This window comes from Pelomonas margarita (genome assembly GCF_043555875.1).
In the GTDB taxonomy this organism is placed as follows: Bacteria; Pseudomonadota; Gammaproteobacteria; order Burkholderiales; family Burkholderiaceae_C; genus Pelomonas; species Pelomonas margarita.
In genome coordinates this window covers 1-50,328 of sequence record NZ_JBIGHW010000019.1, presented here as the reverse complement: position 1 = coordinate 50,328, position 50,328 = coordinate 1, and the positions used below count along the sequence as shown (strand labels likewise).

Below are 50,328 nucleotides of genomic sequence, written 5' to 3'. Positions count from 1 at the left end.
CTTCAGCGCCTCGTTGTACGCCTTCCAGTTCGTCGTGCGGTACTTCGTCCGCTTCCTGTTCTTCGCTTCTGCCTCTGTCACGCCGTCAGTCTATGGCTGACGGCGGGGCGATTTGCGCAACAAAGCCGGGCCGTGGCCGCGTCCCGCTGGTGAACGGGTCAAGGGCGCGCAGCGGTGCAGCGGACCCTTGACGCGCTCCGATCTCAAGACGCTGGTCGGTGCGGTGCAAGGCGAGACCTCGGCTTGCACCGCATCGAGGCTGCGGGCGTTATTCAACGTGGCCGGGAGTTCTTCAGCGCACCGGCCGTGCCGGTGCGGGCCGCGTCAGCGGCCCGCACGGCTTGAGTTTGGCGGCCTGGCCGCGCGCCCAGCGATGAACGGTGGCGCGGCCTGGCGCCGGGTGGAGGGAGCCCCCTCGGGGGGCGGACGGGCCACCCAGGCGCGGGCCAGGGCGCGCCAGCGCCCGGCCCCAGCGGGTGGGCGGGGGCCAACCTCCAAGGACTGCGCGAAGCGCCTGGCTGAGCCCTTGCGGCCACCGGCCGCACTGGACCGTGAGTCCATGAAGAAGGCCGACGCCACCTCGCGGCAGCGCCGGCCCGATGTCGACCTCGCGCGCTTCAGCGCGGGTCGAACCCCTTGGCGCACAACCCCTCGCGCACCTGCTCGATGGCCTCCAGCATCAGCCGGCACTGCCCCTCGCTTTCGCTCATGGCGCGGCACTCGCTCCAGCCGATTCGCTTGAGCAACTGCGCCAACTCCCACGCCTGCTCGAACTCGATCTCGAAGCGGATGGTGAAGATCTCGAAGGGCTCCTTGCGCTCGTTCATGACTGACTCCTGATGGACTGCCCGGCGCTCACCGCGAGCCCCGCTGGCTGGCCCACGCAGCGCCGAGCCGCAGCCGGGTCAAGGCCGCGTGCTGCGCACGCGCCCGCAGGGCTTGGCCTTGACGCGGCGAGCACGGCGCTACGCTGGGCAGCCAGTGGGGGAGCTGGGGCGCCCCTCGGGGGCGGACGGGTGGCCGGGCGGGGCCGACTTCCATGACTGCGCCGCAACGCGGCGCCTGGCTGAACCCTTTGCGGCCCGCCGGCCGCAACTGACTTGAAGGCCAGCGCGAAGGGGCGAAGACATAACGCTGATTGCCGCCGCAGTGCCCAAGGAGCGAGCTTGCGAGCGAACGGGCGCTGTGGCGGCAGTCCGCGTTATGTTCGATGGCCGCCAGGCCATTGACCCCGCCGCGATGGCCCAGGTCGCGCCCGGCTCAATGCCGGGCGCGACCTGCCTCCAGCTCTGCGCGCAAGCGCCTGGCTTTGTGGGCCGTGGCGGACTGGTGCTGCGTCCGACGGCGCGGGCCTTGCCTTCGCAAGGGCCGTGACGCCAAGAGGTCGGGGCATGCCGGCTCACGCGGTGTCGTCGGCATCGGCCGCAATCGCGCTCAGGAGCGCCTCGCGCGCCTCGTCCAAGCTCGGCCCCTTGACCGGCTCTGCAGGATCGCCCCGGTGCCGCTGCAGCCGGCTCGGATGCGTCGCCCGGTGCACCGCAATCAGCTTGTCGATGCTGACGTGGGTGTAGATCTCGGTCGTCTCGATGTTGGCGTGGCCCAGCATCTCCTGGATGAAGCGGATGTCGGCGCCGCCCTCCAGCATGTGCGTGGCGCAGGCATGGCGCAGCAGGTGGGCGCTGCCGACCTTCTCCACGCCCGCGAAGGCCATGTAGCGCTTGACCTTGGCGCTGATGAAGTCGGCGTGCGCGGGCTCGCCGTAGTCGTTGAGGAACAGCGCCGTCGTGTCCCCGGCCAGCAGCTCGGGCCGCGCCTCGGTCAGGTACTTGTCCAGCCAGGCCATGGCGCGCTCGCCCAGCGGCACCACGCGCTGGCGGTTGCCCTTGCCGTGACGCACCCACAGCACGCCGCGCGTGAGGTCGACGTCGTAGACGGCCGCCCCGGCCAGCTCCATGCGGCGCAGGCCGGCGGCGTAGAGGGTCTCCAGCAGCGCGCGATCACGCAGGCCCTGCGCCGTGCCGGGGTCGGCCTCGGCCAGGATGGCCTCGACTTCCTGCACGCTGGGGACCGAGCGCGGCAGGCGCCTGGGTTGGCGCGGCAGGTCCAGGTCGGCCGCCGGGTTGGCCAGGATGTGGTGTTCGCGGCTCAGCCAGCGGAACCAGGTCTTCAGCGGCGCGAGGTACTGGTACTGCATGCTGATCGTCAGCGGCGCGCCGGCATCCTTGCGGCCCGCTGGCGTGTCGGGCTTGCGGTAGTAGAAGAGCCAGCGCTGGTAGCGCTCCAGCATGGGCTTGGTGATCTCGCGGGGGTCAGCCAGCCCGCGCTCGTCGGCCCAGCCGATGAACTTGCGGATGGCCTGGCGGCGCGCGCGCACGGTGTCGGCGCTGTAGCCGGTGACGAGCATCCACTCGAAGTGCTCTTCCATGTAGCGGGTCAGCCGGTTGTGGGCCAGGGCGTCCGTGGCCTTGGGCGCCGGGGCGCTGGGCTTGACCGCAGTGGGGCGGCGGGTCTTGATGCGTTGGCCGGCGCGGGGCATGTCAGGCCTCGACGGCAGCAGAGACCCCAGCAGCCACAGCAACTAAAGGAATGGCCTGCGTGTACGACGTGCGCGAGCGTGGCGGCACGGAGCAGTGCGTTTGAGACTCAATGTCGGCCTCTTCGGGCGCAACCCGCATGGATACTGGGCTCTCGGCCGATGCGCCGTCCCGACCGTCCACCGACCGGGGGCCGTCCACGCCCCGACCAGGGGCCGACTGAGGGTCGTTTTGCCCCGACCGCGTGGCGTCGTAGGCATGTCTCAATGCCTCGATGTCGGCCAGGCCAGGGAAGCGCAAGGCGCCAGCATCACCATCAGCGCCGGCCACCTCGTAGACCAGCTCGTACTCGAAGCCGCCGGTGCGGGTGCGGTGGGCCACCAGGTATTCGAGTTCGGCCAGCCGCGCCAGGTGGAGCTTGAGCTGGGTGTCGCCCCACGCAATGGCCTCGCGCAGTGCCCGCCGGCTGAAGCGCAGATCGGCGCGCTTGAGCTGCTGGCGGGCTACTTCAGCGTCGACGTAGCCGTCCACCAGGGTCAACAGCCTGCGCGTCTGCGGCGGCAGCTCGTCCAGGCTGCGGCCCAGCACGTCGTGGGCTATGGCGTTGGCCAGCGCGATGTCGGCCAGGCTGGCCTCGATGTACTCGATGCGTCGGCCGCCTTGCTCGGCGGTCTTCACCGGGCGCTGATGCTGGTGAACGAAGGCGATCACGTCGATCAGGGTGAGGTACTTCTCGTGGTCGCGGCGCAGCCGGGTGGTCTGGTCGGGGAAGCTCAGGAATTGCGCATAAGGGTTGAGCACGTCCAGCGGGCGCAGCAGGCGTTGGGCGTTCTGGTGCAGGGTGGTGAGGTCGGTCTTTTGGCGCTTGGCCAGCAGGCCGTCGAGCGTGCGCCGCGCGCGCTGGCGTTCGTGGATCGCGCGCGTCTGCTCGCGGCCTTCGTCGACGGCCAGCACGAGACACCGGTTCATCAGCTCTTCGTCCAGGTCGCGCGCCGTGGTCGTGAAGAGCAAGGCCACGGGACCTTCGACGCGGTATTGCTGGGTGATGAGGTTGCCGGACTGGGGGTCTTTTCCGGTGCTGGCGATGGTGAGTTCGCCCTCGCTCTGCAAGAGCTTCAAGGCGTAGCTGGCGCGGCTGGCGCCTTCCTCTTCAACGATGGCCAGCGCCTTGTGCTTGAGGTTGGTCTCGCCCATGTAGAACAGGCTTTGCCCGGTCATGGCGCTGTACTTGACCTTGTCTTCCTCGGGTACGAAGGCGAGCACCGCGTCCATCAGGCTGGACTTGCCCGCCGCACTGCTGCTCTGGATGACGACGCCCAGCGGTTTGTCGAGCTTGCGGCTGACGGCCGCCAGATAGCCCACGAGCTTGTTCGTCGCCTCGCCCACCAGGCCGCAGGCGGCGTAGTCAGCCCCGATGCGCTCGATGAGGTCGGGCGACTTGAGCAGCGCGAGTGCGGCCTGCTGGTCTGCCTCGTCCATCTGCGGCTGCGGCTCAGGCGCCAGGGCCTGGGCAATCGTCTCGTCCTGCAACTGCTCCATGGCCAGCAGCAGCCGGCCCAGGTCGGCCTTGAGGACGCGTTCGTCAATGCTGGTCTCGGCCGCCGCTGCGTTGACGTAGTGCCCGCGCGCCTTGGCGGCGTACAGGTCCAGCGTGTCGACGTGGAACGAGTCACCATGGCTGACCATCAGGTTCACCTTGAGCACGTCCACGCCCAGGTTCTTGGCCAGGCCGCGCACGCGGTAGCGGCGGGCTTCTTTGCCCTCGCCCAGGGTGAGCGTGACCTCGCGGCCGTGCTCGCCGTCCTTGACCTCGATGGGCAGCTCGCGCGCCGTCGTTGGCATCGGGCTGGCCGGCAGCGTTTCAGTCTCGGCGGCCGGCACCGCAGCGGCTAAGGAAGGAGCCGGCGTCAAGGTCTCGGCCGGTGCGGGGCTTGGCTCTTCAGCCGCTTGTGTGATCGGCTGTGCCGGTGCCGCGCCCTTGCCTAACCACACGGCCCTGCGGATCAGCAGGGCCAGCGACTTCGAGGCCGGCTGCACCTTCAGCGCGTACTCGTTGGCGTCCATGCCCTTGGGGAACTGCACGCGGAAGCATTCGATGCCCTCGGCCATCAGGGCTTCAGCAACCTTGGCCGCACCGCGCTCGCCGGCTTCGTCGCGGTCGTAGGCGATCAAGACGCGCTCGGTGCCATGGCGCTTGAAGGCGCCGACGTGCTCGGCCGTGAAGCCCTCGATGCCGTAAGCCGCCGTGACGTTGCGGTAGCCCGCGCACCAGAAGGTCAGCGCGTCGATCAAGGCCTCGCACAGGATGACTTCCTTGCTGGCCATGAGCGCCTGCACGTTGAACACGCCCCGGCCGCGCCCCTCGCGCGCCGGCAGGTACAGGTGTTTGGGCGTGCCCGCACGCAGGTTGTCCAAGAGCTTCCTGCCGTACACCTCGACGACGTTGCCGGCCTCGTCCAGCACCGGCACGATGAGCGAGCCCGTGAAGTGCTCGTGGCCGCTGTCGCGGTACAGCCCGATGCGCTGCAGCCGCGCGCGGATGTCGGCGCCAGCCTTGCGGGTCTTGTCGGGCAGGCGCAGGCCCAAGGACCGGTCGGCCAGGCCGAGCTGGAAGTGCGCGACCAGCTCGGGGTGGGTCAGGCCGCGCGATGCCAGGTAGGCCAGCGCCTCGGGATTGCCGAGCAAGCGCTCGTGGTAGTAGCCCACGGTCTGGTTCAGCAGCGCCTGGTCGTCGGCGTCGAACTGCACCGGCGCGGGCAAGGCTTTGATGGTGCCTTTGATGGGGGCTCGCATCGTGCCACCGTCATCGGCGGCTGAAGAAGAAGCCACCCCTTCGCGCAACTGCTCCACCGCGTGGCGGAAGGAGATGCCGCGCAGCTTCATGACCCAGTCAATGGGGCCGCCGCCCGCGCCGCAGCCGAAGCAATGCCACAGGTTCTTGGCCGGCGTCACCACCAGGCTGGCCGTCTCGTCCTCGTGCAAGGGGCATCGCCCCATCCAGTCCTTGCCGGCCTTCTTCAGTGCCACGCCCGAGGCCTCCACCAGGCGCTGGACCGACACCTCGGTTTTCAGCCGCTCAAGCTCGGTGTCGGGGATGCGGGGCATGGCGGGCGGTCTCCTATTTCCGAGTGCCGCACAGGGGCTTTGCGGCAGATCGGCGCTTCAATAAATAACTTGATTTCGTTGCACCACATATCGCTGTATGTTGAACAGCATTCCGCAACACCACTGGATATCGTCATGGCCTCCTTCTTGCTCGACTCCCCTTCAGCAGCCATGGCCATCAGCAGTGACGAGCGTCTGTTCTTTGTGGCGATGGGCGAGCGCATCGCCCAGATGCGCAAGGCGCGCGGCCTGACGCAGACCGACCTGGCCCAGGCGCTGGGCGTCACCCAGCAGACGGTGCAGGCCTACGAGGCCGGCAGTCGGCGTATTCCGGTGTCAGCGCTGCCCACCGTGGCGCGCACGCTGTCGGTGTCGCTGATGGAGCTTTTCGGCGAGGAACAGCAGGGCAAGGCGGCACGCGGCACCGCTGGCGGCAAGCGCGGCCCCATGCCGCAGTGGCAGCAGCACATCGAGGCCATCGCCAAGCTGCCGCGCAGCCGCCAGCAGTTCGTGGCCGAGATGCTCAAGAACGTGCTCGGCCAGGGCGCAGCCCAATGACGGCGCTGCAACCCCTCATCGGCAGCCGCATCCTCACGCTGCGCGAGCAGCGCGTGATGATCGATGCCGACCTGGCCGAGCTCTACGGCGTGGCCACCAAGGTGCTGGTGCAGGCGGTCAAGCGCAACCTCTCGCGCTTTCCCGACGACTTCATGTTCCAGCTCTCGGCCGAGGAGTTCGCGGCTTTGAGGTCACAGTCTGTGACCTCAAACGCCAGCGGCCAGGCGCCCGGCCGTGGCGGCCGGCGCACCGCGCCCTATGCCTTCACCGAGCAGGGCGTGGCGATGCTGTCCTCGGTGCTTGGCAGCCCACGCGCCATCGCGGTCAATATCGAGATCATGCGCACCTTCGTGCGGGTGCGCCAGCTCGCCGCGACGCATGGTGATCTGGCCCAGCGCCTGGCCGAACTCGAAGACAAGACCGAGGCGCTGGCGATGAACCACGACACTTTCAGCCGCAACACGCGCGCGCAGCTCAAGCAGGTTTTCGACGCGCTGCGCGAACTCATGACGCCGCCCGATCCACCCAAGCGGCCCATCGGCTTCGTCACGCCCGAGGACAAGGCCACCAAGCGCTGAAGCGGCCCCGCGCGCCCGCCAGCCTGAGCGTCCCCAACGCTCCAGCATCACCCCCAGCCTTCAGCGGCTGAAGTGGGGTGGCTGGGGTGTTTTTGTTGTTCTATAGATTTTCACGGCCACCGCCGCGATGGGGTGAACTGCAGCCGGACTGCCGGCGCAGCCTGGACCTGGCTGGCCGCCTATTCGGCCTCGCTCTCGGCCTTGCTGCGCGCGTGCATCGGCAGCTTTGGTCCGCCTTCCGGGCTCGCAAGGCGCACGAGCCGTCAAGCCGTTTTGGCGGCAACCATGTCCGGCAGTTCCCTGGCGGCCAAGAGGTCTTGACGCGTCGCGGCACGCTGGGCGCCAAGCCGGCCGGTTGGGGCTTCAAGCACGCCCCATGCGCGGTGCGGGGGCGGCCCCGAAGACGGTTTGCAAGGCGGTTCGAGCCGGCCGCTCCTGGGCTCGGGCTCTCCCCCGTGGTAGCGGACGCTAGCAGTGGCAAGTGGTTGATTTGCTTGACATTCGGCGCATCCAGACGACGAAGCAAGGGATTTGCACCTCGCCGTGCTACGGCATCAAGTCGTTGTCACATATGGGGTTTGGGAGAATCCCGCTAGCACGGAGGCCGTGCGTAGTGTGTGTGCGTTTTGAAGGGGGGAGCGGCGGTGTTCCGCCGCTGGTGGCCGGGGCGACGGCTGAAGGCATTGGCACGAACCGGGGGCGCGAGCGCTGCCGCTCGCGCAACGGCTTAAAGCCGCTGGGCCAGCAGCGCGCGCCCGGCGGTCAGGAAGTCGATTTGCGCGGCATCGCGAGGGGCGGGGCCGTGGCGCAAGGATCGCAGTTTGCGCGGCTCGACCTTGATCTCGGCCAGGCCGCCAGGACCAGGTTTGGAGGCACGGCCTGCCACCCTCGACAGGCTTGGCGTTGGGGTCAATGACCCCAACCTACCGGGCTACCGAGCGGTGGTCCGCAGACATTGCCTCACGGCTTGCCCGCACGCCTCAACGCGACTTCTTTCTTCACCTCTTGAGCTTGCCCCGGACTGGTCTTTTCAAGTTCAAGAACCAATTGATCAATTTCCTGGGCAATCTCGCCTTTGTCGCTCGGCCCCAGCAGCATGTAGACAAGCTCGGCCTTTGCGTCCGCGTTGGGGCAGCGAGCAGCTATCCGAAGCCAGTAGATGGCATCGTCGCGCTGATTCAGTGCGAAGCTGAAGTGATGAGCGAGCCGATAGGCGGCAGCGCAATCGCCTGTTTTTCCGACTTGCTTAAGCGCCTCCAATTCACCAGCAGGGATTTGGAATATGGTTGCCGAACTTTGGGCAGGATCAGTCACTCGCCCTCCAGAGAAGTGAAGATACACGGCACCAAGGCCCGCGAAAACTACAGCCGCTCCACCGGCACGATAGAGCAACTTCATGGCCCTGTCGGGAAGAATGATTTCCATGAACCCGGGTCACCTGCGGCCGGCGGTCCGGCCGAACTTGCTGAACCCATCAAGCCATTCGAGTTGTACCAAGCCAACCCCAGCGGCGCCGTAACCGGCGCACCCAGTGCGTCAGCTAGGGCTTGCGCAAAAGGTTTAGCCCCGTTGTCCCCATTCTTCCCTGTATTGCAGGAGCCAAGCATCACTGCCTGACCTTTGTAGTTTGGATCCGCGCGAATGCGACTTGCCAGTTGACTCGCCGACATAGCCGTATTGCCATTCATCACAAGATACGGATTGCCGTGTGCGGCCACCGTGTACACACCTTTAACCGACCAAGCATTTGCAAAACTTGAAATCCGCTCGCTGGGCGAAAAGAGGTTGAGATCTGCCAACCCCATCGGATCGATGCTGCTCAGCGGGTTGCCGCCCACATATGCGTAGGTGTTGATGCCGCCCTCAAGCCCGATGGGATCGGATTGGGTATACCTCCCCACACTCGCGTCATAAGTCCGATGCCAGTTCTGCCACAAGCCTGACTCGCTGTCGTAGTACTGCCCCGGGAAGCCCAGGTTAAACCCACCAATCGAATCACCAGGCTGCGCAACCCGATCAAACACCCGCAGCGTGGCCGACCATACCGTGGCGTTGCTGGCATTGATGATCTTGTACGGCCGTGCCAGATGGTCGGTCTTCACGAAGTAGGTGTTGGCATGGCTGGTGGCATTCGTGTTCAGCGCGATCAACCGGCCCTCGAACCAGATGTAGTGCCGCTGCTTGCCCGTCGTGTCGATCTCGTACAGCAGCTCGCCGCTCGGGGCATACACGAAGCGGGTGCCGGTGCCGCCCACCTGCTTGTAGCTGCGCTGGTTCAGCCCGTTGAAGACGTAGCTGGCTTGGGTGCCTGGGCTCATGCCCGGGCTCACGCAGCTGACATTGGCGCCATAGCGTTCGAACTGCGCCAGCCGCGCAAAGGCGTCGTAACGGTGGCAGTCGGTCACGCCGGCCCGCTGGTCCTGGGTGAGGTTGCCTGCGGCGTCATACGCGAACGTGCGCGTGCTTGATCCGGCAGTCACCGACAGCAGCCGGTTGTTGATGGAGCTGACGTTGTACGACGTACTGCCACCTGGGGCGTAGGCGGCGCCGGTCCGGTTGCCGTTGGCGTCGTTCAGCGAGAAGGCGCTGTTGCCTCCTGCGTCAGTGGCGCTGGTGAGCTGGCCGAGTTCGTCGTAAGCCAGTCCGCTGAAGCCCAGCCCGCCAATGCTCGTGATCAGGTTGCGCTTGTTGTAGGCGATGTCGACTTCGTGGATACGCCGCAGGCGGCCGTCGATGTCGTACTCCCGGGCCACCGGGCTACTCTCCGGGCCGAAGGGGAGGTAGGTGATGTAGTCCTTGAGGGTCTGCGTGGCGCCCGTCGAGGTCTGCGCCACGATCTTGCGAGGGCGCCCCTCCGCCCAGGTGTAGCTCAGGCTCAGGCCGCTCGGGTAGGTGAGCGAGGCGAGCTGGCCTGCGCCGTCGTAGGTCCAGGTGGTGGTGAAGCTCTGGCCCTGGACATTGGCAGTCTGCGTGGCCAGGGCGCCCCATGCGGTGTAGCCGTAGCTCAGGGTTTCGCCACTGGACTCGTTCACGCTGCACACGCGGCCCTTGCCGTAGGCGCAGTTGTCGTAGGCATACGTGCGCGTGACGGTCTGACCGCCACGGCTGGCCGACAGGTACTCCAGCCGACCGTCGGCGCGGTAGCTGCGTGCGATGGTCGTGCCGTCAGCGGCGGTGGAGCTTTGTAGCAGCCCATCAGAGCGGTAGCTGAAGCTGGTGACGCCGGTATCCGGGCTGGTGATGCTGCGTACGAAACCCAGGCCGTCCTTGTCGTAGACCGCGACGGTGCCCTTGGGGTCGGTGATGGAGACCACTTCGTCGGCCGCGTTGTAGCCATAGGTGGTGATGCCGCCCTTGGGATCGGTGACCGTGCTCAACCGGCGCAGGTCGTCGTAGCCGTAGCGGGTGATCAGTGGCGTGTCGGTGCCGTCGATGGTTTCTTCGATGCTTTCAACCTGCCCCTCGGCATCGCGCCGGATGATGGTTTGTTGGCCGTATGCGCCGCGCACGGCATGCATGCGGCCTTCGCTGTCGCGGTCGATGTTGGTTTCCGTGGCGACGGTGCGATCCACCGTGAATGGTGCGCCGTAGCAACTGGGCGGATAGCAGTTCGTGCGGCGGTAGCGGGTGTTCACGGTCTGCGATTTAGTGACAGCGCCCGAGGCATCCAGCGTGTTGAGTACGTAGCTTTCGGCAGGACGTGCATCGCCGTTGATCGAAGCCGTGTAACTGTCGAACATCATGACGCCTGTCGGACGGCGCGCTGCGTCGAAGTTGCGGTTGACTTCGACGCCCGCCGGACTGGCTGTCGCCATCAGCTGGCCGAGCACGTCGTAGGCAAAGCGGGACGTCAACCCTGCCGTGGTGCTCGAGTAGATGCGATCACGCCCGTCGTAGCTCAGTTGGGTGACGACGCCGTTGGGGTCGGTGATGTGCGTGGGCAGGCCGTTGGCCGTGAAGTCTCCAAACGTCGTCGTGCCAATCGAGTTGCTGACGCTGACGAGATCGCCGCTGGTGTTGTAGCTGTAGGTCACTGCGTCGCCTGTACCGGCGACCGGGCCGTCCACCACGACAGTGGCGGGCATGCCGTTGGGGTGATCGGTGTAGCTGGTCGTCGTCGTGAGCGGGCCGGTGGACGCTGCGCCATTGGCCGTGACAGTGCGGCTGGTTTCGCGGCCCTTGGGGTCGTTGTAGGCTATCATGGTGGTTGAGAGCGGCGCCGTGATCTGCAGCAGCCGCTTCGGCGATCCGCCCCAGGTGTAGGTGGTGGTCTGCGCAAGAGGCCTGCCTTTACCCCGCACTTCCTGCACCACGTAGCCCTCGGCGTCGAGGGTCGATTCCATCACCAAGCCACTTGGCAGCGTCGTGGTGACGACCTGGGGATTCGGTCGGTCGAACTGCGTTTGTGCAAAGGGGCAGGTGCTGGTGCCTGCGGCTTCGATGCGTGTGGGCTGCGAGTCCGTGTTGAACCAGTGGCGTGTCGTTCGCCCGGAAGGCCGTGTGACCGTGGTCGAACCGTCTGCGTTGTAAGAGAAGGTGTGGCGGTCTGCGCCGTTCGCATGCTCGGACAAGATGGCGCGGTTCTGGCCGTCATAGGCGAAGGAGGAATAGCGCACGCCGTTGAAGGACTTGCCCATGTACTGACTCGTGCCGTTGTCGCCCCAGTGGTAGGTGATGACATCGCTGACGGCATTTGCGTTGGGCGATGCCAGTCTGACGGTAGGTGGATAGGTGACTGTGGTCAAACGGCCTGCACTGTCGTAACCGTAGTTGATCGACCGGTTCGAAGGGTCAACCAGTTGGGTCAGAACTGCGGAACTTCCCGCCGCACCGATCGTAAAGGTCAGTGACCTGCCGTTGGTGTGGGTAACGCGACGCAGGGTGGGGTTGATGCCCTCGCCAACAACGTGGCCCGGGTTGTCATAAGTCAATGTCCAGCCGATGCCATTGGCATCTGTGGCGGAGAGCAGCGAGCCACCGGAGGCATAGATTTCTATATTGCCTCCGCTGTCTACGAAGCGGAAATTGGAGCCCGCGCGAGTGAGTCGGAGCTGCGCACGTGGCTCGGTTTCTGGTGCCAAGAGCCAGCTGTCGCTGCTGGACTGGTACGTAAGCCGAAACTCTGAGCCGTCTGAACGCAACATGCGGACAGAGTCAGTTCCGAAGATAATTTTGCGGTCATAGGCGGTGAACCATCTCTCACCAAAAAGGCCTCGATCACTGGAATTCCGGTTGTACGTGCGCTCCATGAGTAGCGGGTAATAGCCAGACAGAACCAGGTCAACTTCAAACTCGACCTTATTGCCGCTGGCAAGCATGACGGGGTTGCCGGCAGCTTTAAGGCACTTGGGATCTGCTGCTTTGTTACTTTGATTCTTGGTGTCAATGGACTTGCCGGCGGCGACTTCACCACTAGAAGCCCCCCCCGGACTTGGCTATCGGATGGTTTAATGTCGCCGCAAAGTCAGAATTGGCGACTGCGCGAGAATGGATTGCCTGGGCATCTCTGGGGTCTATTAAGCTCTTACCGTATACCTCTACCGTAGGGAACCTTGCCCGCTGCTCAGCAGCTTGCTGTTCCTGCCGCGCCAACTCTTGTGGGCTGGGCAGCAGTATTTTCTGCTGGGCCAGCGCTGAGTGGGAAAAAAGCCGATGAAAATATGCACAAGGGGTGAAAGGAGCTTGCTATTCATATGACGGCGCCAGCACATGATTTGAAGTCGACAAATGACTCTGGGCGTGGGATGTCGTATTTGCAGCCGGAAAGCGCCACCCCATCCCCCCGATCTCCGCTAAGCCGTGGTCAACCGCCGCCCCACTTCGCCAGACGTGCCCCCCGCGTCCTCGCGCGACATACCTAAAACGGCGCGCTGGCCGGTTGACCGTCAAGAGTCGTTGCGGCGACATTGGCCGGGCACAACGGCCACGAATCTACTGATAGCGTCACCATTGACCATACAAACCACATCGAAGCCGTAAACGACTTCGTGAATACCCTAGCTGCCAGCCTCTGACGCACGTCAGGAGTCGGTCAGAAGTAGCCGAGGTCCTTCTGCGTGTAGTTGCCGATCTGCGGCAACACCAGCGGCAGGTCGGTGGCGGACACGCCCATCCACGTTGCCAGCGTCGCGGCCAATTGGTCTACCGAGGTGGTGGGCAGCAGCCGGCCCTGGCCCACGTCATCGGGCCCGTTGACGCTGACCGACGGCAGCGCGCCGTAGTAGCGCCCGCCCTTGACGGCGCCGCCCATGACGAAGTGGTGGCTGCCCCAGCCGTGGTCGCTGCCGTCGCCGTTGCTGGTCAGCGTGCGACCGAAGTCGCTGGCGGTGAAGGTGGTGACCTGGTCAGCCACGCCCAGCTCCACCGTCGCGGCGTAGAAGCTGGCCATCGCGTCGTCGATTTGCTTGAGCAGCAGCGGCTGCTTGGACAGCAGCAGATCATGCAGGTCGAAGCCGCCCAGCGCGACGAAGAACACCTGGCGCTTGGCGCCCAGCGCCTGGCGGGCGGCAATCAGCCGCGCCACCATCAGCAGCTGGTTGGACAGGCTGGCCGTGGTGTCGAACACGGTGCCCAGCGCGGCCTGGTTGGCCAGCGCCGTGCCCAGCGTGGCCTGGGCGTCCACGGAGCGCTTGACGACGCGGTTGAGCTCGGCCTCCATCCAGTGCGTGCGGTCGGCGGTGATCAGCAAGCGCAGCGCCGTCGAACAGGCGGCCGAGCCGAACAGCGACCTGGTGACGCCGTTGATGGGCACCGCGCCGGCTGTGGACACCTGGTACTGCACGGCCTGCTTGCCAGAAAGGAAAACCGCGTTGCCGGCGACGTTCATGCAGGTGAAGGTGGACGGGTTGTTGCCGCCCAGGAACAGGTCGCCCACGCGGCCGCCCCATCCGCTGGTGGCACCCTCGGGCGTGCTGGCCTGCCACAGCGACTGCTGGTCGTTGTGCGAGAACAGCTTGGGCGGCAGCGGCACGCTCCTGGCCTTGTACTGGGCCAGCGTGGTGGGCTGCACCAGCGTGCCGACGTTGAGCTGAACGCCCAAGCGGCCGGCGTCCCACAGCGACTTGAGGCGCGGCATCTGCGGCGCCAGCGCCATCTGGCGCCCGCCGATGCTGCCGGCCAGCGCGGTGGCGGCCAATGCGTCGCGCGGCGTGGCCAGCGTCTGGCGGATGGCGGCGTACTCGGCGTGGCTGGCGGCGTCGAACGGGATCAGCGTGTTGCCATAGTCGTTGCCGCCGTTCAGGAACACGCACACCAGGGCCTTGTAGTCGCCAGTGGCGGCTTGCGCCGCCGCCTCGCCCATGACGGCCAGGTTCAGCGCCCAGGGGGCGGCCGCCCCGGCCACGCCCAGCGCGGACGCGCGGCGCAGGAACTCGCGGCGCTGCAATTCGGGGAGTTGGTTGAGCTTCATGGCCGCCTCACTTCTGGACCAGGTATTCGGGGCCGGCCATCAGCATCAGGATGGCGGCGTAGACGCGGTTGAGCTTGCCGGCGTCGGTGGTGGCGGTGATGGTGGCGACCGCCGTGGCGATGGTGGCCTGCGTCTCGGCCGAGATGCCGCCACCGCCCAGGCGCAGCGCCAGGTCGGCCACCAGCCCGGGCACGTCGGCCACAAGCGCCAGCTCGGCGGTATAACTGGCCTTGACCTCGCCGACGCCGCTGCCGATCGCCGTCTGCAGGAAGTTCAGGTAGCCCGCCACCGTGCTCTCGTTGCAGAGCTGGAATTCGGGCGCCGTGATGGCATTGCTGCCCAGCACGGAGTTGGGTGGCACATAGCCGGGGCGGAAGAAGTTGAACACCGACGGACTGCGCAGCGGGCTCTGGCCCAGCCGCGTGCCGGCGTTGCTGGTATCGCCAATGTTCCACACCCCGGTGGGCGACGTGGCGTTGAAGCTGCGCGCCCACTGCACCAGGCGCAGCACCGGCTCGCGCAGCTTGCCGCCCGATGCGGCCGTGGGCACCTTGCGGGCCTCGGGGTCCAGCAGAATGGCTTTGATGACGGCCTTGAGGTCGCCGCGCACACCGGCGCCGTTGTCGTTCCACACGGCGCTGACGCGGGCGATGTAGGCCGCGCTGGGATGCGAGGCCACCAGACGCTGGATGAGCTGGCGGCCGATGAAGGGCCCGACGTTGGGATGCGCGGCCAGCGTGTCCATGGCGGTCTTCATCGCGGCGGCGCCGTCGGCAGTGGCCGGGATGGCCACGCCCAGCACCTGCTTGGCGCCGGTCGCAAAGCGCGTGGCGATGTTGAGCATGGGCCGCCGCACATAGCTCGGGTCGGTGGTGCTTGCGCCGTCGTAGTCCCAGCCGGTGAACACGCGCGCCAGCTCGGTGATCTGCGCCTGCGTGTAGGTCTCCAGTGCCTTGCCGTCGCTGCCCAGCTTGGGGCTGCCGTCGGCGTTCAGCTGCACGAGACCGATGCTGAACAGCTGCATGCATTCGCGGGCGTAGTTCTCGTCAGGCACGCGGCCGGTGCGGGTGTCTTCCTTCTGGTTGCCGCGCATGTTGAGGTAGACGCCCATCGCGGGCGACAGCGTCACGGCCTCCAGCAGCGCGCGGTAGTTGCCGAAGGCGTGCTGCTCCAACAGGTCCAGGTAGGCCGCGCCCATGAAGCTGCGCCAGGACACCTCCAGACCGTTCATCGACACGACGAAGATCTCCGACAGCGCCAGCACCACGCGCTGGCGCAGCGTGTCGGGGGCGGACATCAGCTTGCGCCAGATGGTGTTGTCCAGCCCGGCCGTGCTGTTGCGGTTGGCCTCCACCGCATAACCACGCTCCAGCAGCCAGTCGAAATGGCCGGCATTGACAGGCCGCGCGAACTGCGCCTCCAGCCAGGCGGCATAACCGTTGGCCTTGACGGTGGCGATGTCAGCCGTGGACGCCGAGAAACCAGCCTGCGCCAGAAATCGCGCGGCCTCGGTGTCCGTGGGCGGCGGTGGCGGCGGCGCGGCGACGGACGCGCTGGTGCCGGGGCTGGCCGAATCGCCACCACCGCCGCCGCCGCCACAGGCGGTCAGCAGCGTCGCGGCGGCCAGCGCGGCAGGCACGGCGGCGGAGGCATGCAGCTCACCGGCCGCGGCCGGCCGCTGTGCCGGGGAGACGGCCAGCTCGTGGGCCAGATCGGGGGTGTGAAGGTCGGGCATGGCCATCTCGCGAGTTCGGCGCGCATCATGGCAGCGCCGACCGGCGCCCGCGCACCCGTCCGTTGTGCGTCGTGAACAACGCCCCGGCCCTTACGTAGAGAAACATCTGGCCGGCGAACTGAGCACCGCTCTGGTGCCCCGCCCAACGACAACGAGCCGGCGATGGCCGGCCCGTGCGGGGCCCCAGTGAAACCCGGGGCCGCGGTGCGAGGTCAGAGCAGCGGCATGCCGGTCTTGGCCTGCGCCTGCTCGCGCGTGACCCCGTCGGCCAGCTCCACGATGCGGATGCCGCCGGGCACGACGTCGAACACGCCGAGGTCCGTGATGATGCGATCCACCACGCCCACACCGGTCAACGGCAGCGTGCAGCTGGGCAGGATCTTGAAGTCCTCGCTGCCGTCCTTCTTCCGGGCGACATGCTCCATCAGCACGATGACGCGCTTGACGCCCGCCACCAGGTCCATGGCGCCGCCCATGCCCTTGACCATCTTGCCGGGGATCATCCAGTTGGCCAGGTCGCCGCTGGCGCTGACCTGCATGGCGCCCAGGATGCTGAGGTTGATCTTGCCGCCGCGGATCATCGCGAAGCTGTCGTGGCTGCCGAAGATGCTGCTGCCGGGCAGCGTCGTGACAGTCTGCTTGCCGGCATTGATGAGGTCAGCATCGACCTCGTCCTCGGTCGGGAACGGGCCGATGCCAAGCATGCCGTTCTCGCTCTGCAGCCAGACTTCCTTGTCAGCCGGCACATGGTTGGCCACCAGCGTCGGGATGCCGATGCCGAGGTTCACGTAGAAGCCGTCTTCCAGCTCCTGGGCCGCGCGCGCGGCCATCTGATCTTGTGTCCAGGCCATCTCAGCTCCTTGAAGTGAGGGAGACAGAGCTACTCGCTTCGCTCGATCGGTCTGTCCCCTTGTCTTTAGACGGGCTCAGCGTCATCTTCTCGATGCGCTTCTCGGGGTTGGCGTTCACGACGATGCGGTGCACGTAGATGCCCGGCAGGTGGACCGCGTCTGGGTCCAGCGCGCCGGTCTCGACGACCTCCTCCACCTCCACCACCGTCAGCTTGCCGGCCATCGCCGCCGCCGGATTGAAGTTGCGCGCCGTGCGGCGGAACACCAGGTTGCCGCTCTTGTCGGCCTTCCAGGCCTTGACCAGCGACACCTCGGGCACCAGCGCCCGCTCCATCACGTAAGTCTCGCCGTCGAACTCGCGCAGCTCCTTGCCTTCGGCCACGATGGTGCCCACGCCCGTCTTCGTGAAGAAGGCCGGGATGCCAGCGCCGCCGGCACGCAGCTTCTCGGCCAGCGTGCCCTGGGGCGTGAACTCCAGCTCCAGCTCGCCCGCCAGGTACTGGCGCTCGAACTCTTTGTTCTCGCCGACGTAGCTGGAGATCATCTTCTTGATCTGCCGCGTCTCCAGCAGTTGGCCCAGGCCGAAGCCATCGACGCCAGCGTTGTTGGAGATCACCGTCAGGCCCTTGACGCCGCTGTCGCGCAGCGCGGCGATCAAGGCCTCGGGGATGCCACACAGGCCGAAGCCGCCAACGGCCAGCAACTGCCCGTCCTTCACGACGCCGCGAAGCGCTTCGTCAGCGCTCGGGTACACCTTGTTCATGCCGCTGTCTCCATCGGGGGTCACAGAAGGCGCAGAGCGTAGCCGGGGGCGGCTACGTATGGCGTTACGTAGAATCGCCTAATCCCTCCGGACCACGCACGGGCCGCCCGGCCCCGCCCGCCGCGCCCTTGCCGACCGACCTGAACGCCGCCGCCCTGCCCGACTACCGCCTGGCTTTCGAGCTGGCTCCCATCGGGCTCATCCTGTCCGAGCAGCGCATCGTGCGCGACTGCAACCAGCACGTGCTGGCCATCTTCGGCGCCCGCCGCGAGCAGCTCGTGGGCCACAGCTTCGAACAGCTCTACCCCTCGCCCGACGAGTACCAGCGCACCGGCGAGCGCATCGTTGCCAGCCTCGATCAGCACGGCCGCTACGGCGACGACCGCGTCATGAAGCGCTTCGACGGCAGCCTGTTCTGGTGCCATGTGACCGGCCGTGCGCTGGACACGCGGGACCCGCACGCCCGCGGCATCTGGACCTTCGAGGACCTGTCCGCACGGCGCAGCCTCACGGCCGCGCTGACGCCCCGCGAGCGCGAGATTGCCGCGCTGCTCATCGACGGGCTGACCAGCAAGCTCATCGGCCGGCGCCTGGGCATCAGCCACCGCACGGTGGACGTGTACCGTGCGCGCCTGATGAAGAAATACCAGGCGGCCAGTACGCCCGACCTGATCCACAAACTGTTGTCCGCATGAGCCCACACGCCCACGCCCCCGAGCTGCCCTACTGCCGCAACTGCCACTTCACGCTAGCCGTGCCCCGACCGGTGTACTGCGGCCACTGCGGGCAGGAGACCGATCTGCATCCGCCGTCGGTGCGCGAGATGCTGACCGAGTACCTGGGGCATTACGTCGCGCTGGACGGGCCGCTGTGGCGCACGCTGTGGGCGCTGATCTGCCTGCCCGGCCTGCTGACGAATGCCTACTTCCACGGTGCCCGCCGCCGCTACGTACTGCCGCTGCGCGTCTACCTCAGCGCCAGCTTCGTTTTCTTCGTCGGCTGGGCGCTGCTGCCGCAAGGGCCTACGCAGTTCATCGAGGCCGACCCGGCCACGCAGGCGGAGACGGTCGCGGCTGCCCGGGGCGAGCCGCCTGCCAGCGCGGCCAGCGCCCCGCGCTTGAACAAGCAGATCGGCGACTGCGACATGACACGGCCACAGACCTGCAATGCGGTCGAGCGCTGGCTGGACGGCGTGATCGACAAGGCCGCCCAGATGACGTTCGAGCAATGGAAGGCGCGGGCCCGTGCGCTGGCGCCCTACGCGATGCTGGCCATGCAGCCGGTGTTCGCGGCGCTGCTGCTGACGTTTGCAGGCAGCGGCCGCCGCTACGCCGAGCATTTCGTGTTCTCGCTGCACACCCACAGCCTGTGGTTCCTGGCGCTGCTGCTGGCCGTCGGCGCCTCGCTGGAGGGCGGCCTGCTGATGGCCGTGTTCGCCCACGGGCTGGTGGCCCTGCGGCGGGTCTACGGCCTGGGCTGGTGGGGCGCGCTCTGGCGCGGGCTGGTGCTGAGCTGCCTGTACTTCATCCTGCTGTCCATCGTGGCAACGGTGTTCGCGCTGCTGATCGCCGCCACGGCCTGACGGCTCAGTTGAACACGCTCTGGCGCAGCCACTTGGTCGCCACCCACTTCTCGCCCTCCAGCACGGGGGAGCCACCGTGCAGGCTCTGCGTGGACGGGTGCGGCCGGTCATAGCTGAAGAACACCGCATGGCCCTTTACGGGCGCGACGTCCAGACCGATGTCCGGGAAGATGGTGGAGCCGCCGGCGGCGGGCGTGTTCAGGTAGATCACCAGCGTGCCCACGCGCTGACCGCCGCGCTTGAGGATGTTGGGCGTGCCGACGTGGCTGGGGTCGAAGTAGTCGTAGTGCGGCTGGTACTCGGCGCCGGGCCGGTAGCGCAGCACCTGCAGGCCCTCGCCATGGTCCAGCGGCCAGCGCAGCAGCGTCGCGATGCGCGACTCCACGCGGCGGATCAGCTCCGTCTCGCAGCGCTCGAAGAACATGCCGTCGCTGGTGCGCGCCGCGTTCACCTCGCTGCCGTCGTTGCCGGTGGCCACCGTCTCGGAGCGCGACAGCCGCTTGGACGCGAGCGCGACGATGCCGTCGCATTCCTCGTCGGACAGCAAGTCGGCAAACACCACCACGCGCGGCTGGCGCAGCGCCATGACGACCTTGACCTGCCGGTCCCCCGCCTCCAGCAGCGGCGTGAAGCGGCTCAGGTCGGGCTCGGGCAGGCCGGGCGTGCTGCCATCCGATGTGGTCAGCGTGGCGGACTGGCCCAGCGTGCGCGCCAGCGCCTGGCGGGCGATGGCCTCGTCCCAGCCGCTGCCCAGCATGGCCGCCAGGATGCTCTCGGACGCGTGGCCGACGCGGCTCTGCTCGGAAATCCACGCACACAGCTCAGGGGTGATGACTTGTTGGCTCATGACTTGCGGCGAAACACCAGGCGATCCGGGGAAGACACGTCAGGCGTGAAACGATATCCGTCCAAATTGAAGGCCTGAAGACCGTCCGGCGTCTCCAGGCGCTGCTGGATGGCGAAGCGCGCCATCAGGCCCCGGGCGCGCTTGGCGAAGAAGCTGATGATCTTGTAGTCGCCGTTCTTCCAGTCCTCGAACTGGCACTCCACGACGCGCGGTTTCAGCACCTTGCGGTCCGCCGCACGGAAGTACTCCTGCGACGCCAGGTTGACGATGACGGGCGCCTTTTCGCCCGCCGCCAGCTTGTTCAGGTGCAGCGCCAGGCGGTCACCCCACCAGTCGTACAGGCCGGCGCCGGCCGTCGTGGCCAGCCGCGTGCCCATCTCCAGCCGGTAGGGCTGCATGCGGTCCAGCGGGCGCAAGATGCCATACAGCCCCGACAGCATGCGCACATGCTGCTGCGCCCAGGCGATGTCGTCGGCGGACAGCGTCTTCGCGTCCAGCCCGTCGTAGACATCGCCGTTGAAGGCCAGCACGGCGGGCTTGCTGTTCTTGTCGGTGAAGCGCGGTCGCCAGGCGGCGTAGCGGTCCACGTTGAGCTGAGCGAGCGGCTCGGACAGATCCATCAGCGCGCGCACCTCGTCCACCGACTTGGTGCGCAGCACGTCGATGAGTGCGGCGGTGTCTTCCAGGAACTGCGGGCGGGTCAGCGCGTCAGCCAGTTCAGGGGGCGTCGGCGTGTCGTAATCAAGTGACTTGGCGGGCGAAAGCAGGAACAGCATGACGCGGATTTTGGCGCCTGTTCGGGGTGGCTCTCGCTCAGGCCGGCACGGCCTCACCGCCGAAACGGTCCAGCGCCACCAGCACGGCCACCACCACCAGCGCCGCCACCGGCCCCGAGGCCGGCACCAGCAACGCCGCCACCACCGGCACCACCAGCACCAGCTGGCGCAGCCCCACGCCGTACAGCAGGCCGGCGCGGCGCACATAGCGCACACCGACGTCCGCCCAGCCCGCACGCACCGGCGAGGCCGTGGGCATGCCGACGATGAAACCGGCATGGTTGTAGAAGCGCACCGCCATCAGGCTGGCCACCAGCGAGGCCGACAGCAGCGCCAGCAACACCAGTTCCATCAGCAGGCGTGGCCCGCCCTGCCCCAGCCCGCCGGTGCCGCCCAGGCCAGTGTGCAGGGAGGGCGCGGCCAGCGTGGCCGCACCCATCAGTGCCAGCGCGGCTGTAGAGGCCTGCAACGTGGCCGACATCAGTGAGTTGCGCAGCGTCTGCACCGCCAGCAGCTCAGAGCCCGGCTGGCCCGACACCGCACGCAGCCAGGCCTCGCGCAGCCCCGCATGCCGGGCCGGTGCCAGCTGGCGCGGCAACAGCAGCACGGCTTCGTACAGGCCCGTGATCGCCAGCGTCAGCGCGGCACTGGCCCATGCCCAGGCGGCATCCATGGCTCAGCCCTGGCGGCGCCGTTCGAGCAGCTCGAACACGCCCATGCCCGCCAGCATGGCGGCGACGAACACCAGCGCCTTCAGCTCCCCCATTCCAAGCGCCACCAGCGCCGGTCCCGGGCAGAAGCCGGCCAGCCCCCAACCGGCGCCGAACATCAGGCTGCCGACCAGCAGGCGGCGGTCGATGACGCTGGCCGTCGGCAGCCGCAGCGGCAGGCCCAGCAGCGTGGCCTCGCGCCGCCGCGCCACCGTGAAGGCCAGCAGGCCCACGGCGATGGCGCCCACCATGACCAGGGCGAGCGACGGGTCCCAGGCGCCGGCCAGGTCCAGAAAGCCCAGCACCTTGGCCGGGCTGGCCATGCCCGACAGGATCAGACCCAGGCCAAACACCAGACCGGCCAGCAATGACGTGAAGATGGACATAGCAGCTCCTCAGAAACCCACAACGTGACGCAGCACGAACACGGTGGCAAAACCTGCTCCCATGAAGGCCAGCGTGGCCGCCAACGAGCGCGGCGACAGCCGGGACAGGCCGCAGACCCCATGCCCGCTGGTGCAGCCCGCGCCGTAGCGCGTGCCCACGCCGACCAGCAGGCCGGCCAGCACCAGCGCGGGCCAGCCCGCGTCGATACGCGGCAGCGGCACGGCCGTGAACAGCACATAGGCCAGCGGCGCGCCCACCAGTCCCAGCACGAAGGCCACGCGCCAGGCGACGTCGCCACGGGCGGGCCGCAGCAGCCCGCCCAGCACGCCACTGATGCCGGCGATGCGACCGTTCAGCAGCACGAACAGCGCTGCCGCGAGGCCGATAAGCGCACCGCCGGCCAGCGAGGCCACGGGCGTGAAAGCGTTCCAGTCGATGTTCATGGCTTACTCCTTGGGGCAATAGAGGCTGTAGAGCACGGCGAGCACCTGCAGCAGCCGCTCATCGGCCACGCGGTAGAAGATGCGCTTGCCGTCGCGGCGCGTGTCAACCACGCCCTCGGCGCGCAACACGCCCAGCTGCTGCGACAGCGTCGGCTGGCGGATGCCCAGCGCCTCCTCCAGCTCTCCCACGGCCATCTCGCCCTGTGACAGCTGGCACAGCAGCAGCAGGCGATCCTCGTTGGCCAGCACCTTCAGGGCGGCAACCGCCTGGCCGGCGGCCTGGCGCAAAGTGGCGGTGTCGATGACGACGGGGTTGGGCATGTCAGGCTCCGTGGCGTTGACTTCATTATGCAAATAAATATAATGTCAGTCAACATAATGAACTAAACAGGAGCCCGCATGACCGCTCGCACCACTGTCCAGGCCTTCTTCGACGACAAGACCTGGACCGTCTCCTACGTCATCGTGGACACCGCCACGCGCAGCGCGGCCATCGTCGACCCGGTGCTGGACTTCGACTTCAAGTCGGGCCGCACCCACACACTGCAGGCCGACAAGCTCATCGCCCATGTGCGCGAGCACGGCCTGACGGTGCAGTGGATCCTGGAGACCCACGCCCACGCCGACCACCTCTCCAGCGCCCGCTACCTGCAGCAGCACCTGGGCGGGCGCATCGCCATCGGCGAGCGCATCACGCAGGTGCAGCAGACCTTCAAGAAGCTGTTCAACCTGGAGCGCGGCTTCCTGCCCGACGGCACGCAGTTCGACCACCTCTTCCAGGACGACGAGGTCTTCCACATCGGCGGCGTCGAGGCGCGCGCACTGCTGGTGCCGGGTCACACGCCGGCCGACATGGCCTACCTCGTCGACGGCGCGGTGTTCGTCGGCGACACGCTGTTCATGCCCGACGTGGGCTCAGCACGCGCCGACTTCCCCGGCGGTGACGCGCACGCGCTGTACGCGTCCATGCGGCGCATCCTGGCCCTGCCGCCCGAGACACGCATGTTCGTCTGCCACGATTACCCGCCCGCGGGCCGAGCCCCGGCCTGGGAGACCACGGTGGCCGCGCAGCGCGCCCACAACATCCATGCCCGCGACAACATCGGCGAGGCAGAGTTCGTGCAGATGCGTCAGGCGCGCGATGCGACGCTGGACGTGCCTACGCTGATCCTCCCGTCCATCCAGGTCAACATCCGCGCCGGGCAGCTGCCGCCCCCCGAGTACGACGGCGTCAGCTACTTGAAGATCCCGCTCAACGTCATCGGCCGTACCCAGGCATAAAAAAACCCCGCCGCGGCGGGGGTCGGTCGATTCAGCCGAGGCTTACTTGACCAGCAGCGAATTGACGGCGCTGAGGTCCTCGGCACGCAGCTGGCCCGAGGCCTGGCGCAGCTTCAGGCCGGTCACGACCACCTCGTAGCGCGCCTTGGCCAAGTCACGCTGCGTGGAGTAGAGCTGGGTCTGCGCGTTCAGCACGTCCAGATTCACGCGCACACCAACCTTGTAGCCCAGCTGCGTGGCTTCCAGCGCCAGCTTGGTGGACGACTCGGCGGCCTCGTAGGCGGCCACCTGGGCCTTCAGCGACTGCACGCCGAAGAAGGCGCGGCGTGTGGCCTCGGCCACGCTGCGGCGGGCGAAGTCCAGGTCGTTGCGGGCCCGGTCCTCCAGCACCAGGGTTTCCTTGATGCGGTTCTGCGTCGCGCCGCCGGTGTAGAGCGGGTAGGTCAGCGTCAGGCCCAGAGAGGCGTTCTTGCTGGTGCCCACGCCGGAGGACTGCGCCGCCAGGCCGCTCAGGCTGTTGTGCAGGTTCTGGGCACCCAGCGTGGCACTGGCGTCCAGCGTGGGGCGCTCGCCGGCGCGGGCGATCTGCGTGTCCAGCTGCGCCACCTCCAGGCCCAGGCGGGCCTTGCGCACCAGCGGGTGCTGGTCATCGGCCGTGGCCACCCAGGTCTCGACCTCGGTGCTAAGCAGCGCCGGCAGCGCAACCGGCTGGATCAGGCCCTTGGGCTCCACGCCCACGCGGCCGACGAACTGGTCCAGCGTCACGCGCTTGACGCGCAGGTCGTTGTCGGCGGCCAGCTCTTGCGCAACGGCCAGGTCGTACTTGGCCTGGGCTTCACGGGTGTCCGTGATGGTGGCCGTGCCCACCTCGAAGTTGCGCTTGGCCGACGCCAGCTGCTCGGCGATGGCCTTCTTGTTGGCCTGCGTGGTGGACAGCGCGTCCTTGGCCGCCAGCACATCGAAGTAGGCCGTGGCCAGGCGCACGATGAGGTCCTGCTCGGCCGACTCCAGATCAGCCTGGGCCACGGCCTGGCCACGGCGGGCCTTGTCGATGGTGGGCAGGCTGGCCGCGTTGTAGACCGAGTACTTGCCCTGCAGGCCGGCCGTCAGCGTGCGCGACGTGACGTTGCTGCCGGCCGGCGGCTCCGCGCGCGCCGCCGTGGCAGCAGCCGAAAGACCCAGCGTCGGGCGCGTCAGCGCCTCCGCCTGCGCGGCGCGGGCGCCGGCTGCATCGGCGTTGGCACGGCTGGCAAGGTAGGTCGCGTCATAGCCACGCGCGGCGTCGTACAGCTCCTGCAGGCTCTGGGCCTGGGCCGCACCAGCGAGCAGGAGGCCGGCGGCCACGGCCAGCGGTTGCAGGATCAGGCGTTGAGCGGTGACGAGAGGCATGAGGTTCCTTGGCTGGAGCGATGGATGAAGCAGCGGCCGGGGTTATAGAGCCAAACGCGCCCGGTGACTGAAGCCATGTGACGAGTTACGCCCCGAGGGCGGCAAACGGCGGTTGGCAGCGACGGGCGGCGCACCGGGCCGGCTTCAGAAGCTGAAGGCGGAGGCTTCGGCGAAGCCCGGCAGGCGGCCGGCCACGGTGTCGAACAGCTCGACCGTGCTGAACTCACCGGCATTGACGCGGGTGACGAGCACGGCGCGCATGACCGGCTCGCCGCCGACGATGGCCGCCAGGCGGCCGCCCACCTTGAGCTGGTTCAGCAATGCCTGCGGCACCGCCGCAACGGAGCCCGACAGCAGGATGGCGTCGAAGGGCTCCTCACCGGCCACGCCGGCAGCGCCGTCCTGGTTCAGCACGCTGGCGTTGGCCACACCGGCACGCTTGAGATTGGCGGTGGCCTGAGCGGCCAGGCCGGCATCAGCCTCCACGGCCACGACGCGCTGCGCCTTGCGGGCCAGCAGCGCGGCCAGATGGCCGGTGGCGGCGCCGATCTCCAGCACCTTCTCGTGGCGCTGCACCTTCAGCTCCTGCAGCAGGCGGGCTTCGACGCGCGGCGCCAGCATGCGGCGGGTGGCCGTCAGCGGCAGCTCGGTGTCAACGAAGGCCTGGTGACGGTGCGCCTCGGGCACGAAATCCTCCCGGTGCACGACCTGCAGCAGCTCCAGCACGCTGGGGTCGAGCACGTCCCAGGGGCGGATCTGCTGCTCGATCATGTTGAAGCGGGCTTGTTCGACGTTCATTGGGTTCTCCGAGGGCGCGGTACGGCGGGACAAAAGCAAAATTCTAGGTGCGCGGCGGCATGGCCAACAGACCGTGCAGCAGGACGGCCATCTGCGCGTCCAGCAAGGTCTCGGCACTGGTGCTGCCACAACAGCTGGCATGCTCGCCGAACGAGTGCTCATGCAGCATCAGGTGGAGCATGGGCGCGATCAGCAGGTGCACCGTCGCCTCCAGCGGCACGGCCCGAAACTCGCCGGCCTGGATGCCGCGCGTGACGAGCTCGCCGATGAAGGCCTGCGACGGCCGGATGACCTCGTCGACGTAGAAACGCGCCAGCTCCGGAAAGTTGCGTGCCTCCACCATCATGATCTTGCAGACCGTGCCCGCCCGGCCCACGCCGACCTTGGCCCACCAGGCCCGCATCATCTGCTGCAGCAGCGGCGCGATGGCGCCCTGGTGCTGCGCCGCCTGCGCGGCGGACTCGGCGATGTGCACGGACAGGTTCTCGCGCACCATGGCCTTGAACAGCTCGTCCTTGCTCGGGTAATAGCGGTACAGCGTGCCCTTGGCGACGCCGGCGCGCGCGGCGATCTCCTCGCTGCGCGTGGCCGCAAAGCCCTTCTCGACGAACAGCGCCAGCGCCGCGTCCAGCAGCTCCTGCGGGCGGGCATCCTTGCGGCGTTGGCGGGGGGTGACGGCGGTCAAGGGCGGTTGGTTAATGACCAGGCGGTCAGTAATGTAGCCGCGCCCACGGCGGCCCCGCAAGGCCGGTCAACGGGTGCTGGCTACACTGCGCCGCCTTTTGCAACCTCGCGCAATCTCACTCGCGTTTTCCCGGAGCTGTACGTGGACGTCATCCTGCTGATCAAAGCCGCCATCATGGGCATCGTGGAGGGGCTGACCGAGTTCCTGCCGATCTCGTCCACCGGCCACCTTATCCTCGCCGGCTCGCTGCTGAACTTCGTCGGTGAGAAGGCCAAGGTCTTCGAGATCGCCATCCAGACCGGCGCGATGTTCGCCGTGGTGTGGGAGTACCGCGAGCGCCTGGCCAACACGCTGCGCGGCATTGCCAGCGAGCGGCCGGCGCAGCGCTTCGCGATGAATGTGCTGGTCGCCTTCATCCCGGCTGCCGTGCTGGGCCTGACGTTTGGCAAGCTGGTCAAGGCGCATCTGTTCCACCCTGTGCCGGTGGCGCTGGCCTTCATCGTGGGCGGCTTCATCATCCTGTGGGTGGAGGCCCGCCACAAGCGCCTGTACGGTGACATGGACATGCAGGGCGCGCGCCGCGCCCGTATCGAGACCGTGGACGACATGGGCCCGCTGGACGCGCTGAAGGTGGGCCTGCTGCAGTGCCTGGCGCTGATCCCCGGCACCAGTCGCTCGGGCGCCACCATCATCGGCGGCGTCGTGCTGGGCATGTCGCGCAAGGCGGCGGCGGAGTTCAGCTTCTACCTCGGCATCCCGACCCTGATGGGCGCCGGCGCCTACTCGGTGCTGAAGCAACGCGATGCGCTGGCCTGGGGCGACCTGCCCATGTTCGCGGTGGGCCTGGTGACGGCCTTCATCAGCGCGCTGATATGCATCCGCTGGCTGATCCGCTACGTGTCCAGCCACGACTTCAAGGTCTTCGCCTGGTACCGCATCGCCTTCGGCCTGGTCGTTCTGGCCACCTGGCAGACGGGCACCATCGTCTGGGCCGATTGAGATAATCCCGCCATGGCCATCACGATCAAGACCGCTGCCGATGTCGAGGGCATGCGCATCGCCGGACGCCTGGCGTCCGAAGTCCTGGACATGCTCACCGCCCATGTGCTGCCGGGCGTCACGACCGAGGCGCTGGACAAGCTGGCCCACGACTACATCGTCAACGTGCAGCAGGCTATTCCCGCGCCGCTGAACTACTGCCCGCCGGGCTACACGCCCTACCCCAAGTCCATCTGCACATCGGTGAACCACCAGGTCTGCCACGGCATCCCCAACGACAAGCCGCTGAAGAACGGCGACATCGTCAACATCGACGTCACCGTCATCAAGGATGGCTGGCATGGCGATACCAGCCGCATGTTCGTCGTCGGCGACGGCTCCATCGCCGCCAAGCGCCTGTGCGCCTTCACCCATGAGGCCATGTGGAAGGGCATCGCCAAGGTCAGGCCCGGCGCGCGACTGGGCGACATCGGGCACGCCATCCAGACCTTCGCCGAGAACGCCGGCTTTTCCATCGTGCGCGAGTTCTGCGGCCACGGCATCGGTCAGGTCTTCCATGAGGAGCCGCAGGTGCTGCACTATGGCCGCCCCGGCACGCTGGACGAGCTGGTGCCCGGCATGGTCTTCACCATCGAGCCCATGATCAACGCCGGCCGCCGCGAGATCAAGGAAACCGGCGACGGCTGGACCATCGTCACCAAGGATCGCTCGCTGTCGGCGCAATGGGAGCACACCGTGCTCGTCACCGACACGGGCTACGAGGTCATGACACTGTCTGCCGGCAGCCCGCCGCCGCCGGCCTTCATCACGGCCTCGGCCATCGCCTGACGTGGCGACGCTCGCCGATCTCCGCCAGCAGTTCAAGGCGGGCAAGCAGGCACTGATCGACGGCTTCCTGGCCGAGCGCCCCACGCAGGCCGGCGCCGAGCGCCTGGTGCGCCGGCTGGCCCGCCATGTCGACGACACGCTGCGCGGCCTATGGGCCACGGCGGGCATGCCTGCCGGCGCCTGCCTGGTGGCCGTGGGCGGCTATGGCCGCGGCGAGTTGTTCCCGCACTCCGACGTGGACGTGCTGGTGCTGCTGCCCGACGGCACCGAGGCGTACCAGCCCGGGCCGGTCAAGCAGGCTATCGAGAGCTTCATCACCGCCTGCTGGGACGTCGGCCTGGAGATCGGCTCGTCGGTCCGCACGCTCGGCGAATGCCTGTCTGAATCCGCCGGTGATGTGACCATCCAGACCGCGCTGCTGGAAGCCCGCCCGCTGGCCGGCGAGGCCGGCCTGTTCAGGCAGATGCACAAGCGCTTCCTGCAGGCCATGGACCCCAAGGCTTTCTTCCGCGCCAAGACGCTGGAGGCCCTGCAGCGCCACACCAAGTTCGACGACACGCCCTACGCGCTGGAGCCCAACTGCAAGGAAAGCCCGGGTGGCCTGCGTGACCTGCAGATGCTGATGTGGGTGGCCCGCGCGGCGGGCCTGGGCAAGACCTGGAAGGAGCTCAGCGCCCGCGGCCTCATCACGCCGTTCGAGGGCCGCCAGCTACAGCGCAACGAGAACCAGCTGCGCCTGATCCGCGCGCGGTTGCATGCCGTGGCCGGCCGCCGCGAGGACCGCCTCGTCTTCGACCTGCAGACCGCTGTGGCGCAGAGCTTCGGCTTCGAGAGCACGGCCTCTCAGCGTGCCTCCGAGGTGCTGATGCGGCGCTACTACTGGGCGGCCAAGGCCGTCACGCAGCTGCACCAGATCCTGCTGCTGAACCTGGAGGAGCAGATCGGCGGCCTGCAGCAGGACCACCTGCGCCCGCTGGACGGCCACCCCGACTACATGGACCGCGGCCGCATGCTGGAGATCGTCAGCGACGACCTCTACCAGCGCGACCCTCACGCCATCCTGCGCACCTTCCTCGTCTACCAGCAGACGCCGGGCATCAAGGGCCTGTCGGCACGCACGCTGCGCGCGCTGTACAACGCACGCGGCCTGATGGACGCCGCCTGGCGCCGCGACCCGGTGAACCGCGCCACCTTCATGGCCATGCTGCGCGCGCCCGAGGGCCAGACGCACGCCTTCCGGCTCATGAACCAGACCTCGGTGCTGGGCCGCTACCTGTGGGTGTTCCGCGCCATCGTCGGGCAGATGCAGCACGACCTGTTCCACGTCTACACAGTGGACCAGCACATCCTCATGGTGCTGCGCAACGTGCGCCGCTTCCTCATCCCCGAGCACGCGCACGAGTACCCGTTCTGCTCACAGCTCGCCACGCAGTTCGACGCACCGGAGCTGCTCTACATCGCAGCCCTCTTCCACGACGTGGCAAAGGGCCGTGGCGGCGACCACTCCGAGCTGGGCGCCGTCGAGGTGCGCCGCTTCTGCCGCCAGCACGGGCTGAACGCCGACGACACGGCGCTGTGCGTGTTCCTCGTCGAGCACCACCTGACGATGTCGCGCGTGGCGCAGAAGGAAGACCTGTCCGACCCCGACGTCATCGCCGCCTTCGCCACCAAGGTGGGCGACACGCGGCGCCTCACCGCGCTCTACCTGCTGACCGTGGCTGACATCCGCGGCACCAGCCCCAAGGTCTGGAACGCGTGGAAGGGCAAGCTGCTGGAGGACCTGTTCCGCATCACGCTGCGCGCCCTGGGCGGCGCCAGGCTCAATCTCGACGCGGAGATCGAGGCCCGCAAGCAGGAAGCCCGGCAAGACCTGGCCCTGCACTCCCAGCTGCCCGGCACCGAGGAGCCGCTGTGGAAGACGCTGGCCCTGAGCTACTTCGCTCGCCATGACGGTGCCGAGCTGGCTTGGCATGCACGCTCGCTGTGGCGGCACGTCGAGACCACCGTGCCGGTCGTGCGCGCCCGCCCCTCGCCCATCGGCGAAGGCCTGCAGGTGCTGGTGTACGCGCCCGACCAGCCCGACCTGTTCGCCCGCATCTGCGGCTACTTCGACACCGCCGGCTTCAGCATCCTCGACGCCAAGGTACACACCACGCGCAAGGGCTACGCGCTGGACACCTTCCAGGCCATCCGCCCCGAGGCCGACGTGCACCACCGCGACCTCGTGCCCATGGTGGAGCAGAAGCTCGCCGCCGTGCTGCAGGCCGGCGGCCCGCTGCCCGAACCGCGGCGCGGCCGGCTGTCGCGCCGCGTGAAAAGCTTCCCCTACACGCCGCGCATCTCGCTGCGCCCCGACGAGCGCGCCACCGCCTGGCTGCTGACCATCTCCACCAGCGACCGCGCAGGCCTTCTCTACGCCATCGCCCGCGTGCTGGCCCGCCACGGTATCAACCTGCAGCTCGCCAAGATCTCCACGCTGGGCGAGCGCGTGGAAGACACCTTCTTGCTCGACGGCCCGGCGCTGCAGCAGACCAAGGCGCAGCTGCAGATCGAGAGCGAGCTGCTGGACGCGGTATCCCTGCCGGCCTGAATACGCTGCCGGCGCGTACCGCGTCGCGCCGGCTTGCGCCGCATCAACACGGCGCGAGTCCGGACGCGCCACACTTCACTCCGTCATGCCCAACCGCCACAGCGAACAGGCCCTGAGGGAATCCCGGGCCTTTGGTGTCCGCCACATCCCCCTGCTGCGCCCGCTCGGCTGGCTGGCGCGTGGCTGGCGTGATCTCTGCGCGGCGCCGCTGGCCTCCCTGGCGCACGGCCTGGCCATGGCCCTGTTCGGCGCGCTGCTGCTGGCAATCGCGCACGAGCGCTTCTGGCTGCTGGCTGGCGCCTTCACCGGTTTCCTGATCGTGTCGCCCATCCTGGCCACCGGCCTGTACGCCATCAGCCGCGAGCTGGAGCTCGGTGGCCGCCCCGGCTGGCGCACCGTGCGCGAAGCCTGGCGGCCGCGTGACGGACGCCTCGTCGTCTTCGGCGTGCTACTGGCCTTTGCCGGCACGGGCTGGGTGCTGTGCTCGGCCGCGCTCGTGACCGGTTTTGCCGCCGACCCCATCCACCACCCACGGGACTTTCTCATCAAGGTCGTGCTGAACGACGACAGCCACCTCTTCTCGACATGGCTGGCGCTGGGCGCCCTGCTGGCCGCGCCCATGTTTGCGTCCACCGTCATCGCCATCCCCGCCCTCATCGACCAGCCGCCCGGCAAGCTGGGCGTACTGGGCGCCGTTTTCACGAGCTGGAAGGTGGTGCTGGAGCACCCGGCACCGCTGGCGCTCTGGGCGGCGTTGATCCTCGCGCTCACGCTGGCCGGCATGGCGACCCTGTTGCTTGGCCTCGTCATCGTCGCCCCGTGGCTGGGCCATGCCAGCTGGCACGCCTACCGCGACCTCGTCAGCCGGCGCCCGGACTGACCAACGACACCATGTGGGGCTACACCGAAGCAGAAATCGCGCAGTTCGGCCTGACCTTCGGGGTCACCGCCTTCATGCTGTACATGGTGTTCATCATCCTGCAGCTGGCGCGCGAGTCCAAGGCAGGCCGCTTCGGCACCTTCGTGCTGCTGCTGGGCCTGGGCTTCGGCCTCGTCGGCTTCGCCGCCAAGGGCGTCATCAAGTACTTCCTGTCAGGCACCATCGGCTAGCCGCCACAACGCTCCGCCCGCTCACAGCAGGCCGCTGTACCAGCGCAGACCCAGCAACTGGCGCAGCAGGTGGTGCGCGCGGCCCTGAGGGTCGGCCAGGTCGTACAACACACTGAAGTGGTCGTGGCCGGGCAGGCTCTCGCACACCGGCACCGCGCGGGCGCCCCAGGCCTGGCGCAGCAGCTGGGCCTGCCGCTGCATCTCCTCGCTCTCCAGCCCGCCCACCAGCGAGAACAGCGTCTGCGGCGAGGCCGGCGCCGGGAAGTGCACCGGGCTGAGCCGGCGCACCGCTGCGGCGTCCAGCCGCAACTCGGCCTGCAGCGACGGCACGCGGCGCAGCGGTGCCAGGTCATGCAGGCCCGACACGGACATCGCCCCCTGCACCAGCCGGCGTGGCAAGTCCCGGCCCACGCGCTTCCAGTCGCAGCAGCTCAGCATCGCCGCGAGGTGGCCACCACCACCATGACCGGCCAGCACGATGCGGCTGGGGTCGCCGCCATGGTCGGCCGCATGCCGCCAGACCCAGGCCACGGCCTCGGTCAACTGCATCGCGATGTGCTCCAGACGCGTGTCGGTGCAGGGATCGTGGTCGGGCACGATCACCAGCGCACCCTCGTCCGTGAAGCTGGCCGCCAAGAAAGCTGGGTCTGCCCCGCGCAGGCCGTGCCAGCCGCCGCCGGGCAGCAATACCAGCACCGGCGCGAAACCACCGGCGAATGCCGGGTCGGGTACGAAGACGTCAAGCGTCTGGCGGGCGTCCGCCCCGTAACGCAGCCCCATGTGCCCGCGCCCCTGCTGCCGCACCAGCGCCGCCGCCTCGTCCCAGCGGGCGAGCACGTCTGCACTGCCCGGCACACGCGAGCGGTGGTCGTACTGCGCCTCGAACCAGGCGGCGGGCTTGCGCGGCATCATGGCCGCGCACGATAGCAGCCACGCGCGGGGCTATACTGCGACGCTTGCGTGGGGGGGTAGCTCAGCTGGGAGAGCGCCGCGTTCGCAATGCGGAGGTCGGGAGTTCGATCCTCCTCCTCTCCACCAAACGTGTCCTAAGGCCTTGATCTTGTGTGCGACTGGCGGTGATGGCGCGCATGGCCGGAGGGGTGGCATTGTTCGATTGAGGCAAGCCGTGGTGAATGAGCTTTCCTGCGGCCACGAAAGGTGACGCCGGAGCCTCTTCAAGTTCAAGGCACACAGGTGGGGGCTTCAGCACCTCCAGGAAGATGAACTTGTCGCAGGCCGCGATGAAGGGCTCGGGCGTATTGCGCTCGCCGAAGCCATAGACCACTTTGCCCGCCTCGCGCATGCGTGTTGCCAGACGGATGAAGTCGCTGCCGCTGGAGACCAAGCAGAAGCCGTCCAGGCGGTCGGCGCACAGCGGGTCCATCGCATCGATGATGAACGCCGAGTCGGTGGAGTTCCTGCCCTTGGTGTACGCGAACTGCTGCCTGGGCTGGATGGCGTGGCGGTACAGATGCGCTTTCCAGCCCGCGAGGTTCGTCGTGGTCCAGTCGCCGTACGCGCGCTTCCCGGTGGCTGTGCCGTACTTGGCCACCTCCTCCAGAAGCTCTTTCACCACGCTGGCCGATGCGTTATCAGCATCGATCAGCACGGCGAGCCGGGCGGTGTCGTTGTTGGCCATTCGTTTTCTCCCTTCTGAACTGTTGCCCTCGGGGTACGGCCGGCCACCTCAGCGGGTGACGGTCCTGCGGAGCTCGGACCGGGCGCCGTAGTTGTCTGCAGACAGCATCGCCGATGTGCGGCTCGCGATCTCGGCCCCGGACAAGCCAGCGTCAGCGGCTGCGTTCAGCCACAGCTGGCACGCCAGATCGAAGGCTCCGCCGACGTATCCCCCGTCGTCATCGACCCGCTCGAACACCACGCGGTCCAGCTCCAGGAACGCCGCAAGCAGCGCCATGGCCTCGCCCGGGAAGCACGGCAGCACTTCGCGCTGCACCTGCGTCACCCACACAACGAGGTCCTTGCCAAACGCAGCGGCGCCCTCGTACCGGACAAACCGGTCGTCGGTCCTCCAGCTCTCCAGCCGAAGGCTGAACTGCGCGCTCAGCTCAGCCGGGTCGTCGCGCACCTTCAATCGCTCCAGGCGGGCGCAGACGGCCGGGAAGTCCTCGGCCAACTCCAACAGCACCTGCGCCAGCGTCGGTGCATCCTGGCTCACCAGGATGCCGGCAAGCCTTTCCTTGTCTCCAACGAGCTCCATGGGCACATTCTGCGGTCACCGTGTTCGCAGGCCGCCCGCCGCGCCAGCACAATCCCCAGCGAAGCAGGAGGCTCTCCATGCCCAGGTCCCCCCTCACGCGACTCCGCACGCCCATGGACGACGTGCCGATAAACACTTTTCGGGAGCTCGCCGAGTTCGTGCGCCGCGTGGCACCTCGGTGGCTGGATGGCAGCCGCAGCCTGAATCGGCCGACGATGCCCCGTGCCCAGCTGCGCGCGATGGCACGTGGTCGCCGTCGCGACTACTGCGTCGTCAGCGCTGCGCCCTCGCATGTCGGTTCAAACCGGGCCATCACTCGGCGCAAGCGCTGAAGCGTCGCGTTCACCCGAGTCTTCTCTGATCACCGCACCCAGGCGCGCCACCAGCTCCTGCGGCTTCGGCCGGTACAGCTCGCCATCGCCGCAGCCCAGATCCACCCAGTCCAGGGCCATAGCGGTGTAGACCAGTGTCCACGCATCTCCAGCGCGAAGCTGCAGAGCCGGGTTGGGCAGGTAGTGTCCGTTGCTGGCCCGCACCCACAGCTTGCGGGCGGGCACGTAGGTGCTGCTCGCCTCGGCGCGGGCCAGCACCTGGTTGACGTAACTTCGCTTGCGGCGCTTGTCGCTCCACAACCAGGCAGGCAGCCGGGCCAGCACCTCGTGCAGTTGCTCTGCAAAGAACCCCTTCGCGTACTTGTGCGGCTCCAGCGCCCGCGTCACGCAGCGGGACCACTGCGTCTTGAGCCCCGCCAGCATCAGCATCAGCACCCAGTACTCACCCTGGCGCCGTTCCAGCCGAACGAGCCGACCATCGACCTGCACGTCCAACGCCGCGGGGGCCAGCAGCGGGAAGACAGCCGGCAGCCCGGTGGCTGCGAAGCCCGGCTCCTGCAGTGCCCGGCTCAAGGCGCCATCCCACGGCGTGTGGCCGAAGTCGTCGCGCAGCTGCGGGTCGGCACCCTTGTCCAGCAGCGCCTGCACCAGCGGCGCGTTGCCGGCCACCGCCGCCAGCATCAGCGGCGTGGCGCCCACGGGCGTGGCGTGGTCGGGGCCGTACTGGTCCACCTGCTGCAGCAGGTCCTTGAGCTTCTTCGCCTCCCATGGCTGCAGGTGGCGCTGGCGTACCGCGGCCACGGACCTCCGGGTCAGGTTTTTCAGCCGCTCCCAAGCATCGTTGCGGAAACCGTATCGATTGGGCAGCAGCGACCCCGCACCCCAGAACTGGCCCTCGTCGAGCAACTGCCTTGCCGGCGCGAAGTGGGCCTTGCCCAGCGTCGTGACCCACTCATGCTGGCCGTGCCACAGCGCGTAGTCGAAGAGGGTCTGGCGTGGCTTGGCGCTGGGGTTTCTCGGGTCCAGTGCTTTAGGCAGCAGCTCTTCGACCAGCGCCCGGCTCCACGGCGTCCAGGGCACCGGCTTGTGTTGCAGGAAGGCGTCGCGGATGGCCTGGGCCTGCTCTTCCTTGCCCTGCAGCTGCAGCTTGCGCGCCTCCTGGGCCCATTCCTCGCGCGTGGACGCACGCACGGCCTGCACCTGCGCTTCGTCGGCCTGCAGACCCAGCAGCGCCAGCAGCGGGTGGCCGGTGTCGCTCTCCACCAGGGTCAGCGTCTGCACAGCGCGCGTCATGGCCACGTACAGCGCGTTGACGTAGAACTTGTAGAGCTCCAGCGACTTGTCGGCCTTGTCCTTCGCGCGCCGGTAGTCGAGTTCGTCAGTTTCCAGATCGGTCGGCTGCACGCCGTCGCAGACCTCGGCGTAGGCCTGGCGCTGGCCCGAGACGATGTCCACCAGCAGCACATGCGGGTACTCCAGGCCCTTGGCCTCGTGCACGCTGAAGACCAGCGGCGTGCGGAAGCGCGCGCGGGCCGCCGACTTGTCGTCGTCGCGCAGCACGATCACGGCGTGCTGGGCCGACTGGCGGGTGGATGCGTCCAGCGCCTGCACGGCCGCATCCTTTGCGGCCACCAGCACCACTCGGCCGGCCTCGGGCGCGGTGCTGCGCACCAGGAAATTGCTCTCACGGTCCACCGATCCGAAGCGCGCCTGCTTGATCTTCAGCAGCCGGTTGGCCAGCTCGGTGACGGCGCGGGTGTTGCGGTAGTTGGCCTGCAGCAGCTGCAGCGGCTGGCGCTGTGCAGCGTCGCCGGCCAGGCCGTGCCAGAACAGGCTCTTCAGCGCCGCCCAGCTGAAGAAGTTGGGATGGACGATCTGGTGGCTGTCCCCGCACAGGATGAACTGGCCGGGCCTCTTCAGCAGGGCCAGCACCAGGGCCAGCTGCACCGGCGTCAGGTCCTGTACCTCATCGATGACGATGAAATCGTAGATGGGTTCTGCAGCCTCTGCGATCTGCATGCGCCAGGCGTAGGCCACGAGGTTGCTGTCGTACAGGCCCGCTTCGCCCAGCCACACCACGTAGCGCTGGAACAGACCGTGGGCGCTCTCCCGCTGCGCGCAGTTCAGCAGGCTCTGGCGGGTGCCCAGCGCCAGGTAGTCGGAAAGACACAGGGGGCCACCGGGCTGGGCGCCGATCACGCCGCGGAACTCTTCGAACAGGGCCTGCGGGTCCATCGCGCCTGAAGCGCCTCCCAGCAAGCGCAGCGTCTGGCGGTGGCGGTCGCACCAGCGGGCGAAGGCCGGCAGCGTGACCTCGCGGCCGGGCGGCACGCGCAGAGTCTCGAGCAACTCTCGGTAGCTGAGGAAGTCGACCTCCTGCTTCGGGTTGTCGAAGCCGTGGGCCGCGTGCAGCGCGCGGGCGCTCTGCGCCAGGTAGGCGGACAAGGTGACGTACAGCACCCGTCCTTCGGCCTCGCGCAGCCGCGCCAGCGTGACGGCAGTCTTGCCGGAGCCAGCCGAGCCGATGACGACCAGCGGCGCTGGGTGGCGGTAGGCACCGTCCTGCGCCTCGTCGAAGACGATGGGCTTGTCCAGCAGCTCGAACTGCGTTCGGCCGGGGCCCAGCCAGCGCAGCGGCGTGGCGTCGGCACCCAGCGCCGGCGCGGTGGCCTCGGCGGCGGGCTCGTGCTCGATCTTGGCCTCGTCCACCACCGCGCCGCGCAGGAAGCGGGACTTGTCGTAGGCGTGGTTCTCGATGACTTCCAGCGCCAGGCAGACGGTGACAGCGCCCTCGCCTTCCGACACCCGGGCGAACTGCAGCAGCAGTCGGTTGGCGTAGTCGAGCTTGGCGCGGTAGTACGGGCCAGCGTTCAGCTTCTTGACGTTCGCCGAGCGGAAGTCGTCGGCCTCGATGGCCGCCCGCAGTTTCTCGAAGGCGGGCCTGACGCGGCGGAGGTCGAGATCCTTGTAGAGAAGCAGGCGCATGCGGCTGGCTGTGAAACTGGCGAGAGATGACGGGACACGGCCTCGCCATTCTCGCCGCCAGCCTCCGCGCTACGGCGACTTGGGCGCCGCAGGCAGCAGCGTGATCGCCCCCATCGCCTGGGTCAGGGCCTCGGCCACGATCTCGGCGTCGCCATCGGCCATGCAGCGCTCATCGCGCACGACGTGCGGGAGGGCCACCTTGTGGAGCTCTGGCCTGAGCACGTGCCGCTCGGTGCCGGCTACCAACTGATCCAGTCCAAGCGTGGCAAGCGGAGCCCGGGCGCTCGCGCTCTGGCTCAATGGCTGATCGACGAGGCCGAGGCCAAACAGGCGCCGGCCTACCGCCGCAGCGGCGCGCCGTAGAGATCGGGGGCGCCGTCCAGGCGTAGATCGAGCCGGTCGAGAACGAAGCCGGGATCAAGGGCATAGACCTCCACCCGATGGGCGCCGGCCTTCAACTGGCTCAACCGCAGGTCACGCACGGCACTGTTGCTCAGCACGTTCTGCTTCCATTCGTCGCTGCGGCCGAAGGTCTCGAAGTGCGTGGTGCCCAGCCAGATGTAGTCGTGCGGCCGGCCCAGGTAGGACACGTGGTAGTACACGCCCGCGCCGCCCGCGCGCGCCTGCTCCTGCGGCGTGGACAGCTGGTTGATGTAGCCGTAGTTGTCCTCCGGCCAGACCAGCGTCACGTCGTCGGGCACCTTCAGGCCCAGCGCGTAGATGTCCAGCACTTCCTTGTAGAGGGTCAGGACTTGCGGGATCTTGTGGGCGGGCTTGTTCTGCGCCTTGGACAGCAGGCCGCGCTGGATGTCGAAGATCTCCAGCATCGCGTCGCGTGCCTGCTCCTTGCTGGTGACACCAAACATGCCCGAGTCGCGCTTGCCGCGCAGCCCCAGGGTGTAGACGTTCTCGAAGGCCTTGATTTCGTCTGCCCGCTCGGCCCAGTATTTGACGATGCCCGGCTTGTTGACGAAGTAGTTGAGCTCGCCGCGCTGGCCGTCGTTCCACTCGCGCGTGTTGTTGCGGGACATGGGCTCGGCGTGCGACGTGCCCATGACGATGGCGTAGTCGTGCGCCTTCTCCTTGTTGGCCCTGATCGTGTAGCCGACGACACCGGGCGCCAGCGAGCGCACGTGGGTGGTGGTGTTGTCGGCGAAGGTACCCGTGACGTTCACCTCGGGCGTGCTGCCCAGGCCCAGGAAGCCGATCGTGTCGTCCACATGCCGCTTGCTGGCCGCGTACTTGCCGTAGATGGACAGCTGGTCATTGACCTTGAAGTCCAGCCGGATGTCGCCGCCGCTGCGCCTGTCGCGCTGGCTGGTCAGGTCATAGCGGAAGCCGCCGCTGGACGACGGCATGTAGTCGTTCCACTGGTTCAGGCAGGTCAGCTGCTCGTTCTGACGCGCCGTGTAGGCGGCATTGCGGTCGGCGCTGAGGATGGTGTTGGACTGCGCCGTCGTCAGCGTGGGGAAGCTGGTGAAGCAGTCGGCCTTGCTCTGGGCGGCGGCCGACTTCGTCAGGAGTTCGGTGGGCGTGGCCGAGTTGAAGAAGCCGCCCGCCGTCAGCCGCGACGCCGTCAGCGGCAAGTTGATGGATTCGCCCGCCAGCGTCTTCGGGTTGTGGATGAAGGTCTTTTCCGGCGAGTTGTCGAGGTCGACCGTGTGGATCAGGCCGAACTCGTTGTTCGAGCCGCCCTGCCCCATGCGGTGGCGCTCGTTCATGAGTTCCGAGCGGTTCAGGTTGACGATGACGCCCAGGCGCTTGTCCAGGAACTTGTCGGCCAGCACCAGGTTCAGGTTGGGCGTGGTTTCCTTGTTCAGCGAACTCTGCGTGCCGGCAACGCGCAGCGAGTAGAAGGGTTTGGGGAAGTCCAGGCCGGTGCGGGTCTGGATGATGACGCCGCCCCCCAGCGAGCCCTCGGTCATGTCGGCGGTGGAGCCCTTGACGACGTCCACGCTCTTGATGAGGTCGGCCGACAGTTCGCGGAACTCGGTGCCACGGCCGTCGCCACCGCCGTTCAGGTCGGTGCCGGCGCCGGAGCGCACGCCCATGCCGTCGATCTCGACGCGGGTCAGCTCCGGGCCGTTGCCGCGGATGGACACGCTGACGCCCTCGCCGAAGTCGCCGCGCTCCAGCGCCACGCCGGCGATGCGCGAGATGGCTTCGCCGACGTTGCGGTCGGGGAAGGCGCCGACGTCCTCGGCCACGATGGAGTCCTGGGCCGTCGCGCCGCCCTTCTTGCGGCTGATGGCGGATTGCTGGGATTGCCGCGTGCCGACGATCAGCACGGTCTCCAGTTCGTTGACCGGCGCCTTGGCCTTCGGCACCTCGGCCGGCTTGGCGACCGCCGGCGCAGACGCCGCGCTGGCGGGAGCGGTGGGCGTCTGCGCCGTCACGGCCTCGTGCGCCAGCAGGGCCAGCGCGAAGGAAACAGCGGTGCCGACATGGTCGCGCCGCAGGGTGGGGATCTTGTGCTGGTTCACTGCTCGTCTCCTCGGTCGGCCCGGCCGGCCGTCGTTGTTGTGCCTGCCCCTCGCGACGAGTCATTCAGCCGGCCGGCCGGCGAATAACCATTCACGAAGAGGTCGTACAACTAGTTTTATCGAGTTTTAGAATTCGCAACACAGGGGGAATTAAGGAAACAACGAATTGATTGCGCTCACACCAATAAACAGTCATCCCCATGACTGCGGCGCCAAAATAAATACTCAAAAAATTCAATTTGAATACATGGGAAACTTGGTTTTCTCTCGCCCAAAAAATACCTATTGAAGACAAACCCTGCATGCTGGTCAGAGACCAACGCGGCACGCGCCCGGGGACCCGGAGCGCGCGGGCGCCCGCCACGCCACGCCGCCCTGGCGAACGGCGATCCCGGCCGGGCGCGCGGCGCTCAGCCCCTCCCGGGGCTCACGCGATGTCAGGGGCGCGGGAGCGCCGGGCTTGGGCCGGTGGACTCGCCGACGCGCAAGGTCACGGTGGCGTGCATCCGCATCGGTGTCGGCACCCCTTCGATCATGTCCAGCAGGCACCTGGCTGCGTCCTGGGCCATGCTTTCCATGGGGCGCTGCAACGTGGTCAGCGCAGGTATCACCATGTCGGCGAGCGGTGAGCCGTCGAAACCGACAACGGACAGCTCGCCCGGCACCGCGATGTTGCGTGCCGCCGCCGCCTTCAGCACGCCGGCCGCCATGATGTCGTTCGACGCGAAGATGGCGGTGGGCCGGGGAAGGCTGTCGAGCAGCCGGCTGGCGCCGGCGACGCCGGACTCGAAGCCGTAGTCCCCCGCCACCTCGCCCACCAGCTCGGCCCCGGCCCCCTGCACAGCGTCGACGAAACCCGCGCGGCGTTCGCGCGTCGAGTGAAAGCCAGCCGGCCCGGCGATGAGCGCGAGTTGGCGATGCCCCAGCTCGATCAGATATCGCGCCGCCTGCCCGACGGCCTCGCGCTCGTTGGACAGCACCATGGCCTCGTAGCCGTCGATGTGGGCAGACGACATCGCCACGACATGGGCCTTCACCTCGGCCAGCGCCTCCGCCAGGCCTCGCAGGCCCGACAGGGTGGGAGGGATGACGATGCCGTCCACGTGGGAGCGGGCGAGAAAGGCCAGCACGTCGTCGACGGAAGGCTCCTGCCCGGCCGGCACCGGGTGCACGACCAGCTCGCAGCCGCGACGTGAAGCTTCGGCAGCAATCCCCCGTTGCACACTGTGCAGCACGAGGGCGTTGCGCTCGTCGTGGACCAGGCCGATGAGGTAGGAGCGCCCCGTCGCCAAACCGCGCGCGCGCAGGCTGGGCCGGAAGCCCAGCTCCTCGACGGCGGCCTCGACCCGGCTGCGTGTTTCCGCGTTCACGAACTTCGATCGGTTGATGACGCGGGAAACCGTCCTGATCGACACCTTGGCCAGCGCCGCCACGTCCAGGATGGTCGCCCCCGTCGTTTCACCGGTTTGAAGTCCGCTCATCACTGAACTCTCTTGTCTCGAAGTAGTATGACTATTTTGTCGCAACTATCTTCGCCGATCTTGAGGAACTTTGCCAACGCTGGCAATCTCGCTACGATGGCCAGGTTGCCAGCGCTGGCAATCTCATGCACACCATGAGATCGCCGAGTCCGGTGGACGGGTCCGTCGACGTCGTCACCAGGCAGAACCAGGTGCTGACGAAGCCAGGAGCGCAGGATGTTGAACCGAATGACCGCGATGGATGACGACTTTTCTGAACGCGCCGCGCTGCCCGTCGAACACGGCGGCGACCGCAAGGCTCAACTGGTGGAGACGCTGCGCCGCCGCATCCTGAGCCTGGAGCTGAAGCCCGGCGCCATCGTGGACGAAGTGGAACTGGGCGCCGAGTTCGGCCTGTCACGCCCGCCGGTGCGGGAGCTGCTGCGCCAGATGGCGGCGGAAGGCTATCTGGAGCTCGCGCCCAACCGCGCCACGCGCGTGTCGGCGCTGAGCTACGAGTCCATCCGCAGCTTCTTCCAGTGCGCGCCGGTGATCTACAGCGCCACGACGCAACTGGCCGCCGAACGGGCGACGCCGGCCGATGTGGCGCGGCTGCGAGCCATTCAGGCCCGGTTCAAGGAGGCCATTGCAGCCCACGACATCGACCTGCGCATCCACTGCAACGACCAGTTCCACCTGGAGATCGGCAAGATCGCCAACAACGCGCACTTCATGCCCAGCCTGCAGCGGGTGCTGCTCGACCACGCACGGCTGGGAAAGATCTTTCACCAGCCGTCACCCTCCGCCGAGAAGTCCTTCACCTCCATGGCGGTTCACGAGCACGACCTGATCATCGACGCCATCGAGCGCCAGGATGCGAGCGCGGCAGTCGAGATCATCCGCACCCACATGGAGCTGTCGCGGCGCCGCATGTCGTCCTATGCGATGCCCGACTTCCTGAACATCCCGCTGGCCAGCTGACCGCTGGGCGCCTGAACAGCGCGCCCAGCGGATCAGAACTCGATCAGCAGCCGCCCGCTGTAGCGGCCCGCCGCCGTGGCGGGCATGCCGGCCGGGCCGGTCAGCTCCGCCGCCTGCATCTTGGCGCCCATGCCCGGGATGGCGTGCATGACGCCGATGTCGCTGTTCGGGAACTCCACGCTGGTGGTCGGAAAGTCGGCCAGCCGTGCGCCCAGTTGCAGGAAGGGTGCGCCCGGGCTGTGCAACGTCAGCTCGCCTTCTGCGGACTCCAGCCGCACCCAGCGCGGGTCCGCGAAGTAGCCGGCCACGGCGGGGCTGGGCAAGCCCTTCGCCGACGTTGCGGCGATGTCGTGCACGCCGAGCACCGGCCCGCGCTGCCGGTTCTGCCACACGGGGTGGGGCCCGCGCACGAGCGCGCGCGCGGCCGAGACGCTGTCCAGCGGGCGGCTGAAACCCACGCCGTGGTACAGCACCGGCCCTTCCAGGCGGTAGGCGTAGTCCAGCGCCAGCACGCCGTCTTCGTCCAGCGTCCAGCGCACGCGCTCCAGCCCGCCGGCACCGGGCGCTTCCAGCCAGGCCAACTGCCGCCCGGTCGCGGCGTCGCGCGTCACGCCGGACGTCACGACCGGCCTGTCCGTCACCGGCAACGCAAAGCGCTCGGCCTCGTGGGCGATCTTCAGCGAGGCGACGGCAGGCGTCTTGCGCGCGCCTGCCAACTGGCTGATGCGCACGGCCTTCACCCACTGCGGCGGGAAGATGTGGGCCTGCCCGTCGCGCGCCACGCGGGCACTGTCGTACACGGTGTGCCAGCGCTGCCCGTCCGGCGACAGCGCCAGCTTGAAGCCGGCCCAGCCGTCGGTCTCGGTGATGGCGAGGTCGATCGTCGCGACGTTGGCCATCGTCGCTGCAGGGAACTCGTAGACGCCGTCACCACGCGCGGCCGGCGCCATCCACACCGGCTCGACGCCGGCCTTGGGGCGGCCCACCACCAGACGCGGACCGTTGGACAGGGGCTGCACCTTGCCGTCACGCAGCAGGCCGGTCAGCAGGCCCGTGCCAGCGTCGAAGCGGGCCGCCACCTTGCCCGCCACGAGGCGCAAGGCGCCCTCCTCCTCGACGACCTCCGGCGCGCCGGAAGCCTTGCCATCCAGCGGCAGCTGCGGCCGGTCACGCACCGGCCACACCCAGGTCCACAGGTGCTCGCCGCCCTTGACGGCGGTGAGGCGCAGCGCATCGGCCGAGCGCCAGACCTTGGGCAACGGCAGCTTCAGTGCGCCAGCGCCATGCGGCGGCACGGCAGGCCCTGCCAGCTCACCTTTTACGAGCACGCGGTCGGCCTGGGCACCCGGCTGCGGGCCGCCGAAGCGCAGCCATTCCCACTGGAAACGGACCGCCGCCAGCGACGTGAAGTCGTACTCGTTGCCGAGCTTCAGCACACCGTTGAACCGCCCGTCCAGCGCCGGCGCCTCGATCTGCACGGGTGACCAGATCTCCTTCACGGTGAAGTAGCTGGCCTCCTTCTCGAAGCGCGGTCCGACGATGCCGTCCGGCGCGTAGCTGCCGAAGAGGTCGAGCTTGCCGTTCTGATCGGTGCGGGCCAGGCCTTCGTCGGCCAGATTCCACAAGAAGCCGCCGGCACCGCGCGGCGATGCTTTCATCGCGCGCCAGTAGTCGTCCAGCCCGGCGCCCAGGCCCCCGTCGAACAGGCCGTGCAGGAACTCGGTGGGCAGCACCAACATCGGCCCGGCCAGGCGGCGCTGCAGGTCGGGGTAGCGCGGGTAGTGCTTGGTGTCGAGGCCACCGAAGGGTTCCCACGGGTGGATCAGCGGCCGCGCCTGCGGGTCGTAGAAAGCGAAGTCGCGGTCCAGTTCGCGGTTCCAGCCGCCTTCGTTGCCGTTGCTCCAGATGATGATGCTGGGGTGGTTGACGTCGCGCTGCACCAGCGAGCGCACCAGCTTGCGGCCCACCTCGGTGTCATGCGCCTTCTGCCAGCCGCTCAGCTCGTTGATGACGTACAGGCCCAGCTCGTCGGCCGCTTCCAGGAAGGCCTTCTCGGGCGCGTAGTGCGCCACGCGCATGGCGTTCATGTTCATGGACTTGATCAGGCGCGCGTCCTCATACGCCTGGGCGCGCGACACCGCACGGCCCGTCTCCGGGCGGAAGCTGTGACGGTTGATGCCCTTCAGCAGGATGCGCTGGCCATTGAGGTACAGGCCCTGGCCGTCGCGCACCTCGAAGGTCCGGAAGCCGAAGCGCTCGCGCGTCTGGTGCACGGACAACTCGCCGGCGTACAGCGTGACGTCGAGCCAGTAGAGATGAGGTGTCTCGGCAGACCACAGGCGCGGGCGGTCGAAGCGCCCCGCCAGCTGCACCACGCCCACGCCACCGGCGGGGAGCGCCGTTGACAAGGGCTGCCCCACGGCCGCGCCGTCGAGCGTCCTGACCTGGCCGACCACGCGCGTGACCGTTCGCGGTGCGCGCAGTTCCACCTGCGCCTTCAGCTCGCCCGAGGCCTGCGCGGCGATGGCAACGTGCGCGATGGACTCGGCCGGCGACACCTCCAGCCACACCGGCCTGTAGATGCCGCCGAACACCCAGTAGTCGCCATGGCGCTCGGCAATGTCGGTGGCGACGGCGGCCGACGCCTCGCTGACCTGCACCTCCAGCTCGTTGTCCTCGCCGAGCCGGAGCAAGGCGGTCACGTCATGGCTGAACCGGTTGAACCCGCCCTGATGCACCGGTCCGGCCAGCTTGCCGTTGATCTTGACCGTGGTGTCGGTCATCGCCGCGTCGAAGACGATGCGGACGTTGCGGCCCTTCCAGGCCGCCGGCACGGCAAAGCGGTGGCGATAGGTGCCCGTATCGGCCGCACGCGGCCCCTTGTCGTAGCCGTACTGGTAATGGCCGAAACCCTGCTGCTGCCAGTTGGACGGCACCGGGATGCGCGCCTTCTCGCCCGCACGCCGACCGCCGTCGATGCGGAAGTCCCAGCTCACGGCATCGTCCGGGCCGGTGCCACTGAGCAGCACGGTTTCGGTGCGCGGCGCAGGCGACGCGAGGGCGGCCTCCCCCAGCAGCAAACCCGTCAGGCAGGCCGCAGCAAAGCGGACGAAGAAGCGGTGGTTTCTCATTGCTGCAAATCGTCTTCTGAATAAGGCCACGCCGGGCGAATACATGAATCGGCTGGAAACCACGGAGCGAAACCCGACCAACCCTTGGCCACCTCAATCAATTCAATCCGGAGAACAGATCCGCCCATTCGAATTGAGTTTCCGATCGCCGATTCCCCCCGAAAAAACAAAGGCTTGCGCGCACCACGAGAAACACATGATCAATCCCCGGTGCGCCCCAGATGGTAGCCCGGCACCCGGGCACCCTGCCGATCAATCATTTGATCGCTTGCGGTTTTATACATTGTGTATTTTGCAAGAATCAGCAAGTTGAGCGCTCCTTCCCGATCCGGGTGGTTATCGTTCGGCCCGAATAAAGAACACCTCGACTCGGCACCACAACAAAATACAGAACGAATAAACCATATCAGTGGAAATACTCGTTCGGCGCCGTCAAACTGCCTGAAACGCATCTCCGGGATCGGTTGACTGCCCCCGAGGCCTCCGGCAACCGACTCTCTTTGCCGCGCGCTCCGGCGCGCGGCCCTTTCTTATTCGCTGAACTCCCGCGCCATGCATGAATCCTCGACTGGCCTGCGCTTCAAGCGCCTGCTGCTGACCGGCGCCGCCGGCACCCTGGGCCGCATGCTGCGCCCGCGCATGAGGCGCTACTGCGAGACGCTGCGCGTCTCCGACCTCGCCGCGATGGAGCCCGCCGGTGACGGCGAGGAAGTCGTCATCGCGCCGCTGGAAGACGAGGCTGCGATGTTCGCGCTGCTGGAGGGCGTGGACGCCGTGCTGCACTTCGGCGGCGTGTCCGTCGAGAAGCCGTTCTCCACCGTGCTGCCCGCCAACATCGTCGGCGCCTACAACCTCTATGAAGCCGCGCGCCGCCAGGGCACCCAGCGCATCGTCTTCGCCAGCTCCAATCACGTGACCGGTTTCTACGGCCAGGGCGAGACCATTTCCGCGCATGTCGTGCCCCGCCCCGACACGTTCTACGGCCTGTCCAAGGCCTTCGGCGAGAACCTGGCGCAGTTCTATTTCGACCGGCACGGCCTGGAGACGGTGACCCTCCGCATCGGCTCCTGCCTGCCCGAGCCGGTGAACCGCCGCCAGCTGTCGAGCTGGATCAGCCACGACGACATGGAGCGCCTGCTGGTCGCCGTGCTGAGTGCGCCGGTCGTGGGCCACAGCATCGTCTACGGCGTCAGCGACAACCGCAGCACATGGTGGGACAACTCGCAAGGCCGCCAGGTGGGCTACCGGCCGCAGGACAGCTCCGAGCCCTGGCGCGCCGCCGTCGAAGCGAAGCAGCCGCACATCGACCCGGCGCGGCCGGAAGCCCGCTACCAGGGCGGCGCCTTCGTCGTGCTCGGCCCCTTCCCGTTCGCGGGCCAGGAGTGAGCATGCAGGCCGGCCCGTCCATCCCCTTCCAGCCCGCCTCGCGCCTGCCCGATTCGGCCTTCGAGATCCTCGCGCCCGAGGGCCGCGAGCTGCGCCTGTTCTCGGCCTGCGTGGAGCAGCTCGCCACCGGCCTGCAGTGGGCCGAAGGGCCGGTGTGGTTCGGCGACGGGCGCTACCTGCTGTGGTCCGACATCCCCAACGACCGCATCCTGCGCTGGGACGATTGCAGCGGGCAGGTCAGCGTGTTCCGCCAGCCGGCGGGCAATGCCAACGGCCATGCGCGCGACGCGCAAGGGCGGCTCGTCAGCTGCGAGCACCTGGGCCGGCGCGTCACGCGCACGGAGCTGGACGGCCGCATCACCGTGCTGGCCGACCGCTTCTCGGAGAAGCCGCTGAACTCGCCCAACGACATCACCTGCGCGCCCGACGGCAGCATCTGGTTCACCGACCCCGAGTTCGGCATCAGCGGTGACTGGGAAGGCGCACCGGCACAGCGCGAGCAGCCGCACGGCGTCTACCGCATCGACCCCGTCAACGGAGAACTACAGCGCGTCATCGCCGACCTCGCCGGCCCCAACGGCCTGGCCTTCACACCCGAAGGCCGGTTGCTGGTGGTGGAAAGCCGTGCGCAGCCCCACCGGCTGATCTGGTCCTACGCCGTCGATGGCGCAAGCGTCAGCGACAAGCACTTACTGATCGACGCCGAAGGCCCCGGCGCCTTCGACGGCATCGCCGTGGACACGGCCGGCCGCCTCTGGTGCGGCTTCGGCGGTGGCGGCCAGCCGGGCGTGGACCCGGCGCTGCTGGACGGCGTGCGCGTGTACTCGCCGCAAGGCCAGCTGCTCGCGCACATCCACCTGCCCGAGCGCTGCGCCAACCTGTGCTTCGGTGGCGCCAAGAACAACCGCCTCTTCATGGCCAGCAGCCACTCGCTGTACGCGCTCTACGTCAACGCCCGAGGAGCCGTCCGGTGACAGCCAGGCAGATCTTGATCACACGGCGGCAGTTGATTGCCGCCACGGCCATCGCCGGGGCCACCGGCGCGTCCGCACTCGCGCCGCCCGCTTCGGTGTTCCCCGCCGCCAAGGCGCAGGCCATCGTGGACGGCATCCAGCTGCCGCGCATCCCGCGCCGCGACTTCCCGCTGCATGACCACGGCGGCCGTGGCGACGGCAAAGCCGACAACACCCAGGCCATCGCAAGCGCGATCAAGGCCTGCGCCGATGCCGGCGGCGGACGCGTGGTGATGCCGGTGGGCACCGTGCTCACCGGCCCCATCCGGCTGCGCTCCAACGTGGAGCTGCATGTACCCACCGGATGCCGCCTCAAGTTCATCCCCGAGCCCGCGCGCTACCTGCCGGCGGTGCACACGCGCTGGGAAGGCGTCGAGCTGATGGGCTACCACCCCTTGATCTACGCCTTCGACGAGCATGACGTGGCCGTGACCGGTGGTGGCATCCTCGACGGCTCGGCCGACGACCTCACCTGGTGGCCGTGGAAAGGCCCCTGGGCAGACAAGTTCAAGACCGTGCCGCTGGCTGAGCGCCAGGCTGCCGACCGGGCCCGCCTCTTCGAGATGGCCGAACGCGGCGTGCCGGTCGCCGAGCGCGTGTTCGGCGAGGGCAGCCGTCTGCGCCCGCCGTTCTTTCAGCCCTATCGCTGCAAGAACGTGCTGTTCGACGGCCTCACCATGGTTGCGTCGCCGTTCTGGCTGCTCCACCCAGTGGAGTGCAGCAACGTCACGTTCAGGAACGTCACCTGCGCCAGCCACGGCCCGAACAACGACGGCATCGACCCCGAATCCTGCACGGGTGTGCTCATCGACCGTTGCACGTTCGACACCGGCGATGACTGCATCGCGATCAAGGCCGGCCGCAATGCGGACGGCCGGCGCCTCGCGACGCCCTGCGAGCGCATCGTCGTGCGCCATTGCCACATGAAGGACGGACATGCCGGCATCGCCATCGGCAGCGAGATGACGGGTGGTGTCAGGCAGGTCTACGTGCACGACTGCACGATGGACAGCCCCGCGCTGACGCGCGCGCTCGTCCTCAAGTCCAACAGCTACCGCGGCGGACGGATGGAAGACATCCACCTGACGCGCATCAAGGCCGGCACCATCGACAAGGCCTTCGTGCAGATCTGGCTGCACTACGAGGAGGGCAACGGGGGCGGCTTCTCGCCCTCGGCGCACCGCATCACGATCAGCGACTCCCAGGTGGAACGCACAGGCCGCGTGCTCGTCGTTCGCGGCATGTCGGAACAGCCGGTCACCGGCCTGGTCCTGAGCAACATCCAGGTCGGCCAGGAGGCGCAGCCCTCCGTCGTGCTCGACACGAAGGACATCGTGCTCGACCGTGTCGCCGTCGCAGGCAAGACCTGGCCCCGGGAGCACGTGGCCCAGCTTCCTGGCCTGGAAAGCATCAATTGCGACAAGTGGGCGGTCTGCAAGTAGCCCCCCGTCACTCTTACAGATGGAACCTAGAGAATGAAAAAGGCCGAAGACCTGCGCAGCGCGCGCTGGTTCGCCAAGGACGACTTCCGCAGCTTCGGCCACCGCAGCCGTGTGCTGCAGATGGGCTATTCGCCCGAAGACTTCATTGGCAAGCCGGTGATTGCCATCGTCAACACCTGGAGCGATGCCAACCAGTGCCACACCCACTTCAAGCAGCGGGTGGAGGACGTCAAGCGCGGCATCCTGCAGGCAGGCGGCTGGCCGCTGGAGCTGCCCGCCATCTCTCTGAGCGAGAGCATGGTCAAGCCCACCTCCATGCTCTACCGCAACTTCCTCGCGATGGAGACCGAGGAGCTGCTGCGCAGCCACCCGGTCGACGGCGCGGTGCTGATGGGCGGCTGCGACAAGACCACGCCCGGCCTCTTGATGGGCGCCATCAGCATGGGCCTGCCGCTGATCTACCTGCCCGCCGGCCCCATGCTGCGCGGCAACTGGCGCGGGCAGGTGCTGGGCTCGGGGTCGGATGCCTTCAAGTACTGGGATGAGCGCCGCGCCGGGCGGCTGAGCGACCAGGCCTGGGCCGAGATGGAAGCCGGCATCGCCCGCAGCCACGGCACCTGCATGACCATGGGCACGGCCGCCACCATGATGGGCATCGCCGAGGCGCTGGGCGTCACGCTGCCGGGTGCGTCCAGCATTCCCGCGCCTGACGCCAACCACATCCGCATGTCCGCCGACTGCGGCCGCCGCATCGTGCAGATGGTGTGGGACGACCTGACGCCGGCCCGGCTGCTCAGCAAAGGCAGCTTCCAGAACGCCATCGCCGTCGCGATGGCCATGGGCTGCAGCACCAACGCCATCATTCACCTGGTCGCCATCAGCCGCCGGGCGAATCTCGCCGTCACGCTGGACGACTTCGACACGGCCAGCCGCCACATCG

Annotated in this window: 41 protein-coding genes, 1 tRNA gene and 1 pseudogene; 17 read left to right on the top strand and 26 right to left on the bottom strand. The window is 67.9% G+C overall.

Going from position 1 to position 50,328, the window contains the following annotated elements; translation table 11 throughout:
- Nucleotides 1–617: 617 nt before the first annotated feature.
- The 3 genes from ACG0Z3_RS21740 to ACG0Z3_RS21730 form a co-directional block, all read right to left on the bottom strand.
- The gene (locus ACG0Z3_RS21740; RefSeq protein ID WP_394401764.1) at nucleotides 618–827 is read right to left on the bottom strand and encodes a DUF7706 family protein; all 210 of its coding nucleotides are present in this window, start codon (nucleotides 825–827) and stop codon (nucleotides 618–620) included.
- Between the two features lie 572 nt (nucleotides 828–1,399).
- Nucleotides 1,400–2,536 (bottom strand): site-specific tyrosine recombinase XerC, encoded by a 1,137-nt coding sequence (gene xerC / locus ACG0Z3_RS21735; protein WP_394401762.1) that lies wholly within the window; start codon nucleotides 2,534–2,536, stop codon nucleotides 1,400–1,402.
- Nucleotide 2,537: 1 nt separating this feature from the next.
- Complete coding sequence (locus tag ACG0Z3_RS21730) at nucleotides 2,538–5,639, bottom strand: CHC2 zinc finger domain-containing protein (RefSeq protein ID WP_394401759.1); 3,102 nt, start codon at nucleotides 5,637–5,639, stop codon at nucleotides 2,538–2,540.
- A gap of 135 nt (nucleotides 5,640–5,774) precedes the next feature.
- On the opposite strand from ACG0Z3_RS21730, the gene ACG0Z3_RS21725 reads away from it, so the two are divergent.
- A complete protein-coding gene (locus tag ACG0Z3_RS21725) occupies nucleotides 5,775–6,197 on the top strand; it encodes a helix-turn-helix transcriptional regulator (protein ID WP_394401757.1) in 423 nt (140 codons plus the stop codon).
- Nucleotides 6,194–6,775, top strand: a complete 582-nt coding sequence (locus tag ACG0Z3_RS21720; RefSeq protein ID WP_394401754.1) for an ORF6N domain-containing protein — start codon at nucleotides 6,194–6,196, stop codon at nucleotides 6,773–6,775. Before ACG0Z3_RS21725 ends, ACG0Z3_RS21720 begins: the two co-directional genes overlap by 4 nt.
- Nucleotides 6,776–7,735: 960 nt before the next feature.
- On the opposite strand, the gene ACG0Z3_RS21715 is transcribed toward ACG0Z3_RS21720, so the two are convergent.
- The 6 genes from ACG0Z3_RS21715 to ACG0Z3_RS21690 form a co-directional block, all read right to left on the bottom strand.
- The gene (locus ACG0Z3_RS21715; RefSeq protein ID WP_394401751.1) at nucleotides 7,736–8,200 is read right to left on the bottom strand and encodes a hypothetical protein; all 465 of its coding nucleotides are present in this window, start codon (nucleotides 8,198–8,200) and stop codon (nucleotides 7,736–7,738) included.
- Nucleotides 8,170–12,093: an RHS repeat-associated core domain-containing protein gene (locus ACG0Z3_RS21710; RefSeq protein WP_394401748.1), complete on the bottom strand. Its 3,924-nt coding sequence runs from the start codon at nucleotides 12,091–12,093 to the stop codon at nucleotides 8,170–8,172. The genes ACG0Z3_RS21715 and ACG0Z3_RS21710 overlap by 31 nt, the downstream gene beginning before the upstream one ends.
- Nucleotides 12,094–12,806: 713 nt before the next feature.
- Entirely contained in the window at nucleotides 12,807–14,183 is a 1,377-nt protein-coding gene (locus tag ACG0Z3_RS21705) for a DUF1501 domain-containing protein (RefSeq protein ID WP_394401745.1), read from the bottom strand.
- Nucleotides 14,184–14,190: 7 nt separating this feature from the next.
- Nucleotides 14,191–15,918, bottom strand: coding sequence for a DUF1800 domain-containing protein (locus tag ACG0Z3_RS21700; protein ID WP_394401742.1), 1,728 nt, complete (start codon nucleotides 15,916–15,918; stop codon nucleotides 14,191–14,193).
- Between the two features lie 212 nt (nucleotides 15,919–16,130).
- Nucleotides 16,131–16,769, bottom strand: a complete 639-nt coding sequence (locus ACG0Z3_RS21695; protein WP_394401739.1) for a 3-oxoacid CoA-transferase subunit B — start codon at nucleotides 16,767–16,769, stop codon at nucleotides 16,131–16,133.
- A gap of 1 nt (nucleotide 16,770) precedes the next feature.
- Complete coding sequence (locus ACG0Z3_RS21690) at nucleotides 16,771–17,532, bottom strand: CoA transferase subunit A (protein WP_394401736.1); 762 nt, start codon at nucleotides 17,530–17,532, stop codon at nucleotides 16,771–16,773.
- 128 nt (nucleotides 17,533–17,660) lie between these two features.
- Here ACG0Z3_RS21690 and ACG0Z3_RS21685 point away from each other — a divergent pair, with 128 nt between their 5' ends.
- Together ACG0Z3_RS21685 and ACG0Z3_RS21680 are read left to right on the top strand one after the other, a co-directional pair.
- Nucleotides 17,661–18,227 (top strand): LuxR C-terminal-related transcriptional regulator, encoded by a 567-nt coding sequence (locus tag ACG0Z3_RS21685; protein ID WP_394401733.1) that lies wholly within the window; start codon nucleotides 17,661–17,663, stop codon nucleotides 18,225–18,227.
- A complete protein-coding gene (locus ACG0Z3_RS21680) occupies nucleotides 18,224–19,114 on the top strand; it encodes a DUF3667 domain-containing protein (protein WP_394401731.1) in 891 nt (296 codons plus the stop codon). The genes ACG0Z3_RS21685 and ACG0Z3_RS21680 overlap by 4 nt, the downstream gene beginning before the upstream one ends.
- 4 nt (nucleotides 19,115–19,118) lie before the next feature.
- Here ACG0Z3_RS21680 and ACG0Z3_RS21675 read toward each other — a convergent pair whose 3' ends face one another.
- The 6 genes from ACG0Z3_RS21675 to ACG0Z3_RS21650 are packed head-to-tail and all read right to left on the bottom strand — an operon-like array spanning nucleotide 19,119 to nucleotide 22,598.
- Nucleotides 19,119–19,961 (bottom strand): 2OG-Fe(II) oxygenase, encoded by an 843-nt coding sequence (locus ACG0Z3_RS21675; protein ID WP_394401729.1) that lies wholly within the window; start codon nucleotides 19,959–19,961, stop codon nucleotides 19,119–19,121.
- A complete protein-coding gene (yaaA, locus tag ACG0Z3_RS21670; RefSeq protein WP_394401726.1) occupies nucleotides 19,958–20,737 on the bottom strand; it encodes a peroxide stress protein YaaA in 780 nt (259 codons plus the stop codon). The genes ACG0Z3_RS21675 and yaaA overlap by 4 nt, the downstream gene beginning before the upstream one ends.
- Before the next feature lie 37 nt (nucleotides 20,738–20,774).
- Nucleotides 20,775–21,410 carry a DUF599 family protein gene (locus ACG0Z3_RS21665; protein WP_394401724.1) on the bottom strand — a complete coding sequence of 212 codons (636 nt, stop codon included), beginning with the start codon at nucleotides 21,408–21,410 and terminating at the stop codon, nucleotides 20,775–20,777.
- A 3-nt stretch (nucleotides 21,411–21,413) separates the two neighbouring features.
- Nucleotides 21,414–21,833, bottom strand: a complete 420-nt coding sequence (locus ACG0Z3_RS21660; protein WP_394401721.1) for a DUF6691 family protein — start codon at nucleotides 21,831–21,833, stop codon at nucleotides 21,414–21,416.
- 9 nt (nucleotides 21,834–21,842) lie between these two features.
- Nucleotides 21,843–22,277 carry a YeeE/YedE family protein gene (locus tag ACG0Z3_RS21655; RefSeq protein ID WP_394401719.1) on the bottom strand — a complete coding sequence of 145 codons (435 nt, stop codon included), beginning with the start codon at nucleotides 22,275–22,277 and terminating at the stop codon, nucleotides 21,843–21,845.
- Nucleotides 22,278–22,280: 3 nt separating this feature from the next.
- On the bottom strand, nucleotides 22,281–22,598 hold the full coding sequence (locus tag ACG0Z3_RS21650; protein WP_394401716.1) for a metalloregulator ArsR/SmtB family transcription factor: 318 nt from the start codon (nucleotides 22,596–22,598) through the stop codon (nucleotides 22,281–22,283).
- A 78-nt stretch (nucleotides 22,599–22,676) separates the two neighbouring features.
- Between ACG0Z3_RS21650 and ACG0Z3_RS21645 the strand changes: the two genes are divergently transcribed.
- Entirely contained in the window at nucleotides 22,677–23,558 is an 882-nt protein-coding gene (locus ACG0Z3_RS21645; protein WP_394401714.1) for an MBL fold metallo-hydrolase, read from the top strand.
- 42 nt (nucleotides 23,559–23,600) lie between these two features.
- Here ACG0Z3_RS21645 and ACG0Z3_RS21640 read toward each other — a convergent pair whose 3' ends face one another.
- From ACG0Z3_RS21640 to ACG0Z3_RS21630, 3 genes are all read right to left on the bottom strand, one after another.
- On the bottom strand, nucleotides 23,601–24,947 hold the full coding sequence (locus ACG0Z3_RS21640) for a TolC family outer membrane protein (RefSeq protein WP_394401712.1): 1,347 nt from the start codon (nucleotides 24,945–24,947) through the stop codon (nucleotides 23,601–23,603).
- A 144-nt stretch (nucleotides 24,948–25,091) separates the two neighbouring features.
- The gene (locus ACG0Z3_RS21635) at nucleotides 25,092–25,745 is read right to left on the bottom strand and encodes a protein-L-isoaspartate O-methyltransferase family protein (protein WP_394401710.1); all 654 of its coding nucleotides are present in this window, start codon (nucleotides 25,743–25,745) and stop codon (nucleotides 25,092–25,094) included.
- 43 nt (nucleotides 25,746–25,788) lie between these two features.
- Entirely contained in the window at nucleotides 25,789–26,430 is a 642-nt protein-coding gene (locus ACG0Z3_RS21630; RefSeq protein ID WP_394401708.1) for a TetR/AcrR family transcriptional regulator, read from the bottom strand.
- 141 nt (nucleotides 26,431–26,571) lie between these two features.
- Here ACG0Z3_RS21630 and ACG0Z3_RS21625 point away from each other — a divergent pair, with 141 nt between their 5' ends.
- From ACG0Z3_RS21625 to ACG0Z3_RS21605, 5 genes are all read left to right on the top strand, one after another.
- Nucleotides 26,572–27,429: an undecaprenyl-diphosphate phosphatase gene (locus tag ACG0Z3_RS21625; protein WP_394401706.1), complete on the top strand. Its 858-nt coding sequence runs from the start codon at nucleotides 26,572–26,574 to the stop codon at nucleotides 27,427–27,429.
- 12 nt (nucleotides 27,430–27,441) lie between these two features.
- The gene (gene map / locus ACG0Z3_RS21620) at nucleotides 27,442–28,257 is read left to right on the top strand and encodes a type I methionyl aminopeptidase (protein WP_394401703.1); all 816 of its coding nucleotides are present in this window, start codon (nucleotides 27,442–27,444) and stop codon (nucleotides 28,255–28,257) included.
- A gap of 1 nt (nucleotide 28,258) precedes the next feature.
- Nucleotides 28,259–30,847 (top strand): [protein-PII] uridylyltransferase, encoded by a 2,589-nt coding sequence (locus ACG0Z3_RS21615; RefSeq protein ID WP_394401700.1) that lies wholly within the window; start codon nucleotides 28,259–28,261, stop codon nucleotides 30,845–30,847.
- Between the two features lie 85 nt (nucleotides 30,848–30,932).
- Nucleotides 30,933–31,727, top strand: coding sequence for a DUF2189 domain-containing protein (locus tag ACG0Z3_RS21610; protein ID WP_394401698.1), 795 nt, complete (start codon nucleotides 30,933–30,935; stop codon nucleotides 31,725–31,727).
- Between the two features lie 11 nt (nucleotides 31,728–31,738).
- The gene (locus ACG0Z3_RS21605; RefSeq protein WP_394401696.1) at nucleotides 31,739–31,957 is read left to right on the top strand and encodes a DUF2788 domain-containing protein; all 219 of its coding nucleotides are present in this window, start codon (nucleotides 31,739–31,741) and stop codon (nucleotides 31,955–31,957) included.
- Between the two features lie 21 nt (nucleotides 31,958–31,978).
- Here the strand turns inward: ACG0Z3_RS21605 and ACG0Z3_RS21600 are convergent, their stop codons facing one another.
- A complete protein-coding gene (locus tag ACG0Z3_RS21600) occupies nucleotides 31,979–32,869 on the bottom strand; it encodes an alpha/beta hydrolase (protein WP_394401694.1) in 891 nt (296 codons plus the stop codon).
- A 50-nt stretch (nucleotides 32,870–32,919) separates the two neighbouring features.
- Between ACG0Z3_RS21600 and ACG0Z3_RS21595 the strand changes: the two genes are divergently transcribed.
- A tRNA-Ala gene (locus tag ACG0Z3_RS21595) sits at nucleotides 32,920–32,995 on the top strand.
- A gap of 184 nt (nucleotides 32,996–33,179) precedes the next feature.
- On the opposite strand, the pseudogene ACG0Z3_RS21590 reads toward ACG0Z3_RS21595, so the two are convergent.
- The 4 genes and pseudogenes from ACG0Z3_RS21590 to ACG0Z3_RS21575 form a co-directional block, all read right to left on the bottom strand.
- Nucleotides 33,180–33,596, bottom strand: a pseudogene (locus ACG0Z3_RS21590) (NYN domain-containing protein); the annotation flags it as partial.
- A 48-nt stretch (nucleotides 33,597–33,644) separates the two neighbouring features.
- Nucleotides 33,645–34,175: a DUF6880 family protein gene (locus ACG0Z3_RS21585; protein ID WP_394401692.1), complete on the bottom strand. Its 531-nt coding sequence runs from the start codon at nucleotides 34,173–34,175 to the stop codon at nucleotides 33,645–33,647.
- Between the two features lie 299 nt (nucleotides 34,176–34,474).
- Complete coding sequence (locus ACG0Z3_RS21580) at nucleotides 34,475–37,492, bottom strand: UvrD-helicase domain-containing protein (protein ID WP_394401690.1); 3,018 nt, start codon at nucleotides 37,490–37,492, stop codon at nucleotides 34,475–34,477.
- A gap of 69 nt (nucleotides 37,493–37,561) precedes the next feature.
- Nucleotides 37,562–37,690 carry a hypothetical protein gene (locus tag ACG0Z3_RS21575; protein ID WP_394401687.1) on the bottom strand — a complete coding sequence of 43 codons (129 nt, stop codon included), beginning with the start codon at nucleotides 37,688–37,690 and terminating at the stop codon, nucleotides 37,562–37,564.
- A 3-nt stretch (nucleotides 37,691–37,693) separates the two neighbouring features.
- Between ACG0Z3_RS21575 and ACG0Z3_RS21570 the strand changes: the two genes are divergently transcribed.
- The gene (locus ACG0Z3_RS21570) at nucleotides 37,694–37,855 is read left to right on the top strand and encodes a hypothetical protein (RefSeq protein ID WP_394401685.1); all 162 of its coding nucleotides are present in this window, start codon (nucleotides 37,694–37,696) and stop codon (nucleotides 37,853–37,855) included.
- Here the strand turns inward: ACG0Z3_RS21570 and ACG0Z3_RS21565 are convergent.
- Both ACG0Z3_RS21565 and ACG0Z3_RS21560 read right to left on the bottom strand, forming a co-directional pair.
- Nucleotides 37,831–39,975, bottom strand: coding sequence for a glycosyl hydrolase 115 family protein (locus ACG0Z3_RS21565; RefSeq protein WP_394401682.1), 2,145 nt, complete (start codon nucleotides 39,973–39,975; stop codon nucleotides 37,831–37,833). The two genes, ACG0Z3_RS21570 and ACG0Z3_RS21565, sit on opposite strands and share 25 nt — an antisense overlap.
- A gap of 437 nt (nucleotides 39,976–40,412) precedes the next feature.
- Nucleotides 40,413–41,456: a LacI family DNA-binding transcriptional regulator gene (locus ACG0Z3_RS21560; protein WP_394401679.1), complete on the bottom strand. Its 1,044-nt coding sequence runs from the start codon at nucleotides 41,454–41,456 to the stop codon at nucleotides 40,413–40,415.
- A gap of 237 nt (nucleotides 41,457–41,693) precedes the next feature.
- Here ACG0Z3_RS21560 and ACG0Z3_RS21555 point away from each other — a divergent pair, with 237 nt between their 5' ends.
- Entirely contained in the window at nucleotides 41,694–42,416 is a 723-nt protein-coding gene (locus ACG0Z3_RS21555; protein ID WP_394401676.1) for a GntR family transcriptional regulator, read from the top strand.
- A gap of 32 nt (nucleotides 42,417–42,448) precedes the next feature.
- Here ACG0Z3_RS21555 and ACG0Z3_RS21550 read toward each other — a convergent pair whose 3' ends face one another.
- Nucleotides 42,449–45,547 carry a glycoside hydrolase family 2 protein gene (locus ACG0Z3_RS21550; protein ID WP_394401673.1) on the bottom strand — a complete coding sequence of 1,033 codons (3,099 nt, stop codon included), beginning with the start codon at nucleotides 45,545–45,547 and terminating at the stop codon, nucleotides 42,449–42,451.
- Between the two features lie 552 nt (nucleotides 45,548–46,099).
- On the opposite strand from ACG0Z3_RS21550, the gene ACG0Z3_RS21545 reads away from it, so the two are divergent.
- From ACG0Z3_RS21545 to ACG0Z3_RS21530, 4 genes are all read left to right on the top strand, one after another.
- On the top strand, nucleotides 46,100–46,933 hold the full coding sequence (locus tag ACG0Z3_RS21545; protein ID WP_394401670.1) for an NAD-dependent epimerase/dehydratase family protein: 834 nt from the start codon (nucleotides 46,100–46,102) through the stop codon (nucleotides 46,931–46,933).
- A 2-nt stretch (nucleotides 46,934–46,935) separates the two neighbouring features.
- A complete protein-coding gene (locus tag ACG0Z3_RS21540) occupies nucleotides 46,936–47,907 on the top strand; it encodes an SMP-30/gluconolactonase/LRE family protein (RefSeq protein WP_394401668.1) in 972 nt (323 codons plus the stop codon).
- The gene (locus tag ACG0Z3_RS21535; protein ID WP_394401666.1) at nucleotides 47,904–49,388 is read left to right on the top strand and encodes a glycoside hydrolase family 28 protein; all 1,485 of its coding nucleotides are present in this window, start codon (nucleotides 47,904–47,906) and stop codon (nucleotides 49,386–49,388) included. Before ACG0Z3_RS21540 ends, ACG0Z3_RS21535 begins: the two co-directional genes overlap by 4 nt.
- A gap of 33 nt (nucleotides 49,389–49,421) precedes the next feature.
- Nucleotides 49,422–50,328 (top strand): dihydroxy-acid dehydratase domain-containing protein (locus tag ACG0Z3_RS21530; protein ID WP_394401663.1); only part of this gene is annotated, 907 nt, incomplete at its 3' end.

Bases quoted from the DNA above. Each gene is read 5' to 3' on its own strand.
- ACG0Z3_RS21605 (WP_394401696.1), top strand. From the start codon at position 31,739: ATGTGGGGCTACACCGAAGCAGAAATCGCGCAGTTCGGCCTGACCTTC.
- ACG0Z3_RS21660 (WP_394401721.1), bottom strand. From the start codon at position 21,833: ATGTCCATCTTCACGTCATTGCTGGCCGGTCTGGTGTTTGGCCTGGGT.
- map (WP_394401703.1), top strand. From the start codon at position 27,442: ATGGCCATCACGATCAAGACCGCTGCCGATGTCGAGGGCATGCGCATC.
- ACG0Z3_RS21585 (WP_394401692.1), bottom strand. From the start codon at position 34,175: ATGGAGCTCGTTGGAGACAAGGAAAGGCTTGCCGGCATCCTGGTGAGC.
- ACG0Z3_RS21600 (WP_394401694.1), bottom strand. From the start codon at position 32,869: ATGATGCCGCGCAAGCCCGCCGCCTGGTTCGAGGCGCAGTACGACCAC.
- ACG0Z3_RS21655 (WP_394401719.1), bottom strand. From the start codon at position 22,277: ATGAACATCGACTGGAACGCTTTCACGCCCGTGGCCTCGCTGGCCGGC.
- ACG0Z3_RS21540 (WP_394401668.1), top strand. From the start codon at position 46,936: ATGCAGGCCGGCCCGTCCATCCCCTTCCAGCCCGCCTCGCGCCTGCCC.
- ACG0Z3_RS21580 (WP_394401690.1), bottom strand. From the start codon at position 37,492: ATGCGCCTGCTTCTCTACAAGGATCTCGACCTCCGCCGCGTCAGGCCC.
- ACG0Z3_RS21665 (WP_394401724.1), bottom strand. From the start codon at position 21,410: ATGGATGCCGCCTGGGCATGGGCCAGTGCCGCGCTGACGCTGGCGATC.
- ACG0Z3_RS21740 (WP_394401764.1), bottom strand. From the start codon at position 827: ATGAACGAGCGCAAGGAGCCCTTCGAGATCTTCACCATCCGCTTCGAG.
- ACG0Z3_RS21645 (WP_394401714.1), top strand. From the start codon at position 22,677: ATGACCGCTCGCACCACTGTCCAGGCCTTCTTCGACGACAAGACCTGG.
- ACG0Z3_RS21610 (WP_394401698.1), top strand. From the start codon at position 30,933: ATGCCCAACCGCCACAGCGAACAGGCCCTGAGGGAATCCCGGGCCTTT.
- ACG0Z3_RS21695 (WP_394401739.1), bottom strand. From the start codon at position 16,769: ATGGCCTGGACACAAGATCAGATGGCCGCGCGCGCGGCCCAGGAGCTG.
- ACG0Z3_RS21550 (WP_394401673.1), bottom strand. From the start codon at position 45,547: ATGAGAAACCACCGCTTCTTCGTCCGCTTTGCTGCGGCCTGCCTGACG.
- ACG0Z3_RS21690 (WP_394401736.1), bottom strand. From the start codon at position 17,532: ATGAACAAGGTGTACCCGAGCGCTGACGAAGCGCTTCGCGGCGTCGTG.
- ACG0Z3_RS21715 (WP_394401751.1), bottom strand. From the start codon at position 8,200: ATGGAAATCATTCTTCCCGACAGGGCCATGAAGTTGCTCTATCGTGCC.
- yaaA (WP_394401726.1), bottom strand. From the start codon at position 20,737: ATGCTGTTCCTGCTTTCGCCCGCCAAGTCACTTGATTACGACACGCCG.
- ACG0Z3_RS21560 (WP_394401679.1), bottom strand. From the start codon at position 41,456: ATGAGCGGACTTCAAACCGGTGAAACGACGGGGGCGACCATCCTGGAC.
- ACG0Z3_RS21700 (WP_394401742.1), bottom strand. From the start codon at position 15,918: ATGCCCGACCTTCACACCCCCGATCTGGCCCACGAGCTGGCCGTCTCC.
- ACG0Z3_RS21640 (WP_394401712.1), bottom strand. From the start codon at position 24,947: ATGCCTCTCGTCACCGCTCAACGCCTGATCCTGCAACCGCTGGCCGTG.
- ACG0Z3_RS21545 (WP_394401670.1), top strand. From the start codon at position 46,100: ATGCATGAATCCTCGACTGGCCTGCGCTTCAAGCGCCTGCTGCTGACC.
- ACG0Z3_RS21675 (WP_394401729.1), bottom strand. From the start codon at position 19,961: ATGAGCCAACAAGTCATCACCCCTGAGCTGTGTGCGTGGATTTCCGAG.
- ACG0Z3_RS21635 (WP_394401710.1), bottom strand. From the start codon at position 25,745: ATGAACGTCGAACAAGCCCGCTTCAACATGATCGAGCAGCAGATCCGC.
- ACG0Z3_RS21720 (WP_394401754.1), top strand. From the start codon at position 6,194: ATGACGGCGCTGCAACCCCTCATCGGCAGCCGCATCCTCACGCTGCGC.
- ACG0Z3_RS21730 (WP_394401759.1), bottom strand. From the start codon at position 5,639: ATGCCCCGCATCCCCGACACCGAGCTTGAGCGGCTGAAAACCGAGGTG.
- ACG0Z3_RS21705 (WP_394401745.1), bottom strand. From the start codon at position 14,183: ATGAAGCTCAACCAACTCCCCGAATTGCAGCGCCGCGAGTTCCTGCGC.
- ACG0Z3_RS21725 (WP_394401757.1), top strand. From the start codon at position 5,775: ATGGCCTCCTTCTTGCTCGACTCCCCTTCAGCAGCCATGGCCATCAGC.
- ACG0Z3_RS21680 (WP_394401731.1), top strand. From the start codon at position 18,224: ATGAGCCCACACGCCCACGCCCCCGAGCTGCCCTACTGCCGCAACTGC.
- xerC (WP_394401762.1), bottom strand. From the start codon at position 2,536: ATGCCCCGCGCCGGCCAACGCATCAAGACCCGCCGCCCCACTGCGGTC.
- ACG0Z3_RS21555 (WP_394401676.1), top strand. From the start codon at position 41,694: ATGGATGACGACTTTTCTGAACGCGCCGCGCTGCCCGTCGAACACGGC.
- ACG0Z3_RS21710 (WP_394401748.1), bottom strand. From the start codon at position 12,093: ATGCTTGCCAGCGGCAATAAGGTCGAGTTTGAAGTTGACCTGGTTCTG.
- ACG0Z3_RS21650 (WP_394401716.1), bottom strand. From the start codon at position 22,598: ATGCCCAACCCCGTCGTCATCGACACCGCCACTTTGCGCCAGGCCGCC.